This window comes from Streptomyces sp. NPDC006134 (genome assembly GCF_040628835.1).
Classification (GTDB): Bacteria; Actinomycetota; Actinomycetes; order Streptomycetales; family Streptomycetaceae; genus Streptomyces.
In genome coordinates, this window is record NZ_JBEXTV010000011.1 from 57672 (window position 1) to 114514 (window position 56843).

The window sequence follows — 56843 nt, forward strand, 5'->3', positions numbered from 1 at the left end:
GGCCACGAACCCCACCCCGAACGCGGCGAAGGCGGCCAGCGTCCCCGCCACCGGCGAGAACGTCGGGAAGAACAGCGGCCCCAGGACCAGCGCCGCCGCGGTCCCGTAGACGAAGAAGTCGTAGAACTCGATCGCCGTCCCGGCGAGCGACGCGGCGGCGAGCCGCGGCATGGAGGGTGCCCTCACAGCACGTACATCGTTCACGCCGCGACAACTACCCACGGTGATGGCGGGTTACGGGGCGCACAGGGGTGGCGCAAGGGTCGCGCGGGGCGGCATATGACGGTGATGCGCCGGTCCGTACGCGACGGTGGCGCGACGGCCCGTACGTGATGATGATGCGCCGGTCAGTACGTGACGGTGATGCGCAGGGCGGGGCCGTCCACGCGGATGACGCCCCCGTGGAGGAGGACGAACTGCGGATCGGTGTGCCCGAGGTCCACGTCGAAGACGATCATGGTGTCCGGAGCGTAGGCCCGCAGGGCCCGCAGCACGGCCTCGCGCTGCTCGGCCGCGTAACGGGCGGCCTCCTCGGGGCTGTGGGGGCGCTCGAAGAACCACGTCTTGGGCCGGCCCGTCAGCAGCGCCGGGAAGCGCCGGAGCAGACCGCGCTCGCCCGTCTTCCGCAGGGTGCGGAAGACCTCGGCGGCGCTCGGCATCTCCTCCGACGTCTCCAGGAGCGGTCGCCCGGCGAGGGCTTGGGCGGGTGCGAGGGTGTCGTCATGACGGGAGGGCAGGGCCGGCCGGCCCGCCGGGGCACCGTGATAAACCGGGTCGAGCAGCGGCCGTCGTACGCGCCGCCCGACCCTCGAACGGACCGGAGGAACCGTGCCCCGCACCCTGGCCAACGCCCCGATCATGATCCTCAACGGACCCAATCTGAACCTGCTCGGCCGGCGCCAGCCGGAGATCTACGGCTCCGACACCCTCGCCGACGTCGAGGCGATGTGCGCCAAGACGGCGGCCGCGCACGGCGGCACGGTGGACTTCCGCCAGTCCAACCACGAGGGCGAACTGGTCGACTGGATCCACGAGGCACGGCTGAACCACTGCGGCATCGTGATCAACCCGGCCGCCTACTCGCACACGTCCGTCGCGATCCTGGACGCGCTCAACACCTGCGACGGGCTGCCGGTGGTGGAGGTCCACATCTCCAACATCCACCAGCGGGAGTCGTTCCGGCACCACTCGTACGTCTCGCTGCGCGCCGACGGGGTCATCGCCGGGTGCGGGACGCAGGGCTACGTCTTCGGCGTGGAGCGGGTCGTGGCACTGGTGGGGGCGGCACAGGCCGAGGCGTGAGCCGGGCCCGGTTCCCGGCCTCCGCCGCCGGGACCGCCCCCCACGCGCGTGTGCCCGCTCACCAGCCGCGTTCGCGCCACTCCGGCAGATGCGGGCGTTCCGCGCCCAGGGTGGTGTCGTTGCCGTGTCCCGGGTAGATCCACGACTCGTCCGGGAGGACGTCGAAGATCTTCGTCTCCACGTCGTGGATCAGGCTGGCGAAGGCCCTGGGGTCCTTGTGGGTGTTGCCCACGCCGCCCGGGAAGAGGCAGTCCCCCGTGAAGACGTGGGGGTGCCCGTGCGGGTCGTCGTAGACGAGGACGATGGAGCCCGGCGTGTGCCCGACCAGATGGCGCGCGGTCAGCTCCACCTGTCCCACCCGGATGGTGTCGCCGTCGTCGACCAGGACGTCGGTCGGCACGGGGATGCCCTCGGCGTCGTGGCGGCCCGCGTAGGTGCGGGCGCCGGTGGCGGCGACGACCTCGGCGAGCGCCTGCCAGTGGTCGCCGTGGCGGTGGGTGGTGACGACGGACGCGATGCCGTCGCCGCCGATCATGCCCAGCAGGGTCCCGGCGTCGTTGGCGGCGTCGATCAGCAGCTGCTCGTCCGTGGCCCGGCAACGCAGCAGATAGGCGTTGTTGTCCATCGGGCCGACCGCGATCTTGGTGATCATCAGGTCCTTGAGCTCGTGCACGTCGGCGGGCCCGCCGACCCTCACCTCTCCGCTGTACGTCATGGCGGCCAGCCTAGTCGCGGCAGGCCCCGGCAGGAGCCCCGCCGGGGTCGCGCCTGCAGCGGGGGGAGTACGCCTACAGCGGGGGGAGCGCCGGGAGCGGGCCGCCCGTCACCGTCAGCCCCGCTCCGTCGCGGCGTCCGGCGAGCCAGCCGAGCAGGTCCGCCCCGCTCCCGGTGACGGTGACCGCGGGGGTGTCCGCCTCCCGGCCCGTGCTCCACGCGCGCGTGCCGTCGGTGAGGCGGACGGGCGGCACGTCCGGGTGGCCGGTGAACCGCTCGGCGAGGAAGGCGGTCTCCCGCTCGGCGAACTCCGCCGGGAGGTCCTCCAGCTCGTAGCCGATGCCGAGGTCCACGTGGTGCAGCTCCACCTCCACCCAGCGCCGGAACGGCACGCGGGAGGCGGAGTCGGTGACCCCGTTGCGCAGCGCCACCGTGCGGGACCAGTCCGCCGGGACGGCACCGGCGGCCTGGAAGCGGGCCGCGCTCTCGCGCAGGTCGGCGAGGTGGACGTCGAGGGGGCGCGGGGCGTCCCGCTCGATGTCGGCGTCCCGGACCTCGCCGGAGGCGTACATGGGGCGCCCTTCGAGGACGTTCACCAGCGCGTCCGCGTTGCGGGCGAGATGGGCGAGGACGTGACCCCGGCTCCAGCCCGGCAGCCGTGACGGCTCCGTCACAGACGCGTTGTCCAGTTTGCCGACCGCGGTGAGCAGCCGCTCGGTAGCGTCACGTACAGCCGCCAGGTCATGCGCGTGATCCATCATGGTCCTGACCCTAGACCGCGCCACTCCTTCGGGTGAAGCGGGCGGACCGTCCCCGTAAATCGAATGCACGTGCTATATGGTCGAGTGCGGCGTCGGGCATGCTGGATGGCCGGGGGTTGTTGGCAACCCGTGAATCCGACCGGCGTTGTCAGTGGCTCCCCCTAGTCTGAGAAAGCACGGGGGCCCCGCCCCTGTCACTTCTCCCGAAGAAAGGTGCGGACCGGCGTGGCCGACCGTCTCATCGTCCGTGGCGCGCGCGAGCACAATCTGAAGAACGTCTCGCTCGACCTGCCGCGTGACTCGCTCATCGTCTTCACGGGTCTGTCCGGGTCGGGCAAGTCCTCCCTGGCCTTCGACACGATCTTCGCCGAGGGCCAGCGGCGCTACGTGGAGTCGCTCTCCTCCTACGCCCGGCAGTTCCTCGGCCAGATGGACAAGCCGGACGTCGACTTCATCGAGGGCCTCTCCCCGGCGGTCTCCATCGACCAGAAGTCGACCTCGCGCAATCCGCGCTCCACGGTCGGCACCATCACCGAGGTCTACGACTACCTCCGCCTGCTCTTCGCGCGCATCGGCAAGCCGCACTGCCCCGAGTGCGGCCGGCCCATCTCGCGCCAGTCGCCGCAGGCCATCGTCGACAAGGTCCTGGAGCTGCCCGAGGGCAGCCGCTTCCAGGTGCTCTCGCCCCTGGTGCGCGAGCGCAAGGGCGAGTTCGTCGACCTCTTCGCCGACCTCCAGACCAAGGGCTACTCCCGCGCGCGCGTGGACGGCGAGACGATCCAGCTCTCCCAGCCGCCCACGCTGAAGAAGCAGGAGAAGCACACCATCGAGGTGGTCGTCGACCGCCTCACGGTGAAGGACTCCGCCAAGCGCCGCCTCACCGACTCCGTGGAGACCGCCCTCGGCCTGTCGGGCGGCATGGTCGTGCTCGACTTCGTCGACCTCCCCGAGGACGACCCCGAGCGCGAGCGCATGTACTCGGAGCACCTGTACTGCCCGTACGACGACCTCTCCTTCGAGGAGCTGGAGCCCCGCTCCTTCTCCTTCAACTCGCCCTTCGGCGCCTGCCCCGACTGCACCGGCATCGGCACGCGCATGGAGGTCGACCCGGAGCTGATCGTCCCGGACCCGGACAAGTCCCTCGACGAGGGCGCCATCCACCCCTGGTCGCACGGGCACACCAAGGACTACTTCGGCCGCCTGATCGGCGCCCTCGCCGACGCGCTCGGCTTCCGCACGGACATCCCCTTCGCGGGCCTGCCGCAGCGCGCCAAGAAGGCCCTGCTCCATGGCCACAAGACGCAGGTCGAGGTCCGCTACCGCAACCGGTACGGCCGCGAGCGCCGCTACACCACGGCCTTCGAGGGCGCCGTCCCCTTCGTCAAGCGCCGGCACAGCGAGGCCGAGTCGGACGCCAGCCGGGAGCGCTTCGAGGGCTACATGCGCGAGGTGCCCTGCCCCACCTGTGAGGGCACGCGCCTCAAGCCCGTCGTCCTCGCGGTCACCATCGAGGGCAGGTCGATCGCCGAGGTCTCCGCGATGTCGATCAGCGACTGCGCGGACTTCCTGGGCGAGCTGAAGCTGAGCGACCGCGACAAGAAGATCGCCGAGCGCGTGCTGAAGGAGGTCAACGAGCGGCTGCGGTTCCTGGTCGACGTCGGCCTGGACTACCTCTCGCTGAACCGCGCGGCCGGCACGCTCTCCGGCGGCGAGGCCCAGCGCATCCGCCTGGCCACCCAGATCGGCTCCGGCCTCGTCGGCGTCCTGTACGTCCTCGACGAGCCGTCCATCGGCCTGCACCAGCGCGACAACCACCGGCTGATCGAGACCCTGGTCCGGCTCCGCGACATGGGCAACACGCTCATCGTCGTCGAACACGACGAGGACACCATCAAGACCGCCGACTGGGTCGTCGACATCGGCCCCGGCGCCGGCGAACACGGCGGCAAGGTCGTGCACAGCGGCTCCCTGAAGGAGCTGCTCGCCAACAGCGAGTCGCAGACCGGCCTGTACCTGTCCGGCAGGAAGTCCATCCCGCTGCCCGGCACCCGGCGCCCGGTCGACCCGTCCCGCCGGCTCACCGTGCACGGCGCCCGCGAGAACAACCTGAAGGACATCGACGTGTCCTTCCCGCTGGGCGTCTTCACCGCCGTCACGGGCGTGTCCGGATCCGGCAAGTCGACCCTGGTCAACGACATCCTGTACACGCACCTGGCCCGCGAGCTGAACGGCGCGAGGAACGTGCCCGGCCGGCACACGCGCGTGGACGGCGACGACCTCGTCGACAAGGTCGTCCACGTCGACCAGTCGCCCATCGGCCGCACCCCGCGGTCGAACCCGGCGACGTACACCGGCGTCTTCGACCACATCCGCAAGCTGTTCGCCGAGACGACCGAGGCCAAGGTCCGGGGCTACATGCCCGGCCGGTTCTCCTTCAACGTCAAGGGCGGCCGCTGCGAGAACTGCGCGGGCGACGGCACGATCAAGATCGAGATGAACTTCCTCCCGGACGTGTACGTCCCGTGCGAGGTCTGCCACGGCGCCCGGTACAACCGGGAGACCCTGGAGGTCCACTACAAGGGCAAGTCCATCGCCGACGTCCTGAACATGCCGATCGAGGAGGCCATGGACTTCTTCGAGGCCGTCCCGGCGATCTCCCGCCACCTCAGGACGCTGAACGACGTCGGTCTCGGCTACGTCCGGCTCGGCCAGTCCGCGACCACGCTGTCCGGCGGTGAGGCGCAGCGCGTGAAGCTCGCCAGCGAGCTGCAGCGCCGCTCCACCGGACGCACGGTCTACGTCCTGGACGAGCCGACCACCGGTCTGCACTTCGAGGACATCAGCAAGCTGCTGACGGTCCTGTCCGGCCTGGTCGACAAGGGCAACACGGTCATCGTCATCGAGCACAACCTCGACGTGATCAAGACCGCCGACTGGATCGTCGACATGGGCCCCGAGGGCGGCGCCGGTGGTGGCCTGGTGGTCGCCGAGGGCACGCCCGAGCAGGTCGCCGGCGTTCCGGCCAGCCACACGGGCAAGTTTCTGCGGGAGATTCTGGAGCCGGAGAAGATCAGCGACGCCGCACGTTCGGCAAAGGTGCCGGCGAAGAAAACCGCCAGCCGCCGAAAGGCGACGGCCAAGCGATAGAGGCAGGCGGCCAAGGGCCGCCGGTGCACCCCCGCACGGGCGGGGACGGATGCGCTCAGCGCCAAGGATCTCCCGGAGGAACGGACCACCCCCGCTGCGGCGGGGAAGCTCAGCGCGCCTGCCGCATGGCCAACACTGACGACGGGCGAAAAGTCACGGTGCTCCACGGCAACTCCCCGTGGAGCACCGCGCGTTGGCACGGCTCAGGCGTCCTTCGGTTCCACGAACTGCATGTCCAGCTGGATCTTCACGACCTCGCCGAGCAGGCCGGGAGCGAAGTCCAGCCCGAACTCACTGCGCCGGATCTCGCCCGTCGCCTCGAACCCGGCGTGCCGGCTGCCGTCCATGGGCACGTCCACCAGCCCGCCGAACTCCACGGCGAGCGTCACCGGCCGCGTCACGTCGCCGATCGTCAGCTCGCCCTCCATGGTCCAGTCCTCGCCCTCGCCCGACACCCGGGTCGAACGGAAGACCATCGTCGGGCGCCTCTCCACGTCGAGCAGGCCGGAGGCGCGGACATGCGCGTCCCGGTCGGGGTTCCCGGTGTCGATCGACGCCAGGTCGATCGTCGCGGTCACCCGGACCTCGTCGGCCGTCCGGCCGACGTACAGCCCGGCCTCCACGCCGGTGAAACGGCCCCGCACCTTGGCGATGCCCAGATGGCGGACGGTGAAGTTCGCGGCGGAGTGCAGCGGGTCCAGCGTCCAGTGTCCCGGGGCGAGGGGCAGCGCGGTGGCGGCGGTGCCGGCGGCGGTGGAAGCGATGTCATGCGTCGTCATGCCCACCACCCTGCGCGCCCCGCACCGCACGAGGGAGACCGCGTCGAGCGTGGTAGTGACAGGGCCACCCTCCGGCACGCGCGCGTTGGTACGTTCGGCCCGTGAGCGACAACGAGTTGGGCACCTTCCTGCGCACCTGGCGCGAAGCCGTCACCCCGGCCGAGGTGGGGCTGTCGGCCGGCCCCCGCCGCCGTACCCCGGGCCTGCGCCGCGCCGAACTGGCCACGCTCGCCGGCATCAGCGTCGAGTACCTCACCCGTCTCGAACAGGGCCGCGACCGCAACCCGTCCGCCCAGGTGCTCGGCGCCCTCGCCGACGCGCTGCACCTGTCCCTGCGGGACCGGATGCTGCTGCGCCGCCTGACCAAGGAGGCCGACGGCGGCGACCCGCTGGTGTGCGCGGCGGCCCCGCCGCTCAGCCGCACGGCGCGCCCCACCGTCCGGGCCGTACTGGACCGCCTGGAACCCGCCCCCGCCGTGGTCCTGAACTGGATCGGCGACGTCATCGCCCACACCGAGGGCTACGCGCGGCTGGCCGGTCCGATCGGTCTGCTCGACGGCGAGCGGCCCAACCTGCTCCGGTACGTGTTCACCGACGTGCGGGCCCGTGACGCCTACCGGGACTGGGACCGGGTGGCCGACGACCTGGTCGCCCGGCTCCGGCACGACGTCCCCCTGCGGGACCCGTACGTCGCCGAGCTGGCCGACGAGCTGTCGGTGACGGCGGGGGCGGAGTTCACCCGCCGGTTCGCCGACCTCGCCATGACACCGCGCCGCGTCGTCGCCCAGACCGTCGAGCACCCGGAGGCCGGCCCGCTGCGGCTGCTGTACGAGACGCTGGCCCTCCCCGACGACGGCCAGCGGATCGTCGTCCACCTCCCCGCGGACGACGCCACGGCCGCCGCCCTGGACCGCCTCGACGGCCGCCGCCCCGGCGCCCTGCGCGCCGTACGCCTGACCGGCTGAACCGCCGCGCGGCCGTCACGCCCGCTCCCCGTGGGCGTGCGTGCGGGCCGCCCGGTCGGCCCGCACGGTACGGCTGTCACGCCCGCACCTCGTGGGCGTGCGTGCCGGACCGGTCGGCCCGCACCGTAGGGCCGTCACGCCCGCAGTTCGTGGGCGTACGGCGGTTCCGCGCCCGCGCGCGAGCAGGTGACGGCCGCCGCGCGTGCCGCGAACCCCAGCAGCCCCGCCCAGTCCCGCGGGCCCAGCGCGGCCAGCGCCCGCGCACTGAGGGCGTCCCGCTCCGCCAGCCCGTGCAGCAGCGCCGCGTTCACCGTGTCGCCCGCGCCGATGGTGTCGGCCACCTCGACCCGCTCGCCCGGCACCTCGTACACGCCGCCGTCACGGGTGTGGGCGGTCAGCCCGTCCCCGCCCCGGGTGACCACGACCGCCGCCGGACCGGCCGCCAGCCACTCCCGCGGGGTGCCGCCGAGCCACTCGGCGTCCTCCGCGGACAGCTTCAGCAGCGACACCGACGGCAGCCAGCTCTCGAACCGGGCCCGGTAGGCGTCCGGGTCCGGGATCAGCCCCGCCCGGATGTTCGGGTCCAGCGCCGTGAACAGCCCCCGTGCCGCCGCGTCGCGCAGGAGTTCCTCGTACGCGCTCGCCCCCGGCTCCAGCACCAGTGAGCAGGTGCCGAAGGAGACCGCCCGGGTGCCGGGCGGCAGCGCGTCGGGCGTCCGGAACAGCCGGTCCGCCGTCCCCTCGACGTAGAAGGAGTACGCGGCCGAGCCGTCCGCGCCGACCGAGGCGACGGCGAGCGTCGTCGGCTCGTCCCCGCGCTGCACCGGCGACACGTCCACGCCGGTCGCGCGCAGCCGGTCCAGCAGCGCCTCGCCGAAGGCGTCGTACGACACCCGGGAGCAGAAGGCGGTGGGGGAGCCGAGGCGTCCCAGCGCCACGGCCGTGTTGTACGGGCCGCCGCCGAGCGCCGGTGTCAGCGCGGCGAGCGCGCCCGTGCCCCGCGGTACCAGGTCGATCAGTGCCTCACCGGCGACGACGATCACGGAGGGTCCTTTCCGGAAGCGGTGTGGGGGCTTCGCCGGGGACGACCGGGGAAGCCCGCACGCGGACGGTGGACTATGGCATACCGGAGCCGCACGGTCCGGCCCCAGGCCCCGGCCTCCGTACCTCTGTGCCTCCGGCGCCTTCGCGACCCGCCCCCACCGGCCCCGGACACCGCCGGTATGGTCGGCGTGCACCACCGACCGACCAGTGGAGACCCTGATGCCCGGCCGACCCTCCGCGAGCCGCCGTACCCTCCTGCGCGGAGTCGCCCTCACCCCCGTCGCCGGGCTCGGCGCCGCCGCCTGCTCACCCGGGGACGCGGGGCCCGCGCGGCCGACCGCGCCCGTCGACCTCGGGGACGAGAAGGAGGTCGCCCCGGGGAGCGCCACGCTGTACCGGGACCACAACGTGGTCGTCAGCCGGGACGGGGACGGCTCCCTGAAGGCCTACAGCACGGTCTGCACGCACGCGGGGTGCCCGATCAACAAGCTGAAGGGCACCACTCTGGTCTGTCCCTGCCACGGCAGCGAGTTCGACGCCCGGACCGGCGAGGTGCTCCAGGCCCCGGCCACGGCGCCGCTGAAGGAGTTGCCGGTGCGGGCCGAGAACGGCAGGATCGTCGCAGGCCCGGAAGCCTGAGCAGACGCACCGCCACACGCGGGGACCTCCGGGGGGACCGCCGGGAGCCAGGGACCCGGCAGCCGTGATCCACGGCCTCGCCGGCGCCGTCCACGGCACCGCCGGAGTGTCGGTCCCCGCCAGTAGGGTGTGAGACATGGCCGACCCCTCCAGCTACCGCCCCAGGCCCGGTGAGATCCCGGACTCCCCCGGGGTGTACCGGTTCCGTGACGAGCACCGCCGGGTGATCTACGTCGGAAAGGCGAAGAGCCTGCGCCAGCGCCTGGCGAACTACTTCCAGGACCTGGCGAACCTCCACCCGCGCACCCGCACCATGGTCACCACGGCCGCGTCCGTGGAGTGGACCGTGGTGTCCACGGAGGTCGAGGCGCTCCAGCTGGAGTACTCCTGGATCAAGGAGTACGACCCCCGGTTCAACGTCAAGTACCGCGACGACAAGAGCTACCCCTACCTCGCGGTGACGATGAACGAGGAGTTCCCGCGCGTGCAGGTGATGCGCGGCCACAAGAAGAAGGGCGTGCGCTACTTCGGGCCGTACGGGCACGCGTGGGCGATCCGCGACACGGTCGACCTGCTGCTGCGCGTCTTCCCGGTGCGCACCTGCTCGGCCGGCGTCTTCAGGAACGCCGCCCGCACCGGCCGCCCCTGCCTGCTCGGCTACATCGGCAAGTGCTCCGCGCCCTGTGTGGAGCGGGTCAGCGCCGAGGAGCACCGCGAGCTCGCCGAGGAGTTCTGCGACTTCATGGCCGGCCGCACCGGGACGTACATCCGGCGCTTGGAGCAGCGGATGACCGAGGCCGCCGAGGAGATGGAGTACGAGCGGGCGGCCCGGCTGCGCGACGACATCGGGGCCCTGAAGAAGGCCATGGAGAAGAACGCGGTCGTGCTCGCCGACGCCACCGACGCCGACCTGATCGCCGTCGCGGAGGACGAGCTGGAGGCCGCCGTCCAGATCTTCCACGTGCGCGGCGGACGCGTGCGCGGCCAGCGCGGCTGGGTGACCGACAAGGTGGAGGAGATCACCACCGGCGCCCTGGTCGAGCACGCCCTCCAGCAGCTGTACGGCGAGGAGACCGGCGACGCCGTGCCCAAGGAGGTGCTGGTCCCCGCCCTGCCCGACCCGGTGGAGCCGGTACAGGAGTGGCTCGCCGGGCGCCGCGGGTCCCAGGTCTCCCTGCGCATCCCGCAGCGCGGCGACAAGAAGGCCCTCATGGAGACCGTGCAGCGCAACGCCCAGCAGGCGCTCGCCCTGCACAAGACCAAGCGCGCCTCCGACCTGACCACGCGCTCGCGCGCCCTGGAGGAGATCGCCGACGCCCTCGGCCTGGACAGCGCGCCCCTGAGGATCGAGTGCTACGACGTCTCGCACCTCCAGGGGGACGACGTGGTGGCGTCCATGGTGGTCTTCGAGGACGGGCTGGCCCGCAAGAGCGAGTACCGCCGCTTCCAGATCAAGGGTTTCCGGGGACAGGACGACGTCCGGTCCATGCACGAGGTGATCACCCGCCGCTTCCGCCGCTACCTCGCCGAGAAGGAGAGGACGGGGGAGTGGGCGGACGGGGAGGAGACCGGCGACGGCCCCGGGGAGGAGCTCAAGGACGAGCTCAAGGGTGAGTTCAAGGACGGCCTCAAGGACGAGGAGGGCCGTCCCCGGCGTTTCGCGTACCCGCCGCAGCTCGTCGTCGTCGACGGCGGCCGGCCCCAGGTGGCCGCCGCCCAGCGGGCCCTGGACGAGCTGGGCATCGACGACATCGCCGTGTGCGGTCTCGCCAAGCGCCTGGAGGAGGTCTGGCTGCCCGCCGAGGACGACCCGGTGGTCCTGCCCCGCACCAGCGAGGGCCTGTACCTGCTCCAGCGCGTCCGCGACGAGGCCCACCGCTTCGCGATCACCTACCAGCGCAGCAAGCGCGCCAAGCGCTTCCGCGCCGGTCCCCTGGACGAGGTGCCCGGCCTGGGCGAGACCCGCAAACAGGCGCTGATCAAGCACTTCGGTTCGGTGAAGAAGCTGCGGTCCGCGACGATCGACCAGATCTGCGAGGTACCCGGCATAGGCAGGAAGACGGCCGAAACCGTCGCCGCGGCCCTCGCCCGGGCGGCCCCGGCCGCGCCCGCCGTGAACACGGCGACCGGAGAGATCATGGAAGACGAGGACGGGGCACCCGGGACGACGGCGGGTGCTCCGGGGGAACCCGTGACCGCGGGTGCCCCGGACGAACGACGGGGGCAGGAGAGATGACCGAGCACGACACCCGGTCCGCGGCTCAGCGGGACCGGGCCCACCAGCAGACGGACGAGGACCCCGCCGAGCGGGCGGCCTCCGCCGGCCAGCGCCACGACCAGCACCACGACAACGGAGCACAGGTGAGTACGGGCAAGGAAACAGCCGGGGCCCCCGAGGCGGCCATCCCCGAGCTGGTGATCATCTCCGGCATGTCCGGGGCCGGCCGCTCCACGGCCGCCAAGTGTCTGGAGGACCTGGGCTGGTTCGTCGTCGACAACCTCCCGCCCGCGCTGATCCCCACCATGGTGGAGCTCGGCGCCCGCTCCCAGGGCAACGTCGCCCGGATCGCGGTCGTCGTCGACGTCCGCGGCCGCCGCTTCTTCGACAACCTGCGCGAGTCCCTCGCCGACCTCGACGCCCGCGGCGTCACCCGGCGGATCGTCTTCCTGGAGTCCTCCGACGAGGCCCTGGTCCGCCGCTTCGAGTCGGTGCGCCGCCCGCACCCCCTCCAGGGCGACGGCCGCATCGTCGACGGCATCGCCGCCGAGCGGGAGCTGCTGCGCGAGCTGCGCGGCGACGCCGACCTGGTGATCGACACCTCCAGCCTCAACGTGCACGAGCTGCGCGCCAAGATGGACGCCCAGTTCGCCGGCGAGGAGGAGCCCGAGCTGCGGGCCACCGTGATGTCCTTCGGCTACAAGTACGGCCTGCCCGTCGACGCCGACCTGGTCGTCGACTGCCGCTTCCTGCCCAACCCCCACTGGGTCCCGGAGCTGCGCCCGTACACCGGCCTCAACGAGGAGGTGTCGGGATATGTCTTCAACCAGCCCGGCGCCAAGGAGTTCCTCGACCGGTACACCGAGCTGCTCCAGCTCGTTGCCACGGGCTACCGTCGTGAGGGCAAGCGCTATGTGACCATCGCCGTCGGCTGCACCGGCGGCAAGCACCGCTCCGTCGCCATGTCCGAGAAGCTCGCCGGGCGGCTCGCCGCCGAGGGTGTGGAGACGGTGGTCGTACACCGGGACATGGGACGGGAATGACAGGACGTACTCCGCGGCTGAGCAGGCTGCGCCGGGTGGTGCCCGAGGGGCGGGGGGGACGCGGGGGCCGCCCCGCGGAGTCCCGGGGCGGCAAACCGCGCCGCCGGGGCACCCAGCCCAAGGTCGTCGCCCTCGGCGGCGGCATGGGCCTGTCCGCCTCGCTCGCCGCGCTGCGCCGGATCACCGGCGACCTCACCGCCGTCGTCACCGTGGCCGACGACGGCGGCTCCAGCGGGCGCCTCCGTGACGAGCTGGGCGTGCTGCCGCCCGGCGACCTGCGCAAGGCGCTGGCCGCGCTGTGCGGGGACGACGACTGGGGCCAGACCTGGGCCCGCGTCATCCAGCACCGCTTCCAGTCCAAGGGCGAGATGCACGGCCACGCGGTCGGCAACCTGCTGATCGTCGCCCTGTGGGAGCAGCTCGGCGACCACGTCCAGGCCCTGGACCTGGTCGGCAAGCTGCTCGGCGCACAGGGCCGCGTGCTGCCCATGTCCGCCGTGCCGCTGGAGCTCCAGGCCCTGGTCAAGGGCCACGACCCGGACCGGCCGGAGGAGGTCGGCACCGTACGGGGGCAGGCGACCGTCGCCCTGACCCCGGGCGAGGTGCAGTCCGTGCACCTCGTGCCGCACGACCCGCCCGCCGTCCCCGAGGCCGTCGACGCCGTCCTCGACGCGGACTGGGTCGTCCTCGGCCCCGGCTCCTGGTTCTCCTCCGTCATCCCGCACCTGCTGGTGCCCGAGCTGCTGGACGCGCTCGTCCAGACCAAGGCGCGCCGGGTGCTCTCCTTGAACCTCGCCCCGCAGCCCGGAGAAACCGAGGGCTTCTCCCCGCAGCGTCATTTGGAGGTTTTGGGACGACACGCCCCTAAACTCGCCCTGGACGTGGTGCTGGCCGACGAGGCCGCCGTGCCCGACCGCGACCTGCTGACCGACGCCGCCAAGCGTTTCGGCGCCGCGGTGGAGCTGGCGCCGGTGGCCCGGACCGACGGGACCCCGCGGCACGACCCGGAGCTGCTGGCCGCCGCGTACGACCGTATTTTTCGGATGCATGGAAGGATCGGCCCATGGCGATGACGGCAGCGGTGAAGGACGAGATCTCCCGGCTCCCCGTCACCCGGACCTGCTGCAGAAAGGCGGAGGTATCCGCCGTTCTGCGGTTCGCCGGCGGCCTCCATCTGGTCAGCGGGCGCATCGTGATCGAGGCGGAGCTGGACACCGCGATGGCGGCCCGCCGCCTCAAGCGGGACATCCTGGAGATCTTCGGCCACAGCTCCGAGCTGATCGTGATGGCGCCGGGCGGGCTGCGCCGCGGCTCGCGCTACGTGGTGCGGGTCGTCGCGGGCGGCGACCAGCTGGCCCGCCAGACCGGCCTGGTGGACGGCCGGGGCCGCCCCATCCGCGGGCTGCCCCCGCAGGTGGTCTCGGGGGCCACCTGTGACGCCGAGGCGGCCTGGCGCGGGGCGTTCCTGGCGCACGGCTCGCTCACCGAGCCGGGCCGCTCCTCCTCCCTGGAGGTGACCTGCCCCGGCCCCGAGGCCGCGCTCGCCCTGGTCGGCGCCGCCCGCCGGCTGTCGATCGCCGCCAAGGCCCGCGAGGTGCGCGGCGTGGACCGGGTCGTCGTCCGCGACGGCGACGCGATCGGCGCCCTGCTCACCCGGCTCGGCGCCCACGAGTCGGTGCTGGCCTGGGAGGAGCGCCGGATGCGCCGCGAGGTCCGCGCCACGGCCAACCGGCTCGCCAACTTCGACGACGCCAACCTGCGCCGCTCCGCCCGCGCGGCGGTCGCCGCCGGTGCCCGGGTCCAGCGCGCGCTGGAGATCCTCGGCGACGACGTCCCCGAGCACCTCGCCGCCGCCGGGCGCCTGCGCATGGAGCACAAGCAGGCCTCCCTGGAGGAGCTGGGCGCGCTCGCCGACCCGCCGCTGACCAAGGACGCCGTCGCCGGCCGCATCCGCCGCCTGCTGGCCATGGCGGACAAGCGCGCCGCCGACCTCGGCATCCCCGGCACGGAGGCCAACCTCACCGAGGAACTGGCCGACAACCTCGCCGGCTGACCACCGCGCCCCACCGCCGGTGCCGGCCGCCATACGGGTGGCCGGCACCGGCTTTTCGTGTCGTTCCCGCCTCCTTTTCCGTGTCGTTGACGCGCTCTTGACTCGATCATGAAGTGTCATGAGCCTGGCAACCTGTTCGCTGCCGTGGCGAACCACCGCTAGGGGGGTTCATGAGACACAGAGCGAGATCGATCCTCGCCGTCGGCGCGCTGCTGCTCGGCGGAGCGGGCCTCGCACCCGCCGCCCAGGCCCAGCCCGCGGACTCCGCGGGCCCGGACGCGGAAGAGGTGAGGGTCTTCCGCGCCGACGTCACCAAGAAGCAGGTCCCCCTGCTGCTGGCGGCCGGCCAGGACGGTCACGAACTCGGCGAGCAGGTACCCGACCGGGGTACCGGCACCGTCGAGCTCTACCTCACCGGCCGGCAGGCGGAGAAGCTGGAGAAACAGGGTGTCGACCTCACCGAGCACACCCTGAGCGACCGCGCCGAGGCGCGCGTCGAGGACGCCGCCGAGGGTGTGTTCCGGCCGTACGGCGGCAAGGGCGGCCTGAAGGAGGAGATCCTCCGCACCGCCCAGGACAACCCCGGCCTCACCAAGGTCGTGTCCATCGGCAAGACCGTCCGGGGCCAGGACATCCTCGCCCTGAAACTCACCAAGGGCGCGAAGAAGTCGAAGGACGGCTCCAAGCCCGCCGTGCTGTACCTGTCCAACCAGCACGCGCGCGAGTGGATCACGCCGGAGATGACGCGGCGGCTCCTCCACCACTACCTCGACCGCTACACGACGGACCGGCGCATCAAGAAGATCGTCGACACCACCGAGCTGTGGTTCGTCCTGTCGGCCAACCCCGACGGCTACGACTACACCTTCCGGGGCGACGACACCCGCCTGTGGCGCAAGAACCTGCGGGACGTCAACGGCGACGGCGCCATCACCACCGGCGACGGCGTCGACCTCAACCGCAACTTCGCCTACAAGTGGGGCTACGACGACGAGGGCTCGTCACCCAACCCCACCAGCCAGACCTATCGCGGCGCCGGGCCCAACTCCGAGCCCGAGACCCGGGCGCTGGACGCCTTCCAGAAGCGGATCGGCTTCCAGTACGGCATCAACTACCACTCCGCCGCCGAACTCCTCCTCTACGGCGTCGGCTGGCAGGTCGCCACCCGCACCCCCGACGACGTGCTCTACGAGGCCCTCGCCGGCACCCCGGAGAACTCCGCGATCCCCGGCTACCGCCCGCAGCTCTCCTCCGAGCTGTACACCACCAACGGCGAGGCGGACGGCCACGCGGCCAACGTCAACGGCATGGCGATGTTCACCCCCGAGATGTCGACCTGCCAGACCGTCTCCGACGCCGATCCGAACGACGAGTGGAACGCGGCCGACTGCCGCTCCATCTTCACCTTCCCGGACGACGAGCGGCTGATCCGGCAGGAGTTCGAGAAGAACGTCCCCTTCGCGCTCTCCGTCGCCGAGTCCGCCGCCCACCCCGACCGGCCCGCCTCCGCCGTCGGCCTGGAGGCCGCCGACTTCACCCCGGCGGCGTTCTCCACCTCGTACGCGCGCGGCGGCGACCAGGAGGTCTCCGTCGTCGCCCGCAAGTCGCTGCGGGACAAGGAACTCCGGTACCGCGTCAACGGCGGCCGTACCCACGACATGGCGCTCAGGCCCTGGAAGGGCGGCGAGCGTTACGGCGGCGAGGACAACCTCCACTTCGACGAGTACCGGGCGAAGGTGAAGGACGGCGAGCCGGGCGACAGGGTCGAGGTGTGGTTCACCGGCGAGACCAGGGGCGGAAAGAAGGTCTCCAGCGAGCACTTCACCTACACGGTCGCCCCGCGGCCGCGCGCCGACGTGCTCGTCGTCACCGAGGAGGGCACGGCCGCCCCGCAGACCCGGACGTACACCGACGCGCTGAAGGCCGCCGGCCACCGGGCCGCCGTCTGGGACGTCGCCGCCCAGGGCGCGCCCGACGCGCTCGGCGTCCTGAGCCACTTCGGCACCGTCGTCCACCACACCGGCGCGGGCGTGCCCGGCATCGCCACCCAGCTCCAGCTGCGGGCCTACCTCAACGAGGGCGGCAAGCTGATCGAGGCGGGCGAGCAGGCCGGCGGCGGCGTCGACCTCGGCGACGGCACCCTCTCCGACGACTTCGGCCAGTACTACCTCGGCGCCTACACCCGCACCTCCACCCCCGGAGCGACCGGATTCACCGGCTCCGGCGGGCTCGGCGGCTTCACCGGCCCGCTCACCGACGCGCCCGGCAACCCGCTGGACCGGGCGGGCACCTACGGCGTCACCTCCGAGGAACTGCCCGTCACCACCTTTCCCCAGTTCGCGAGCGCAGGTGCGGGGCAGTTCGCCGGGACGGCCAACCCCTACGGGCCGTACGCGGGCGCGTACATGGCCGCCGCCGTCCACACCGACGACGCCTACAAGCGGCTCACCCGCACCATCGACCTCACCGGCGTGAGCGCGGCCGACCGGCCGGCCCTGCGCACCCGGCTGCTGTGGGACACCGAACGCGGCTACGACCACGTCCTGGCCGAGGCCCACACCGCCGGGGCCGACGACTGGACCACGCTCCCCGAGGCGGGCGGCGCGACCGGCACCGACGTACCGGCGGAGTGCGCGGCCGGGTACTACACCGGGGCGCACCCCTGGCTGGAGCGGTACCTGACCGTGGCCGACGACGGCTGCACGGCGAAGGGCACCAGCGGGGCGTGGCACAGCCTCACCGGCTCCTCCGGCGGCTGGCGGCAGGTCGAGTTCGATCTGAGCGCATACGCCGGGCAGAAGGTGGAACTCTCCCTGAGCTATGTCACCGACCCCGGCACCGGCGGACGCGGCGTCCTGGCCGACGAGGCCTCCCTGGTCGTGGGCGGCACCGCGACCGAGACGGAGGGCTTCGAGACGTCACTGGGCGCCTGGCGGACCGCCGGACCGCCCCCGGGCAGCCCGGCCGTCCTGAAGGACTGGGCCCGCACCGGGACGCTCTTCCGGACCTACGGAGCGGTTACCACGCAGGACACCGTGCTGCTGGGCTTCGGCCTGGAGCACCTGCCCTCGGCGGCCGACCGGGCGGCCCTGCTGCGCAAGGCGTTCACGGCGCTGGAGGGGTGATCCGCCGGGTCGCCCCGCGGTGACCGCGCGTAGTCACCGCAGGTGATCCATTGTTCCTGTCCGGGCGGTCCGTACCCTACCGGCGGGTACGGGCCGCCATGCCGTGTATGGGGCATCTCGATGTCACCCCCGAGGCGCAGGAGAGGTAGGGTCGGGGGTGGTCGGGGACATCCCAATACAGCTCGCCGGCACATCGAGAGCCGGCTACCAACGAGGAGATCGGTTCGTGACGATCCGCGTAGGCATCAACGGCTTTGGCCGCATCGGTCGTAACTACTTCCGCGCGCTGCTGGAGCAGGGTGCAGACATCGAGATCGTGGCTGTCAACGACCTGGGTGACACCGCGACCACCGCTCACCTGCTGAAGTACGACACCATCCTCGGCCGCCTCAAGCAGGAGGTCTCGCACACCGAGGACACCATCACCGTCGGCGACAAGACCATCAAGGTCCTCTCCGAGCGCAACCCGGCCGACATCCCCTGGGGTGAGCTGGGCGTCGACATCGTGATCGAGTCGACCGGCATCTTCACCAAGAAGGAAGACGCCGAGAAGCACATCGCCGGCGGCGCCAAGAAGGTCATCATCTCCGCCCCGGCGAAGAACGAGGACGTCACCATCGTCATGGGTGTCAACCAGGACACCTACGACCCGGCGAACCACAACGTCATCTCCAACGCCTCCTGCACCACCAACTGCGTGGCGCCGATGGCGAAGGTGCTCGACGAGAACTTCGGCATCGTCAAGGGCCTGATGACGACGGTCCACGCGTACACCAACGACCAGCGCATCCTGGACTTCCCGCACAAGGACCTGCGCCGCGCCCGCGCCGCCGCCGAGAACATCATCCCGACCACCACGGGCGCCGCCAAGGCCACCGCCCTGGTCCTGCCGCAGCTCAAGGGCAAGCTGGACGGCATGGCCATGCGCGTCCCGGTCCCGACCGGCTCGGTCACCGACCTGGTCGTCGAGCTCTCCCGCGAGGTCACCAAGGAAGAGGTCAACGCCGCCTTCCAGAAGGCCGCCGAGGGCGAGCTGAAGGGCATCCTCGAGTACACCGAGGACGCGATCGTCTCCTCCGACATCGTCAACGCCCCGGCGTCCTGCACCTTCGACTCCTCCCTGACCATGGTCCAGGAGGGCAAGAACGTGAAGGTCATCGGCTGGTACGACAACGAGTGGGGCTACTCCAACCGCCTCGTCGACCTGACGGTCTTCGTCGGCAACCAGCTCTGACCGGCAGAGCAGGCAGCTTGAGGTGAGAACCAGGGCCCGGGCGGCGCGTCGCGCGCCGTCCGGGCCCTGACTCACGTACAGATCAGCCCCCTCCTCCGCGTGCCGGGCGACCACTGAGAGATCATGGAGCGGTCGCCGGGCGCACCGAGCGATCACCAGTCCTCCCCAGGAGCCCTTGCATGAAGACGATCGACGAACTCCTCTCCGAAGGCGTCGCGGGCAAGCGGGTCTTCGTCCGCGCCGACCTCAACGTGCCGCTGGACGGCACCACCATCACCGACGACGGCCGCATCCGCGCCGTGCTGCCCACCGTCAAGGCCCTGGCCGAGGCGGGCGCCCGCGTCGTCGTCGCCTCCCACCTGGGCCGCCCCAAGGGCGCCCCCGACCCGGCCTTCTCCCTGGCCCCGGCCGCCAAGCGCCTGGGCGAACTCCTCGGCGCCGAGGTCCGCTTCGCCGAGGACACGGTCGGCACCTCCGCCGAGTCCACGGTGGCCGCCCTCGCCGACGGCCAGGTCGCCGTCCTGGAGAACCTGCGCTTCAACGCCGGTGAGACCAGCAAGGACGACGCCGAGCGCGCCGCCTTCGCCGACAAACTGGCCGGCCTCGCCGACGTCTACGTCGGCGACGGGTTCGGCGCGGTGCACCGCAAGCACGCCTCGGTCTTCGACCTGCCCAAGCGGCTGCCGCACTACGCCGGATACCTCATCGCCACCGAGGTCGGCGTCCTGAAGAAGCTCACCGAGGACGTCCAGCGGCCCTACGTCGTCGCCCTCGGCGGCGCCAAGGTCTCCGACAAGCTCGCCGTCATCGACCAGCTGCTCGGCAAGGCCGACCGGCTGCTCATCGGCGGCGGCATGGCCTACACCTTCCTCAAGGCCAAGGGCCACGAGGTCGGCATCTCCCTCCTCCAGGAGGACCAGATCCCGGCCGTCACCGAGTACATGGAGCGGGCCGAGAAGAACGGCGTCGAGCTGGTCCTGCCCGTCGACGTGCTCGTCTCCGCGGACTTCCCGGACCTGAAGACCAAGGCCCCGGCGAACCCCACCACCGTCGCCGCGGACGCCATCCCGGCCGACCAGGAGGGTCTGGACATCGGTCCCGAGACCCGCAAGCTGTACGCCTCGAAGCTCGCCGACGCGGCCACCGTCTTCTGGAACGGCCCCATGGGCGTCTTCGAGCACCCCGACTACGCCGAGGGCACCAAGGCGGTCGCCCAGGCCCTCACCGAGTCCCAGGGCTTCACCGTGGTCGGCGGCGGCGACTCCGCCGCGGCCGTGCGCACCCTGGGCTTCGACGAGAAGGCATTCGGCCACATCTCGACCGGAGGCGGCGCCTCCCTCGAATACCTCGAGGGCAAGACGCTCCCCGGCCTCGCCGCACTGGAGGACTGACCCTCGATGACTGCTTCCGCCCAAGGACGCACGCCGCTCATGGCGGGCAACTGGAAGATGAACCTCAACCACCTGGAGGCCATCGCCCACGTCCAGAAGCTCGCCTTCGCCCTGGCCGACAAGGACTACGAGGCCGTCGAGGTCGCCGTCCTGCCGCCCTTCACCGACCTGCGCTCCGTGCAGACCCTGGTCGACGGGGACAAGCTGAGGATCAAGTACGGCGCCCAGGACATCTCCGCCCACGACGGCGGCGCCTACACCGGCGAGATCTCCGGTCCCATGCTGGCCAAGCTGAAGTGCACCTACGTCGCCATCGGCCACTCCGAGCGGCGGCAGTACCACGGCGAGACCGACGAGCTGGTGAACGCCAAGGTCAAGGCCGCCTACAAGCACGGCCTGACCCCGATCCTGTGCGTCGGCGAGGAGCTGGAGGTCCGCGAGGCGGGCCACCACGTCGCCCACACCCTCGCCCAGGTCGAGGGCGGCCTGAAGGACCTCCCGGCCGAGCAGGCCGAGACGGTCGTGATCGCCTACGAGCCCGTGTGGGCCATCGGCACCGGCAAGGTCTGCGGCGCCGAGGACGCCCAGGAGGTCTGCGCCGCCATCCGCGGCAAGATCGCCGAGCTGTACTCGCAGGAGGTGGCCGACAAGGTCCGCATCCAGTACGGCGGTTCGGTCAAGTCCGGCAACGTCGCCGAGATCATGGCGCAGGCCGACATCGACGGCGCCCTGGTCGGCGGCGCCTCGCTGGACGCCGACGAGTTCGTCAAGATCGTGCGCTTCCGCGACCAGTGAGTGGGCGCTGACGGGGATCCGTCGTACCCTTGCGGGGACATGGTGGCCTGCCACCATGTCCCCGTCGTCCGTCGGAATCCGAGGAAGTTGGTCCAGCCGTGGTTTTGGGGTTCTCGATCGCCCTGATCGTCTTCAGCTTGCTGCTGATCCTGCTGGTGCTGATGCACAAGGGGAAGGGCGGCGGCCTCTCCGACATGTTCGGTGGCGGCATGCAGTCGTCCGTCGGCGGCTCCTCGGTTGCTGAGCGCAACCTCGACCGGATCACCGTGGTGGTCGGTCTGCTCTGGTTCGCCTGCATCATGGTGCTCGGTCTGGTGATGAAGGGGAACAGCTGAACGGCACCGCGCCCGCGGCACGCACATTCCCCACGCAAGGCCCCATGTACGGGTACGCGCCTCCCGGCGCGGCCTATCATGGGGCTTGCGTCTGTGGGCGGGGGGCCTGTAACTCCCATCACTGGACGTGCGTTGAGCCTTACGTAGACTGAGGCGCTCGCGGCGAAGCGGAACGCCGACTCGCTTCGCGGCACCATCACGCAGGGAGTTACGACCGTGGCAAGTGGCAACGCGATCCGAGGAAGCCGGGTCGGGGCGGGGCCGATGGGCGAGGCCGAGCGCGGCGAGTCCGCGCCGCGTCTGCGCGTCTCCTTCTGGTGCTCCAACGGACACGAGACGCAGCCGAGCTTCGCCAGCGACGCACAGGTCCCCGAAACCTGGGACTGCCCCCGCTGCGGCTTCCCGGCCGGGCAGGACCGGGACAACCCGCCGGACCCGCCCCGCACCGAGCCCTACAAGACGCACCTGGCGTACGTGCGCGAGCGGCGCAGCGACGCGGACGGCGAGGCGATCCTCGCCGAGGCGCTCGCCAAACTGCGGGGCGAGATCTAGGAGTTGGGTCCGGCCGGGCATCTGCGACAGATGCCCGGCCGGAGCTCTTTTCACCAACTCCCTCCGCCACCTTCCTCCGCGGCTCCTTCCGCCGGCTCCCTTCGGCGGCTCTTCTCGTCCCGGCGCCGCTCGGCCGCGGGCCGATTGTCAGTGGTGTCCTCTACGGTTTGTGCATCGGCGAATCGTGAGGGGGGGAGCGGTGACGGCGGTCGAGGCGACGGGTGCCGAAGCACCCGCGTGGCGCGGGGGTTTCGGGCGGTTGTGGAGCGCCGCCGTGCTGTCCGGTTTCGGTGACGCGCTGCGGACGGCCGCGCTGCCCCTGCTCGCCGTCTCGCTGACGGACGATCCGCTGCTCATCACGGCCGTCACCGCCTGCGGGTACCTTCCGTGGCTCCTGTTCGGCCTGCTCGGCGGGGCCGTGGCCGACCGCGTGGACGGGCGGCGCGCGATGTGGACCGTGGACGTGGTACGCGGACTGCTCGTCGCCGGTTTCGCGGTGGCCGTCGCCCTGGGACACGCCTCGATCGCCCTGCTCATCGCCCTGTCCTTCGTCCTCACCACCCTCCAGACGCTCTTCGACAACGCGGCGACGGCCCTGCTGCCCTCCCTGGTGGACCGTGAGGCGCTCGGCAGTGCCAACGCGCGCCTGATGACCGGTCAGCGCGTCGCCGGCGGCCTGCTCGGCGGGCCCGCGGTGGCGCTGCTCCTGACCATGGGCGCCGCCCTCCCCTTCGCGGCCGACGCCGTCACCTTCCTGGCGGCCGCCGCGCTGGTGGCCTCGCTGCGGACCGCCCCGCCCGAACGGGAGGCGCGGCCCGCGGGCAGCACCCTGCGCCGCGAGATCGCGGAGGGGCTGCGCACCCTGGCGAACGACCGTGTCCTGCGCGGGCTGTGTGCCGCCACCGCCCTGTGCAACGTCGGCATGGGGGCCCTCGTCGCCACCCTGGTGCTCCTGGTGACCCGCTGGCTGGACGCCGGTACCGCCGGATACGCAGCGGCGACGACCGCGTACACCGTCGGCAACCTGGTCGCGGGTCTCGTCGGCAACCGGTTCACCGCGCGCACCGGACGCGGGCGCGGAGTGCTGGTCGCGGGGGCGGTGCAGACCGGCGCGCTGGTCGTCATGGGGACGGTGCCCAGCCTGGCCGCGCTGATGGCGGCCCTCGCCGTCTTCGGGTTCATGGGCATGGTGTGGAACGTCGCCACCACCACGATGATGCAGGAGCACAGCCCCGCCGGGACGCTCGGCCGGGTCTCCTCGGCGTTCCGGACACTCGCGGTCGCCGGGACGCCGGTGGGCGCGCTGCTCGGCGGAGCCGTCGCCGGTGCCTGGGGACCGAACATCCCGGCGTTGCTCGCCGCCGCCTTCTTCGTCCTGTCCGTCATCGCGCTGATACCCGTGGGCAAGCCCGGCACAGGCGCCGTTGCGCCGGACGACGGCATGACGGCAGGCCGGGCCCACCGCTGATCAATTAGGTTGGAACCGGCAGCGGGCAGGTACGCAGCAGCCCGGACAGGCAAGGAAGAAGGCGGAAGTCCGAATGAACGCAGACGGCCGTACCCGGCTCAACCAGACCCCCGAATGGACCGCGCTGGCCAAGCACTGCGAGGAGCTCGGCGAGACGCATCTGCGCGAGTTGTTCGCCGCCGACCCCGGGCGCGGCACCGGCTACACCCTCCGGGTGGGCGACCTCCACGTCGACTACTCCAAGCACCTGGTCACCGACGAGACGCTGCGGCTGCTGCGGGAGCTGGCCGCCGCCACCGACGTCTTCGGGCTGCGGGACGCCATGTTCCGCGGCGAGAAGATCAACACGACCGAGCACCGGGCCGTGCTGCACACCGCGCTGCGCGCCCCGCGGGACGCGGTGATCGAGGTCGACGGCGAGAACGTGGTGCCCGCCGTGCACGCCGTGCTCGACAAGATGGCCGGCTTCGCCGAGCGGGTCCGCTCGGGCGAGTGGACCGGCCACACCGGCAAGCGCATCCGCAACGTCGTCAACATCGGCATCGGCGGCTCCGACCTGGGCCCGGCGATGGCGTACGAGGTGCTGCGCGCCTACACCGACCGCGACCTGACAGTCCGTTTCGTGTCCAACGTGGACGGCGCCGACCTGCACGAGGCCACCCGCGACCTGGACCCGGCCGAGACGCTGTTCATCGTCGCGTCCAAGACGTTCACCACGATCGAGACGATCACCAACGCCACGTCCGCGCGGAAGTGGCTGCTGGCCGCGCTCGGTGACGAGGCGGCCGTGGCCAAGCACTTCGTGGCCTTGTCGACCAACGCGGAGAAGGTCGCGGAGTTCGGCATCGACACGGCCAACATGTTCGAGTTCTGGGACTGGGTCGGCGGCCGGTACTCCTACGACTCGGCGATCGGCCTGTCCCTGATGATCGCCATCGGCCCGGACCGCTTCCGCGAGATGCTCGACGGCTTCCGCATCGTCGACGAGCACTTCCGCACCGCCCCCGCCGAGTCGAACGTGCCGCTGCTGCTGGGTCTGCTGGGCGTCTGGTACGGCAACTTCTTCGGTGCCCAGTCGCACGCGGTGCTGCCGTACTCGCACTACCTGTCCAAGTTCACCGCCTACCTCCAGCAGCTGGACATGGAGTCCAACGGCAAGTACGTCGGCCGGGACGGGCGTGAGGTCGACTGGGAGACCGGCCCGGTGGTGTGGGGCACGCCGGGCACCAACGGGCAGCACGCCTACTACCAGCTCATCCACCAGGGCACCAAGCTCGTCCCGGCGGACTTCATCGGCTTCGCCCGGCCGGTGGCCGAGCTGAGCGACGGGCTCAAGGCGCAGCACGACCTGCTGATGGCCAACTTCTTCGCCCAGACCCAGGCGCTCGCCTTCGGCAAGACGCCGGACGAGGTGCGCGCGGAGGGCGTGCCGGAGGAGCTGGTGCCGCACAAGACGTTCAAGGGCAACCATCCGACGACCACCATCCTCGCCCGGGAGCTGACCCCGTCGGTCCTCGGCCAGCTCGTCGCCCTCTACGAGCACAAGGTGTTCGTGCAGGGCGCCATCTGGAACATCGACTCCTTCGACCAGTGGGGCGTCGAACTCGGCAAGGTCCTCGCCAAGCGGGTCGAGCCCGCCCTCACCGAGGGCGCCGACGTGCCCGGCCTGGACGCCTCCACCAAGGCGCTCGTCGCCACCTACCGGGAGCTGCGCGGCCGGCAGTGACGGCCGCGGGGCCGAGGGCGCGGGAGCGGGCGGCGCGTGGCCGTCCGCCTCCCCGCCCTCCTCGGTCCTCGGCCCTCTAGGCTGCCTGGCCGCGGCGGTCGTCCCGCCCACCGGTCCGCGGGGCCATCGCGCGTTCCACGTGGGCGCGGAAGCCGAGCGGAGGGCGTCCGGTGAGACGCCGGACGGTGTCGGTGACGCGGTCCTCGGCCCCCTCGGCGATCGCCCGGTCCAGGCCGGCGAGCACGGAGGCGAACTCCGGGGGCATGCTCCGCGCCAGGTGGTCGCGCATCTGCTCGTACGTCAGCCGCCGGTGGGTGATCTTCCGTCCGGTCACCTCGGTGAGCACGGCGGCGACGTCGTCGTAGCTCAGGGCCTCGGGGCCGGTGACGACCAGGTCGGTGCCGGGGGCCCGGCCGGCGGTCAGAGCGTGCACGGCCACGGCCGCGATGTCGTCGGCGTCGACGAAGGCCACGCGGCCCTCGCCCGTCGCGGTCAGGATCGCCCCCTGCTCACGGATGCTGTGCGCGTGCAGGTGGTCGCCGGTGAAGTTCTGCATGAACCACGACGGCCGCAGGACCGCCCACTCCTCGAACAGGGCGGGCAGCGCCTGGTGCACCTGTCCGACGGCCGGACCACCGGCCGGGATCGCCGAGGAGCCGAGCAGGACGGCCCGGCGTACCCCGGCGGCCCGGGCCCGCTCCAGGAAGGGCAGCATCACGGCGGCCGGGTCGGTGGAGGTGAGGGGCGGGACGAGGTAGACGCGGTCCGTGCCGTGCAGGGCCTCCTCGTGGGTGGCGGGGTCGTACCAGTCGAAGCGGACGGCCTCGGCGCCGGCGACCGGAGCGGCGCGGCGGCTCGCGGCCCTGACCGGGTGCCCGTGTGCGGTGAGCCGGGCGGTCACGCGGCTGCCGGTCGTGCCGGTGGCGCCGATGACCAGGGTGGCGGCGGACGGGGTCACCGGCTGCTCCCCGCGAAGTCGGCCGCGCCGTCCTGGGGGAGGGCGAGCGGGTTCCAGTAGTCGCGGTAGCGGGTGATGCGGCCGTCGGAGACCGTCACCACGGCGATGTACGTCATGTCGTAGGGGGCCCCGGTCCGCACCAGGCGTCCCACCGCGCGCATCTCGGCCACGACGGTCTCCGGGTCGGCGGTCTCGTGGATCGTCAGCTCGGGGAAGTCGTGGAGATCGATGTGGTCGGGGTAGGAGCGCATGTAGGCGGCGACGGCGGCCTTGCCCTCCAGCCGCTTCGGCCACCCCTCGGGCGCGAAGGGGAACTCGAAGACGCCGTCGTCGTGCCAGAGGCCGACCCAGGCGGGGATGTCCTTGTCGAGCAGCAGCCGCAGACCGTGGCGGTACACGTCAGCCGGCCGGGTGTCCGTGGGCATGGGGATTCCTCCTGCTCCCTCCGATAGGATGCGGACCGTCGGTCCGCTTAACCAACGATACGGACCGGTGGTCCGTTTATGCAAGATGCGGACCTCGGGTCCGCTTACCTGTCGGAGGAGATCACGTGCCGGAGCGCAAGCCCCGCGCCGACGCCCTGCGCAACCGCGAGGCCGTCCTGGCGGCGGCCGACCGCCTCTTCGCCGCCTGCGACCGCCCCGAGGACGTCACCATGGCCGACATCGCGGCGGCGGCCGGTGTCGGCAAGGGGACCCTGTTCCGCGGTTTCGGCGACCGCACCGGTCTGATCCGCGCGCTCTACGAGGCCCGGCTCGACCCGGTCCGCCGGGCGATCACCGACGGCCCCCGCCCCCTGGGCCCCGGCACGCCTCCCGTCGAGCGCGTCCACGCCGTGCTCGACGCCGTCCTGTGCTTCAAACTCGACCACCGGCACCTGTCGCTGGCGCTGGAGGGGACGGGCGCCGACAGCCCCTACCGCGCGGAGCACTACGACTGGTGGCACCACACCCTCCGGGAGGTGCTGGAGCAGCTCCCCGGCTTTTCGGACGCCGGCTTCACCGCCCACGCCCTGCTCGCGGCCGTCCGGGCGGACCTCGTCGACCACCTGGCCGGCCGGCAGCGCGTGCCGCGTGAGCGCCTCCGGGCCGACCTGGCCGCTTTCGTCACCCGGGTCCTGGACGGGCGGCCGGAGACGGCCGCCTGACCGCGGCAACGACGAAGCGGCCGGGCACCCCGTCCATGAGGGGAGCCCGGCCGCTTTGTCGTGCGCGCCGGTTCAGCCGGCCAGGGCCGTCACGCCGACGCCGGCGGATACATCGACCGCGGCAGCTGCGAGGCCGCCGCCGCGTCCAGCAGCCACAAGGTGCGGGCCCGGCCGCGCGCCCCCGCCGCCGGGGCCTGGATCTCGCCCGCGCCGGACAGGGCGATCGCCGCGGCCTGCGCCTTGTCCTCGCCGGCGGCCAGCAGCCACACCTCGCGCGCCGCGCGGATCGCGGGGAGCGTGAGGGTGACGCGGGTCGGCGGGGGCTTGGGGGCGCCGTGCACGCCGACCACCGTGCGCTCGGTCTCCCGCACGGCCGGCAGCTCCGGGAAGAGCGAGGCGACGTGCGTGTCCGGGCCGACGCCCAGCATCAGGACGTCGAAGGCGGGGACCGGCGCGTGGTTCTCCGGCACGGCGGCCCGCGCCAGCTCCTCGGCGTACGCCTCGGCCGCGGCGTCCACGTCCGAGCCGTGGGGGCCGTCCGAGGCGGGCATGGCGTGCACCCGCTCCGGGTCCAGCGGCACCGCGTCCAGCAGGGCCTCGCGGGCCTGCGTGACGTTGCGCTCCGGGTCGCCCTCCGGCAGGAACCGCTCGTCGCCCCACCACAGGTCCAGGCGGCTCCAGTCGATCGCGTCCCGGGCCGGGGCCGCCGCCAGCGCGGCCAGCAGGCCGTTGCCGTTGCGCCCGCCGGTCAGCACCACGGACGCCGAGCCCCGGGAGGCCTGCGCGTCCACGATCTTGGTGATCAGCCGGGCCGCCGCGGCCTGCGCCATCAGCTCCTTGTCCCGGTGCACCACCAGCTGGGGAGTGCTCACTTCGCCGCCGCCTTCCTCGCCGGTGCCTTCTTGGCCGACTTGGCCGCCGCCTGCTTCGCGGGCGCCTTCGCCGCCTCCTCCACGGGCTCCGGCACGGCGAGGGGCTCCTCGCTCGCCACCGGGTCCGGCCCCGGGGCCGAGGCCAGCCGGTCCACGCCGTAGCGCAGCGCCGCCGCGTAGGTGTCGTCCGGGTCCAGCCGCCGCAGTTCCTCGGCGATCAGCTCGGCCGTCTCCCGGCGCTTGAGCGCCACCGCGCGGTCGGGCTGGCCCTGGATGGACAGATTGGCCAGCGTCCCGTCGGCGCGGTCCAGGACGATCGGGCCGCAGGTGGTCTCCATGCGGACCGCGGTCAGACCCGGCCCGTCGGACCGGGACCGCTTGACGGGGACGTCCAGCCGGTCCGCGAGCCACATCGCCAGCAGCTCGCAGCTCGGGTTGAACTCCTCGCCCTCCACCTCGACGGCCTTCACCTCGCAGGTGACCTGGTCCAGGGCCGCCGCCAGCATCGAGCGCCACGGCGTGATCCGGGTCCAGGCGAGGTCGGTGTCGCCCGGGGTGTAGGCACCGGCCCGGGCGGTGAGCTCCCGGATCGGGTCCTCGGCGGCGTAGCTGTCGGTGACGCGGCGCTGGGCCAGCGACCCCAGCGGGTCCTTGGCGGGGTTCTCCGGCGCGTCCACCGGCCACCACACCACCACCGGGGCGTCCGGCAGCAGCAGCGGCAGCACCACCGACTGGGCGTGGCCGACGATCTCGCCGTACAGCCGCAGCACCACCGTCTCGCCGGTGCCCGCGTCCGCGCCCACCCGCACCTCGGCGTCCAGCCGGGACGTCGTACGGTCGCGGGGCGAGCGCGAGACGCGCTTGACGACCACGAGCGTGCGCGAGGGGTGCTCGCGCGAGGCGTCGTTGGCGGCCTTCAGCGCGTCGTAGGCGTTCTCCTCGTCCGTGACGATGACCAGCGTGAGGACCATGCCGACGGCGGGCGTGCCGATGGCCCTGCGGCCCTGCACCAGCGCCTTGTTGATCTTGCTGGCCGTGGTGTCCGTGAGGTCTATCTTCATGGCCGGCGCCAGCTCCGTCCGTCTCGCTCCAGCATCTGATCCGCCTCGACGGGCCCCCAGGTGCCGGCCGGGTAGCGGGCGGGCGAGCCGTGGGCGTCCCAGTACTCCTCGATCGGGTCGAGGATCTTCCAGGACAGCTCGACCTCCTCGGTGCGCGGGAAGAGGTTGGCGTCACCGAGCAGCACGTCCAGGATCAGCCGCTCGTACGCCTCCGGGCTGGACTCGGTGAACGACTCGCCGTAGGCGAAGTCCATCGACACGTCCCGGATCTCCATGGAGGTGCCCGGCACCTTCGAGCCGAACCGGACCGTGACGCCCTCGTCGGGCTGGACCCGGATGACGATGGCGTTGGAGCCCAGCTCCTCGGTGGCCGTGGTGTCGAAGGGGGAGTGCGGGGCGCGCTGGAAGACGACTGCGATCTCCGTCACCCGGCGGCCCAGCCGCTTGCCGGTGCGCAGGTAGAAGGGGACGCCCGCCCAGCGGCGGTTGTCGATGCCCAGCTTGATCGCGGCGTAGGTGTCGGTCTTCGACTCCGGGTCGATGCCCTCCTCGTCGAGGTAGCCGATGACCTTCGCGCCGCCCTGCCAGCCGGCCGTGTACTGGGCGCGCACGGTGTCGCGGCCCAGGTCCTTCGGCAGCTTCACGGCGCCCAGCACCTTGGTCTTCTCCGCGGCCAGCGCGTCGGCGTCGAAGGAGGCGGGCTCCTCCATCGCGGTCAGCGCCAGCAGCTGGAGCAGGTGGTTCTGGATGACGTCGCGGGCGGCGCCGATGCCGTCGTAGTAGCCGGCCCGGCCGCCGATGCCGATGTCCTCGGCCATCGTGATCTGCACGTGGTCGACGAAGGACCGGTTCCAGATCGGTTCGAACATCTGGTTGGCGAAGCGGAGCGCCAGGATGTTCTGGACGGTCTCCTTGCCCAGGTAGTGGTCGATGCGGAAGACCTGGTCCGGGGCGAAGACCTCGTGGACGATCGCGTTGAGCTCCTCGGCCGACTTCAGGTCGTGGCCGAACGGCTTCTCGATCACCGCGCGCCGCCAGGAACCGCCGGTCTGGTCGGCCAGACCGTGCTTCTTCAGCTGCTGGATGACCACCGGGAAGGACTTGGGCGGCACGGACAGGTAGAAGGCGAAGTTGCCGCCCGTGCCCTGCGCCGCGTCCAGCTCCTGGATGGTGGAGCGCAGCCGCTCGAACGCCTCGTCGTCGTCGAAGGTGCCCTGGACGAACCGCATGCCCTGGATGAGCTGCTGCCAGACCTCCTCGCGGAACGGCGTGCGCGCGTGCTCCTTGACCGCGTCGTGCACGACCTGGGCGAAGTCCTCGTGCTCCCAGTCGCGGCGGGCGAAGCCGACGAGCGAGAAGCCCGGCGGCAGCAGACCCCGGTTGGCGAGGTCGTACACGGCGGGCATGAGCTTCTTGCGGGACAGGTCACCCGTGACGCCGAAAATGACCAGACCCGACGGCCCCGCGATACGCGGGAGCCGTCGGTCTGCGGGGTCACGCAGCGGGTTGCCGCTTGACAACGTGTCAGCCCTCCGAGGGGGCGAGGCGCTTCAGCTCCGCCTCGGTCGACTTCAGCAGGTCGTTCCAGGAGGTCTCGAACTTGTCGACGCCCTCGTCCTCCAGCAGCTGGACCACCTCGTCGTAGGAGATCCCGAGCTTCTCGACCGCGTCGAGGTCGGCGCGGGCCTGCTCGTAGGTGCCGGAGACGGTGTCGCCGGTGATCTCGCCGTGGTCCTCGGTGGCCAGCAGCGTGGCCTCCGGCATGGTGTTCACCGTGTTGGGCGCGACCAGCTCGGTGACGTACATCGTGTCGCTGTACGCCTTGTCCTTCACGCCGGTGGAGGCCCACAGCGGACGCTGCTTGTTGGCGCCCGCCTTCTCCAGGGCGTTCCAGCGGTCGGAGGAGAAGACCTCCTCGTACGCCTGGTAGGCCAGGCGCGCGTTGGCGATGGCGGCCTTGCCGCGCAGCGCCTTGGCCTCGTCGGTGCCGAGCGCGTCGATCCGCTTGTCGATCTCGGTGTCCACGCGGGACACGAAGAAGGACGCCACGGAGTGGATCTGCGACAGGTCCAGGCCGCGCTCCTTGGCCTTCTCCAGGCCGGTCAGGAAGGCGTCCATGACCCTGCGGTAGCGCTCCAGCGAGAAGATCAGCGTGACGTTGACGCTGATGCCCAGGCCGATGACCTCGGCGATCGCCGGGATGCCCGCCTCGGTGGCGGGGATCTTGATGAGCGTGTTGGGCCGGTCCACCAGCCAGGCCAGCTGCTTGGCCTCGGCGACGGTCGCCTTGGTGTGGTGCGCCAGGCGCGGGTCGACCTCGATGGAGACCCGGCCGTCCTTGCCGCCGGTGGCGTCGAAGACGGGGCGCAGGATGTCGGCGGCGTCGCGGACGTCCGCCGTGGTGATCATGCGGATGGCCTCTTCGACCGTCACCTTGCGGGCGGCCAGGTCGGACAGCTGCTGGTCGTAGCCGTCGCCCTCGCTGATCGCCTTCTGGAAGATCGTCGGGTTGGTGGTGACGCCCACGACGTGCTGCTGGTCGATCAGCTCGGCCAGGTTGCCGGACGTGATCCGCTTGCGGGACAGGTCGTCCAGCCAGATCGCGACGCCTTCATCGGAGAGGCGCTTGAGTGCGTCTGTCATGGAAAATGCATCTCCTACGTGTCGTATACGAGCGTCAGCGCTGGGCTGCGGCGATCGATTCCTTCGCCTTGGCGGCGACGTTCTCGGCCGTGAAGCCGTACTCCTGGAAGAGGACCTTGCCGTCGGCGGAGGCGCCGAAGTGCTCCAGCGAAACGATGCGGCCGGCGTCCCCGACGTACCGGTGCCAGGTCAGTCCGATGCCCGCCTCCACCGCGACACGGGCCTTCACGGACGGGGGCAGGACGCTGTCCCGGTACCCCTGGTCCTGCTGCTCGAACCACTCCACGCACGGCATCGACACCACGCGCGTGGGCACGCCCTCGGCCTGGAGCCGCTCGCGCGCCTCCACGGCGACGTGCACCTCGGAACCGGTGGCGATCAGGATGACCTGCGCCTCGGCGCTCTGCCCGGAGGGCCCTTCGGCCTCGAACAGCACGTAGCCGCCGCGGGCCGCGTCCTCGTTGGGCTCGTACGTCGGCACGCCCTGGCGGGTGAGGGCCAGACCGTGCGGCTGCCCCTTGCCGAACTCCTTCGTCCAGCGCTTGAGGATCTCGCGCCAGGCGATGGCGGTCTCGTTGGCGTCGGCCGGGCGGACGACGTTCAGGCCCGGGATGGCGCGCAGCGAGGCCAGGTGCTCGACCGGCTGGTGGGTCGGGCCGTCCTCGCCCAGACCGATGGAGTCGTGCGTCCACACGTACGTCACCGGCAGGTGCATCAGGGCCGACAGGCGCACGGCGTTGCGCATGTAGTCGGAGAAGACCAGGAAGGTGCCGCCGTAGATGCGGGTGTTGCCGTGCAGGGCGATGCCGTTCATCTCCGCGGCCATCGCGTGCTCGCGGATGCCGAAGTGGATCGTGCGGCCGTACGGGTCGGCCTCCGGCAGCGGGTTGCCCGCCGGGAGGAACGACGACGTCTTGTCGATCGTCGTGTTGTTCGAGCCGGCCAGGTCGGCGGAGCCGCCCCACAGCTCGGGGATGACCGCGCCCAGCGCCTGGAGCACCTTGCCGGACGCGGCACGGGTGGCGACACCCTTGCCCGTCTCGAAGACCGGGATCTTCTCCTCCCAGCCGGTGGGCAGCTCGCCCTTGGCGATGCGGTCGTACTCGGCGGCGCGCTCGGGGTTGTTGTCCCGCCACTGCTGGAAGGACTTCTCCCACACGGCACGGGCGGCCTTGCCCCGCTCCAGGGCCTGGCGGGTGTGCGCGATGACCTCGTCGGCGACCTCGAAGGTCTTCTCCGGGTCGAAGCCGAGGACCCGCTTGGTGGCCGCGACCTCGTCCTCGCCCAGCGCCGAGCCGTGCGCGGCCTCGGTGTTCTGCGCGTTCGGGGCGGGCCAGGCGATGATGGAGCGCATGGCGATGAAGGACGGCTTGTCCGTGACCTTCTTCGCCTCCTGGATCGCGTCGTAGATCGCGTTCGGGTCCAGGTCGCCGTCCGGCTTCGGCGCGACGCGCTGCACGTGCCAGCCGTACGCCTCGTACCGCTTGACGGTGTCCTCGGAGACGGCCGTCTCGGTGTCGCCCTCGATCGAGATGTGGTTGTCGTCCCACAGCAGGATCAGGTTGCCGAGCTTCTGGTGGCCCGCCAGGGAGGACGCCTCGGCGGAGATGCCCTCCTGGAGGCAGCCGTCACCGGCGATGCAGTAGACGAAGTGGTCGAACGGCGACTCGCCCTGCGGGGCGTCCGGGTCGAACAGGCCGCGCTCGTAGCGGGCGGCCATCGCCATGCCGACGGCGTTGGCGACACCCTGGCCCAGCGGGCCGGTGGTGGTCTCCACGCCCGTGGTGTGACCGTACTCGGGGTGACCCGGCGTCTTCGAACCGTGGGTGCGGAACGCCTTCAGGTCGTCCAGCTCCAGGCCGAAGCCGGCCAGGTAGAGCTGGGTGTACAGGGTCAGGGACGAGTGACCGGCGGACAGGACGAAACGGTCCCGCCCGACCCAGTCCGCGTCCGCCGGGTCGTGCCGCATCACCTTCTGGAAGAGGGTGTACGCGGCGGGCGCCAGGCTCATCGCCGTACCGGGATGGCCGTTGCCGACCTTCTGTACGGCATCGGCGGCCAGGACGCGGGCGGTGTCGACGGCCCGCTGGTCCAACTCGGTCCACTCGAGGTCTGTGGTGGTCGGCTTGGTGCTCACCCTGGGTCAGGGCTCCTCTCCACATGTCGGATGCCGGCGGACGTACGCGTCCACCGGCTGCCGGCGTTCCGGACGTCGGCCGGCCGCTGTCGAGCCTACCCCCGTAAACACGTGCGTTTTTCCGGGTGTTTCCAGACTGCCGGGACTCGGGGAAGTCCGCCTCCCGACTGGGGGAAACGGCATTCGGCAAGTGAATGCGGGACCGCTCATATGACCGCTCAATCGAGCTTTTCCGCGCCCGTCGGATCGCCTCTCGTACGCACTTTTCCGTACCCGTGGAGTGGGCGCTCGTTCGAGCCTTTCTGCGCCCATCCGCCGCGCGTCCGCCGCACACCTGTCCGCCGCCCGTTCGCACCCTTGGGCGAACCGTCCGGCGGCCGCTCGTCCGAGCCGGCCCGCGCCCGGCGGTCACCCCGTCGGCGGACGGACCGGCGCGCCCCGGGGCGTTCCCGGGTACCCACCCCGGAGCATGCCGCCCAACACGACCCACCCCCGCGAAGACCGGGGTATGGGCAACGTCTACAGTGGCGTGGTACGCGCGAGCCTTTACCGTCGCTTCACTCGGGAGGCTCGCTGGGATGTCTCTGTCAGGGGTGTGCGTGACGGCCGTCGAATCCCGTCCAGTGGGTGGGGGTCCCTCCCACGCCATTGGGGCAATGGGGGAGCTCGGGGCGAGCCGGAAGCCGAGCCACCGGCCGTTCGGGGCCCGTGTCAAGGCTTTCGTGGCTCTGACCAAGCCACGGATCATCGAGCTGCTGCTGATCACCACCGTTCCGGTGATGTTCCTCGCCGAGCAGGGCGTGCCGGACCTGAAGCTGGTGCTGCTCACCTGTCTCGGCGGCTACCTCTCCGCGGGCGGCGCGAACGCGCTGAACATGTACATCGACCGGGACATCGACGCGCTGATGGAGCGCACCTCGCAGCGCCCCCTGGTCACCGGGATGGTCAGCCCGCGCGAGTGCCTGGCCTTCGGCATCGCCCTCGCGGTGATCTCGACGCTGCTGTTCGGCCTCACCGTCAACTGGCTGTCGGCCTGGCTCTCGCTCGGCGCGCTCCTGTTCTACGTCGTCGTCTACACGATGATCCTCAAGCGGCGCACCGCGCAGAACATCGTCTGGGGCGGCATCGCGGGCTGCATGCCGGTGCTCATCGGCTGGTCGTCGGTGACGAACTCCATGTCGTGGGCGCCCGTCATCCTCTTCCTGGTGATGTTCTTCTGGACGCCGCCGCACTACTGGCCGCTGTCCATGAAGGTGAAGGACGACTACGCGCGCGTGGGCGTGCCGATGCTCCCGGTCGTCGCCTCCAACAAGGTCGTCGCCCGGCAGATCGTGGCCTACAGCTGGGTGATGGTCGTCGTGTCGCTGCTGCTGACGCCGCTCGGCTACACCGGCTGGTTCTACACGGCGGTGGCCCTGCTGGCCGGCGGCCTGTGGCTGTGGGAGGCGCACGCGCTGCAGAACCGCGCCAAGGCCGAGGTGACGGGCGCCAAGCTCAAGGAGATGCGCCTGTTCCACTGGTCCATCACCTACGTGTCGGTGCTGTTCCTGGCGATCGCCGTCGATCCCTTCCTGCGCTGACACCCTCCCTGCGGAGACCGCCGGCGGGCGGGGCGCGTGGTCAAGGCCACGCACCCCGCCCGTCGCCGTTTGATCTACCCGTCGGTAGCATCCTGGCCATGGCAGACACGCAGCAGGTTGACCCCAAGGCCGAGCGCACCGCGGCCCGGCTCGCCAAGCACATCACCGCGTTCTCCCGGGCCCACGGCGGCGCCGAGGGCCAGGTGGCCTACCTCGGGCAGCGCGGGGCGCGGATCGTCCTGGTCGGCGAGGACGGCGGCTGGGGCGACCTGGTCGCGCCCAGTCACGCGATCGCCGAGAAGGCGGTGGAGAAGGCCGGGATCACCGTCCACGAGTCCTTCGACGGCGAGTTCGCGGCCAAGGTGCGCACCGGGCCGTACGAGTGGAGCCGCATGGCCGGCATCCAGGTCGGCGGCAAGAGCAACGGCTGACCGCCGCCTTTCCATGCGGGGTGCGGGAGAGCAACACCTGAACCCGGTTCACCCGTTAGGACCGTAGGGGGCCGTGACGAGACGGTCCGAGGACACGGTTCCGTCGCGGGGAGTCCGGATGATCGACACGCCGTCCCTCGTGGACCAGTACTGCCACGGCGTACTGAGAACGGAGCTCGGCCTCGGCACCTTCGAGGCCCGGCTGGCGCACACCGAGGGCCCGCCGGCGCCCGGCACCACCCTGTTCGACACCCAGACCGGGTTCGCGGTACGCCGCTGGTGCCCGCCCCTGCTCGGCCTGGAGCCGCACTGCCCGCCCGCCCGCTACCTGGCCCGGCGCCGCGAGCTCGGCGTCCTGGAGGCGGGCCGCAGGCTGCTGCGCGGCAGCGGCATCACGACGTACCTGGTCGACACCGGACTGCCCGGCGACCTCACCGGCCCCGGCGAGATGGCCTGCGCCGGGGACGCCGAGGCTTATGAGATCGTCCGCCTGGAGCCGCTGGCCGAGCAGGTCGCCGACACCTCCGGCACGGTCGACTCCTTCCTCGCCAACCTCGCCGAGTCCGTGCACGCCGCCGCCGCGCACGCCGTGGCCTTCACCTCCGTGGCGGGCCTGCGGCACGGCCTGGCGCTCGCGCCCGAGCCGCCGGGGCCGGGGGAGGTGCGCGGGGCCGCCGGGCGCTGGCTGGCCGGGCGCCGGGTCGGCGGGGAGCTGAGCGACCCGGTGCTGCTGCGGCACCTGCTGTGGATCGCGGTCGCCTCCGGCCTGCCCCTCCAGCTGCACGCCGGGCTCGGCGCGCCGGACCTGCGCATCGACCGCACCGATCCGGTCCTGCTGACGGACTTCGTCCGGGCCACGGCCGGCCTCGGCACCGATCTGATCCTGCTGCACGGCTACCCGTACCACCGGCACGCCGCCCACCTCGCGGGCGTCTTCCCCCACGTGTACGTCGACTCGGGCGCCGCCCTGGTGCGCACCGGCGCCCGCGCGGCGACCGTCCTGGCGGAGATCCTGGAACTGGCCCCCTTCGGCAAGATCCTCTTCTCCAGCGGCGCCCGGGCCCTGCCGGAGCTGCACGTGGTGGGCGCCCGCCTGTTCCGCGAGGCCCTCGGGCGGGTGCTCGGCACCTGGGTGGCCGAGGGGGCGTGGTCGCCGGCGGACGCGCAGCGGGTGGCGGGGATGATCGCGGCGGGGAACGCGCGGCGGGTGTACGGGCTGGAGGAGCGGCCGACCTGAGCGTGCGCCGCGGCACACACCCAGGTCAGCCCCTCAGGGCCAAGCCGCTCAGGTCAGCCCTTCAGGGGCAGGCTGTTCAGGGTCAGGCCGTTCAGGGTCAGGCCGTCCAGGGTCAGCGGGCAGCGGGCTCGAGACGGCCCGCGGGAGCGGGAGCCTGCGGCGACGGCTCGGCGACCGGGCGCTCCCGCAGCGACAGCAGGACCCGCAGCACCCAGATCCACATGACGGCGGAACCGAGCATGTGGAGGCCGACGAGGATCTCGGGCAGGTCGGTGAAGTACTGGACGTACCCCACCGTCCCCTGGGCGAGCAGGATCAGGAACAGGTCCCGGGTCCGCCCCAGCGGCCCCCGCGGCGCGTCCACCGCCTTCAGCACGAACCACAGCGCGAAGGTCAGCGTCACCACGATCCACGCCAGCACGGCGTGCAGCTTGGTCACCGTCTCCCAGTCGAGCGGCATCCGCGGGACCTCGCTGGAGTCGCCCGCGTGCGGACCGGCGCCGGTGACGACCGTGCCGACCGCGATCAGCAGCACGGAGACCGCGACCAGGACCCACACCAGCTGCCGCACGGACGCGCCGACCAGCGGACGCGGTGCCGCGTCGCCCTCCCGCGTGCGCTGCCACATCACGGTCGCGACCGCGATCAGCGCGGAGGAGAGCAGGAAGTGGGCGGCCACCGTGTACGGGTTGAGGCCCACGAGGACGACGATGCCGCCGAGGACGGCGTTGCCCATCACCACCCAGAACTGCGCCCAGCCCAGCCGGGTCAGGCCGCGCCGGTACGGCTTCTGCGAGCGCGCGGCGATGATCGCCCAGCCGACGGCGGCGCACAGCACGTACGTCAGCAGCCGGTTGCCGAACTCGATGTAGCCGTGGACGCCCATCTCGGCGGTGTTGTGGATCGAGTCCTCGGTGCACTTGGGCCAGGTCGGGCAGCCGAGGCCCGAGCCGGTCAGCCGGACGGCGCCACCGGTGACGACGATGACCACCGACATCACGAGCGCGGCGAGGGCCGCCCGCTGCACGGTCCGGGGCTCCGGGGTCCAGCGTGCGGCGATGAAGGCGAGCGGGTTGCGCACGGCGGCTGCGGCGTCGGCGCGGGTCACGTTTGGCACGCCGTCCATCGTAGGCGGCCGCTTGTGCACGCGTTCACGAGGGTCGCTCATCGCGCCTCCTCCCTACTCCCAGCGGAAGAACTTCCCCGCCGCCGCGAGCCCGGCGACCGCCCAGACGGCGAGGATGCCCAGGTCGCCCCAGGGCATGCCCGCCCCGTGCTGGAGCACGTCCCGCAGGCCGTCGGAGAGCGCGGAGACGGGCAGCAGGCCCAGCACGCCCTGCGCGGCGTCCGGGAACTTGTCCAGCGGCACGATCACGCCGCCGCCGACGAGCAGCAGCAGGAAGACCAGGTTGGCGGCGGCCAGGGTCGCCTCGGCCTTCAGCGTGCCCGCCATGAGCAGGCCGAGGCCGGAGAAGGCCGCCGTACCGAGGACCAGGAGCAGCAGGACGGTGAAGGGGCTGCCGTGCGGCGACCAGCCCAGCGCGAAGGCGATCACCGTGAGCAGCACCACCTGGAGCACCTCGGTGACCAGCACCGACACCGTCTTCGCGGTCATCAGGGCCCAGCGGGGCAGGGGGGAGGCGGCCAGCCGCTTCAGCACCCCGTAGCGGCGCTCGAAGCCGGTCGCGATGGCCTGCCCGGTGAACGCCGTCGACATCACGGCGAGCGCGAGGACGCCGGGCGCGAGGAAGTCGACGGCCCTCCCCTCGCCGGTGTCCACGATGTCGACCGAGCTGAACAGGACGAGCAGCAGGGTGGGGATGACCACCGTCAGCAGCAGCTGCTCGCCGTTGCGCAGCAGCATCCTGGTCTCCAGCGCGGCCTGGGCGGCGATCATGCGGGGGAGGGGGGCCGCGCCGGGCTTCGGCGTGTACCTCCCGGTGCCGGTGGCGGTCACGAACGCAGCTCCTTGCCGGTGAGCTCGAGGAAGACGTCTTCGAGGGTGTGCCGCTCCACCGAGATCCTGTCCGGCATCACCCCGTGCTGGGCGCACCAGGACGTCACGGTGGCGAGCAACTGCGGGTCGACCTTGCCGACGACCCGGTACGAGCCCGGGGTCAGCTCGGCGGCCGCGCAGTCCGCGGGCAGGGCCTTGAGCAGCGAGCCGACGTCCAGGCCGGGGCGGCCGGTGAAGCGGAGGGTGTTCTCGGCCCCGCCGCGGCACAGCTCCTCCGGGGAGCCCTGGGCGATGACCCGGCCGGCGTCGATGACGGCGACGTCGTCGGCGAGCTGCTCGGCCTCGTCCATGTAGTGGGTGGTGAGGATCACGGAGACGCCGTCGGCGCGCAGGTCGCGCACCAGGTCCCAGGTGGCGCGGCGGGCCTGCGGGTCCAGGCCGGCGGTCGGCTCGTCCAGGAAGACCAGCTCCGGGCGCCCGACGACGGCCATCGCCAGCGCGAGGCGCTGCTGCTGGCCGCCGGACAGGCGGCGGTAGGGGGTCCGGCCGCAGGAGCCGAGGCCGAGCCGCTCGACGAGGGCGTCCACGTCCAGCGGGTGCGCGTGCAGCTTCGCGACGTGGCGCAGCATCTCGTCGGCCCGCGCGCCGGAGTAGACGCCGCCGGACTGGAGCATCACCCCGATGCGGGGCCGCAGCTCGGCGGCCTGCCGGACGGGGTCGAGGCCCAGGACGCGCACCGTGCCGGAATCCGGCCTCCGGTACCCCTCGCAGGTCTCGACGGTGGTCGTCTTGCCCGCCCCGTTGGGGCCGAGCACGGCGGTGACGCCCGCCCGGGCCACCAGGTCGAGGCCGTCCACCGCGGTCTTCGTGCCGTACCGCTTCACCAGGGCCTGGACCTGGACCACGGGCTCGCTTCGCATGGTTCACGAGTCTAGGTAGACGGGCGGGCGCTCAGGCGCGCGGGGGCGGGATGCCCTGGCGCGCGGGCCGACGGCCGCCGGGGAGAACTGCGGGGTGCGGCGTACGGCGGGGCGGACAGGGCGCCGGTGAGGCCGGCGCGGGTGGCGAGTGGGCCGGTCGGAGGGGGTGGCGGCAGGGTGCGCGCGTGTTCCGGGCGATGCCGCCGGGCACCGCCGGTTTGATCGATCAAAGATCGTTTCCGCAGGTCAGATTAGGTATGCCTAAGTGACGCACGGCACCATCGGGCGCTTCGGAGGTGGCTTGCCCGGCTCCGAAGAATTACGCAACAATGGCGTTGTGAAAAACGTCGGCGAGGCCCCCCACGAGGAGCTCGCGACCGGGGAGCGGTCCACCCGCAACCGGGTCGCGCGGTCCATCCTGGACCACGGGCCGTCGACCGTCGCCGAACTCGCCGAGCGGCTGGGCCTCACCCAGGCGGCCGTGCGCCGGCACCTCGACGCGCTCGCCGCGGACAACGTGGTGGAGGCCCGCGACCGCCGGGTCTACGGCACGCGCACGCGCGGGCGGCCCGCGAAGGTGTTCGCCCTGACGGACTGCGGCCGGGACGCCTTCGACCAGTCGTACGACAAGCTCGCCGTGGACGCCCTGCGCTGGATCGCCCAGCGGGAGGGCGGGGAGCAGGCGGTCGCCGCCTTCGCCCGGGCCCGGATCGCCGCCCAGGGGAGCGCGTACCGCAAGGCGGTCGAGGCAGCCGCCCCGGAACAGCGCGCCGAAGCGCTGGCCAAGGCCTTGAGTGCGGACGGGTACGCTGCTACCGCGCGGAGCGCGCCCCACCCCCAGCAGGGTGAGCAGTTGTGCCAGCACCACTGCCCGGTCGCCCACGTCGCCGAACAGTTCCCGCAGCTGTGCGAGGCCGAGACGGAATTCTTCGCCGAGCTGCTCGGTACGCATGTGCAGCGGCTGGCGACCATCGCCCACGGCGACGGGGTCTGCACCACGTTCATTCCGAAGACCTCGCGTCTTTCCAAGACCACTCACCACGCATCTGCAAGCACGGCCGGGAGGAACCCCGCATGACTCTCCCCACGGAGACTGCCCACCCTGAGCTCGAGGGCCTGGGCAAGTACGAATACGGCTGGGCCGACCGGGACGAGGCCGGTGCGTCGGCGCGTCGCGGCCTGGACGAGGAGGTCGTCCGGGACATCTCCGCGAAGAAGAACGAGCCCGAGTGGATGACCAAGCTCCGTCTCAAGGGCCTGAAGCTCTTCGAGAAGAAGCCCATGCCGAACTGGGGCTCGGACCTGTCGGGCATCGACTTCGACAACATCAAGTACTTCGTGCGCTCCACGGAGAAGCAGGCGGAGTCCTGGGAGGACCTGCCCGAGGACATCAAGAACACGTACGACAAGCTGGGCATCCCGGAGGCGGAGAAGAAGCGCCTCGTCGCCGGTGTCGCGGCCCAGTACGAGTCCGAGGTCGTCTACCACCAGATCCGCGAGGACCTGGAGGAGCAGGGCGTCATCTTCCTGGACACCGACACGGCGCTGAAGGAGCACCCGGAGCTCTTCAAGGAGTACTTCGGCACCGTCATCCCGGCCGGTGACAACAAGTTCGCCGCGCTGAACACCGCCGTGTGGTCCGGCGGCTCCTTCATCTACGTGCCGAAGGGCGTGCACGTGGAGATCCCGCTCCAGGCCTACTTCCGCATCAACACGGAGAACATGGGCCAGTTCGAGCGGACCCTGATCATCGTCGACGAGGGTGCCTACGTGCACTACGTCGAGGGCTGCACCGCCCCGATCTACAAGTCGGACTCGCTGCACTCCGCGGTCGTCGAGATCATCGTCAAGAAGAACGCCCGCTGCCGTTACACGACCATCCAGAACTGGTCGAACAACGTCTACAACCTGGTCACCAAGCGCGCCGTGGCGTACGAGGGCGCGACCATGGAGTGGATCGACGGCAACATCGGCTCCAAGGTGACGATGAAGTACCCGGCCGTCTACCTGATGGGCGAGCACGCCAAGGGCGAGACGCTGTCCATCGCCTTCGCCGGCGAGGGCCAGCACCAGGACGCGGGCGCCAAGATGGTCCACATGGCCCCCAACACCTCGTCCAACATCGTCTCCAAGTCGGTGGCGCGCGGCGGCGGCCGTACCTCCTACCGCGGTCTGATCGAGATCGGCGAGGGCGCCCCGGGCTCGAAGTCCAACGTCCTGTGCGACGCGCTGCTCGTCGACACGATCTCCCGCTCCGACACGTACCCCTACGTGGACGTCCGCGAGGACGACGTGTCCATGGGCCACGAGGCGACCGTCTCCAAGGTCTCCGAGGACCAGCTCTTCTACCTGATGAGCCGCGGCCTGAGCGAGGACGAGGCCATGGCGATGATCGTGCGCGGCTTCGTCGAGCCGATCGCCAAGGAGCTGCCGATGGAGTACGCGCTGGAGCTCAACCGGCTGATCGAGCTGCAGATGGAGGGCGCGGTCGGCTAACCACCGGCCAGGGGCGGCCCCGCGCCGCCCCGCCGTCCCCGTCAAGCCCCTTACACGTAACGGAAAGCGAGCACTACGACAGCCATGGCTGAGGCTCAGAACATCCCGGTCGGTTCCACGACCGCCGGTGCGATCGCGGTGGCCGCCGAGGCGGACTCGACCGTCGCCACCCGCATGAGCGCGCCCCCGTCCTTCGACGTGGCCGACTTCCCCGTCCCGCACGGCCGCGAGGAGGAGTGGCGGTTCACGCCGCTGGAGCGGCTGCGCGGCCTGCACGACGGCACCGCCGTCGCCACCGGCGCGGGCGTCAAGATCGCCATCGAGGCCCCCGAGGGCGTCACCGTCGAGACCGTCGGCCGCGACGACGCCCGGCTCGGCAAGGCGGGCACCCCCGTGGACCGCGTCGCCGCCCAGGCGTACTCCGCCTTCGAGCAGGCCTCGGTCGTGACCGTGCCGAAGGAGACCGTCCTCACCGAGCCCATCCGCATCGCCGTGCACGGCGAGGGCGGGGTCGCCTACGGCCACCAGGTCATCGAGCTCGGCGCCTTCGCCGAGGCCGTCGTGGTCATCGACCACACCGGTGACGCGGTGCTCGCCGCCAACGTCGACTACGTCCTCGGCGACGGCGCCAAGCTGACCGTCGTCTCCGTCCAGGACTGGGACGACAAGGCCGTCCACGCCGCCCAGCACAACGCCCTCGTCGGCCGGGACGCCTCCTTCAAGTCGGTCGTCGTCACCTTCGGCGGCGACCTGGTCCGCCTCCACCCGCGCGTGAACTACGCCGGGCCCGGCGGCGAGGTCGAGATGTTCGGCCTGTACTTCACCGACAAGGGCCAGCACCAGGAGCACCGCCTCTTCGTCGACCACAACGTCCCGCACTGCAAGTCGAACGTCGTCTACAAGGGCGCTCTCCAGGGCGACGACGCGCACGCGGTGTGGATCGGCGACGTCCTCATCGAGGCCGCGGCCGAGGGCACGGACACCTACGAGATGAACCGCAACCTCGTCCTCACGGACGGCGCCCGCGTCGACTCGGTGCCCAACCTGGAGATCGAGACCGGCGAGATCGTCGGCGCCGGCCACGCCTCCGCCACCGGCCGCTTCGACGACGAGCAGCTCTTCTACCTGATGGCCCGCGGCATCCCGGAGCACGAGGCCCGCCGCCTGGTGGTCCGCGGCTTCTTCGCCGAGCTGGTCCAGCAGATCGGCGTCGCGGACATCGAGGAGCGCCTCCTCACCAAGATCGAGCAGGAGCTGGAGGCGTCGGTCGCATGACCTTCGTACGCGCCTGCGGACTGGGCGAGCTGGAGGAGGACACCCCGAAGCGGGTGGAACTCGACGGCACGCCCGTGTCCATCGTGCAGACCGAGGGGGAGGTGTTCGCGATCCACGACATCTGCTCGCACGCGAACGTCTCGCTCTCGGAGGGCGAGGTCGACGACTGCCACATCGAGTGCTGGCTGCACGGCTCGCGCTTCGACCTGCGCTCCGGCAAGCCCGACAGTCTTCCGGCGACGCGTCCGGTCCCCGTATACCCCGTAAAGATCGAAGGGGACGACGTGCTCGTCTCCCTCACCCAGGAGTCCTGAGGCACCCATGGCAACGCTTGAAATCCGAGACCTGCACGTCACCGTCGAGGTCGAGAACGGCACGAAGGAAATCCTCAAGGGTGTCGACCTCACCGTGAAGCAGGGCGAGACGCACGCCATCATGGGCCCCAACGGCTCGGGCAAGTCGACCCTCGCCTACTCCCTCGCGGGTCACCCCAAGTACACGATCACCGGCGGCACCGTCACCCTCGACGGCGAGGACGTCCTGGAGATGTCCGTCGACGAGCGCGCCCGCGCCGGCCTGTTCCTCGCCATGCAGTACCCGGTCGAGGTCCCCGGCGTCTCCGTCTCCAACTTCCTGCGCACCTCCGCCACCGCCATCCGCGGCGAGGCCCCCAAGCTGCGCACCTGGGTGAAGGAGGTCAAGGAGGCCATGGAGCGCCTCAACATGGACCCCGCCTTCGCCGAGCGCAACGTCAACGAGGGCTTCTCCGGCGGTGAGAAGAAGCGCCACGAGATCCTCCAGCTCGAACTGCTCAAGCCGAAGGTCGCGATCCTCGACGAGACCGACTCCGGCCTGGACGTCGACGCCCTGCGCGTCGTCTCCGAGGGCGTCAACCGCGTGCGCGAGACCGGCGAGGTCGGCACCCTGCTGATCACCCACTACACGCGCATCCTGCGGTACATCAAGCCCGACCACGTCCACGTCTTCGCGAACGGCCGCGTCGTCGAGTCGGGCGGCCCCGAGCTGGCCGACAAGCTGGAGGCCGAGGGCTACGAGGCGTACACGAAGGGTGGCGTATCCGCGTGACACAGCTGCCGGGCCTCCTCGACACCGAGGCGATCCGCAAGAACTTCCCCATCCTGGACCGAGTGCTCCACGACGGGAAGAAGCTCGTCTACCTCGACAACGCCGCGACCTCGCAGACCCCGCGCCAGGTCATCGACGTCCTCGACGAGTACTACGAGCAGCACAACGCCAACGTCCACCGTGGCGTGCACGTCCTCGCCGAGGAGGCCACGGCGCTGTACGAGGGTGCGCGGGACAAGGTCGCGGAGTTCATCAACGCGCCCTCGCGCGACGAGGTGATCTTCACCAAGAACGCCTCGGAGTCCCTCAACCTCGTGGCCAACATGCTCGGCTGGGCCGACGAGCCCTACCGGGTGGACCACGAGACCGAGATCGTCATCACGGAGATGGAGCACCACTCCAACATCGTGCCCTGGCAGCTGCTCGCGCAGCGCACGGGCGCGAAGCTGAAGTGGTTCGGCCTCACCGACGACGGCCGCCTGGACCTGTCGAACATCGACGAGATCATCACCGAGAAGACCAAGGTCGTCTCCTTCGTGCTGGTCTCCAACATCCTGGGCACGCTCAACCCGGTCGAGGCGATCATCCGCCGCGCCCAGGAGGTCGGCGCGCTGGTCTGCGTCGACGCCTCCCAGGCCGCGCCGCACATGCCGCTGGACGTGCAGGCCCTCCAGGCCGACTTCGTGGCCTTCACCGGCCACAAGATGTGCGGCCCGACCGGCATCGGCGTGCTCTGGGGCCGCCAGGAGCTCCTGGAGGACCTGCCCCCGTTCCTCGGCGGCGGCGAGATGATCGAGACCGTGTCGATGCACTCGTCGACGTACGCCCCCGCCCCGCACAAGTTCGAGGCGGGCACCCCGCCGATCGCGCAGGCGGTCGGTCTCGGCGCGGCGATCGACTACCTCAACTCGATCGGCATGGACAAGATCCTCGCCCACGAGCACGCGCTCACCGAGTACGCGGTCAAGCGGCTGGCGGACGTTCCCGACCTGCGGATCATCGGCCCGGCCACGGCCGAGGACCGGGGCGCCGCGATCTCCTTCACCCTCGGTGACATCCACCCGCACGACGTGGGCCAGGTCCTCGACGAGCAGGGCATCGCCGTCCGCGTAGGACACCACTGCGCGCGCCCGGTCTGCCTGCGCTACGGAATTCCTGCGACCACGCGAGCGTCGTTCTATCTGTACTCCACGCCGGCCGAGATCGACGCGCTCGTCGACGGCCTGGAGCACGTACGGAACTTCTTCGGCTGAAGGGCGTGCTGACAAGGTGAAGCTGGACTCCATGTACCAGGACGTCATCCTGGACCACTACAAGAACCCCCACGGGCGTGGTCTGCGGGACGGCGACGCCGAGGTGCACCACGTGAACCCCACGTGCGGCGACGAGATCACGCTGCGCGTGAAGTACGACGGCACGACCATCGCCGACGTGTCGTACGAGGGCCAGGGCTGCTCCATCAGCCAGGCCTCGGCCTCCGTACTGAACGAACTCCTCGTCGGCAAGGACCTCGCCGACGCGCAGAAGATCCAGGAGACCTTCCTGGAGCTGATGCAGTCCAAGGGCCGGATCGAGCCCGACGACGCCATGGAGGACGTCCTGGAGGACGCGGTCGCGTTCGCCGGGGTGTCCAAGTACCCGGCCCGGGTCAAGTGCGCCCTGTTGAGCTGGATGGCCTGGAAGGACGCGACGGCCCAGGCGCTGGACGGCGCCGACGCCGAAAGGAAGACGGCATGAGCAGCGACACCGTGGAGATGAAGCCGGCCTCCGAGGAGGAACTCCGCGAGGCCCTGATGGACGTCGTCGACCCCGAGCTGGGCATCGACGTCGTCAACCTGGGTCTGATCTACGGCATCCACATCGACCAGGAATCGAACATCGCCACGGTCGACATGACCCTGACCTCGGCGGCCTGCCCGCTGACCGACGTCATCGAGGACCAGGCCAGGTCCGCCACGGACGGCCTCGTCAACGAGCTGCGCATCAACTGGGTCTGGATGCCGCCGTGGGGCCCCGACAAGATCACGGACGACGGGCGCGAGCAGCTGCGGGCGCTCGGGTTCAACGTCTGAGACCCACCGGGACCGACCCGTCCCCTGGAACGGCGGCACCTTCGGGTGCCGCCGTTCTCCGTTCCCCCGTGGTCCGCCCCCCTGTTGCGTACGCTCGTCCACATGGGATACCTGCTGCTGGCCGGAGCCATCGCCGCCGAGGTCGCCGGGACCACCGCCATGAAGTACAGCGAGGGCTTCAGCAGGCTGTGGCCGTCGCTGCTGACCCTCCTCGGGTACCTGATCTCCTTCGGGCTCCTCGCGCAGACGCTGAAGACCCTCTCCATCGGCACCGCCTACGCCATCTGGTCCGGCGTCGGCACCGCCGCCATCGCCACCATCGGCATCGTGTTCCTGGGGGAGGGGATGACCCTCGCCAAGGCCGCCGGCATCGCGCTGATCATCGTCGGCGTGGTGGTGCTGAACCTGGGCGGAGCGCACTGACGCCCCGCCGCCCGCCCTGCGCCCCGTCGCCGCGGCATGGGCCGAGAGTATCGCCGAACCGCTCGCCCGCCGCACGGACCCGGTCACGGCACGGGCCCTGGCCGCCCTGGTGGACGGCATCTGCCTCCAAGTGCCGGCGCGGGTCGTTTCCCCAGGTCGGTGACGCCGGCGGGGGGTGCGCCGCCCGGTACGCGAGACGGCCGCGGGCCGGGTTGGCCTCCTCGGCCCCCGGCCGGTTAGGTTGCCCTCATGACCGACACGACTGCTCCCCGCACCACCGGCGCCGTGGCCGCCGGCCTCGCCACGATCGCCTCCGACGGCACCGTCCTCGACACCTGGTTCCCCGCCCCCGAGCTGGTCGCCGAGCCCGGCCCGTCCGGCACCGAGCGGCTCACCGCCGAGCAGGCCGCCCAGCTGCTCGGCGGCGGCGCGACCGCGGCGATCGGCCCGGACGCCCGCCGCGGCGTCGAGGTCGTCGCGGTCCGCACGGTCATCGCCTCGCTCGACGAGAAGCCGGTCGACGCCCACGACGTCTACCTGCGCCTGCACCTGCTCTCCCACCGCCTGGTCAAGCCGCACGGCCAGAACCTGGACGGCATCTTCGCCCACCTCGCCAACGTCGCCTGGACCTCGCTGGGCCCGGTCGCCGTCGACGACCTGGAGAAGGTCCGCCTCAACGCCCGCGCCGAGGGCCTGCACCTCCAGGTGACCTCCGTCGACAAGTTCCCCCGCATGACCGACTACGTCGCCCCCAAGGGCGTGCGCATCGCCGACGCCGACCGGGTCCGCCTCGGCGCGTACCTCGGCGAGGGCACCACCGTCATGCACGAGGGCTTCGTCAACTTCAACGCCGGCACGCTCGGCACGTCGATGGTCGAGGGCCGCATCTCCGCGGGCGTCGTCGTCGGCGACGGCTCCGACATCGGCGGCGGCGCCTCCACGATGGGCACCCTCTCCGGCGGCGGCAACGTCATCATCTCCATCGGCGAGCGCTGCCTGGTCGGCGCCGAGGCGGGCGTCGGCATCGCGCTGGGCGACGAGTGCGTGGTCGAGGCGGGCCTGTACGTCACCGCCGGCACCCGCGTGACGATGCCCGACGGCCAGATCGTCAAGGCCCGCGAACTGTCCGGCGCCTCCCACATCCTCTTCCGCCGCAACTCGGTCACCGGCGCCGTGGAGGCCCGGCCGAACAACGCGGTGTGGGGCGGGCTGAACGAGGTCCTGCACAGTCACAACTGAGCGGGGGCGGCCGTGAGCTGCGGCCGCCTAATCGATCAACGCCCTGAGCTGCTGCTGAGCTGTCGGCAGTTGTCGACGTTGGTCATTGCTGAGCGCCCTTCCACCGCCTGAGGACGGCCCGGGAGGGCGCTCGTGCGATGAGCACCGCATGACAAGTTCGTTCTCGGCCCGGCCCGATAGCGGTTCGCCTCGTGCACCGGTGCCCTACAAGGCTGCTACTCGTCGTCGCCGCCTGCTGCCGTTGATGTTACCCAGCGTGTCGAACCAAGATCACTGAGTTGCTGTCGGCCTCGGGTCGGGGGGGAGTGTTCAATGAACGGCGGATCCGATGATCAAGGAGACGCCAGATGAGCGACACCACCATCGAGCAGATACCGGGCAGCGAGCCGGCGGCGGTGGCCGTGCCGGCGAGTGACGAGCAGCTGGTCGCGATGCTCGTGGACCGGGCCCGCAGCGAGGGTCTGCAGCTGACCGGGGAGGGCGGGCTGCTCCAGCAGCTGACCAAGCGGGTCCTGGAGTCCGCCCTGGAGGGCGAGATCACCGATCACCTCGGCTACGAGAAGCACGACGCCGAGGGCCGGAACAGCGGCAACTCCCGCAACGGCACCCGGGCGAAGACGGTACTGACCGATGTCGGCCCGGTCGAGGTCAAGATCCCCCGGGACGTGGCCGGCACGTTCGAGCCGGCCATCGTCAAGAAGCGGCAGCGGCGCCTGACCGGGGTGGACGAGATGGTGCTGTCCCTGTCGGCGAAGGGCCTGACGCACGGTGAGATCTCCGCGCACCTGGCCGAGGTCTACGGCGCGAGCGTGTCCAAGGCCACGATCTCCACGATCACGGACAAGGTCATGGACGGCATGGCCGAATGGTCCAACCGCCCGCTGGACCGCGTCTATCCGGTCCTGTTCGTGGACGCCATCAACGTCAAGATCAGAGACGGGCAGGTGGCCAACCGGCCGATCTACGTCGTCATGGCGGTGACCGCCGAGGGCCACCGCGACATCCTCGGAATCTGGGCCGGCGACGGCGGCGAGGGCGCGGAGTACTGGCTGAGCGTGTTCACGGACCTGAAGAACAGGGGCGTCGACGATGTCCTCATGCTGGTCTGCGACGGGTTGAAGGGCCTGCCCGAGGCGGTGGAGACGGTCTGGCCCCGCACCGTGGTCCAGACGTGCGTCGTTCACCTCCTGAGGAACAGCTTCCGGCACGCGGCCCGCCAGGACTGGGACAAGATCGCCAAGGCGCTCAAACCCGTCTACACGGCGTCGAACGAGGCCGCCGCGACCGAGCGGTTCAGCGAGTTCCAGGAAGCCTGGGGCAAGAAGTACCCGGCGGTCATCCGGCTCTGGGAGAACGCCTGGGCCGAGTTCGTGCCCTTCCTCTCCTTCGACGTCGAGATCCGCAAGGTGATCTGCTCCACGAACGCGATCGAGAGCGTCAACGCCCGCATCCGCAAGGCCGTCCGGGCCCGCGGACACTTCCCCAACGAGGCTGCGGCCCTCAAGTGCGTCTACATGGCGCTGATGAGCCTGGACCCGACCGGCAAGGGCCGCAAGCGGTGGACCATGCGCTGGAAGGCACCCCTGAACGCCTTCCAGATCGCCTTCGAGGGCCGGCTCACCCCGGCCGCCAACTGAACCCCACAGAAACTGGATCAGCCGTCTACTGGACACATCCCGAGATCGAGTCCAAGGGGCACGTCGCGGCTAACGGACATATGATCCCCGCAGCAGCCAGCGGCTCTGGGATTGACCTCCGAAACCTTGTAGCCGAGTACGAAAAAACCAACACTCCGTACCTGAATTATGGTGTGGAGAAAGAGATTAGGGATGCAATCAAGGGGGGTAAGCAGCTGGTGATCTCGGTTATCCCCCACTACGGGAACCCTGGCAGTGGCATCCCCACCGAGATCGAGTTCAACTACGGGAGTGTGGAAGATGGCAAGATGAAGCACTGTGTGATCACGCAGTCGCCGACGGGTGGCACTACCCGAGGTAGCAAGAACTGCCCGAGGAGATGACAAGTGAAAACGACCTATGTGATGCGAGTGCTGGCTGTGCTGGGCGAGCCGCCCCGGCGGTACCAGGCTGGTTCGGCGTGGCACGAGCTGGAGCATGAGCTCGGGGTGAGCCTTCCCGCCGATTACAAAGAGATAGTCGACGGCTACGCCCCTGTTCAGATCAACGGCCACCTGAATCTGCTGCATCCGGCGACCGACCGCTGGAACCTGATCGAGGACATCAGGCGCACGTCTGAAGCTTGGTCACAGATCGACTGGGACGATGTCGAGCCCGAGGGAGACCCCCGCGTCGCCCTTGAGGTCCCCGAGTTGCTCTTCGGTGTTGCGGACGGTCTCATCCCGATCGCCTCCACCGACCGGGGAGAGAGCATCTTCTACGCCCCCAGGGGAAGAAGCGGCCTGGGCGTGCTCTTCGTCGAGAATGGCGAGGGCGAGTTCTTCGAGTACCCCATGGGCTTCGCCGAATGGCTGTGGCGCTGGCTGGCTGGTGAGGAGGTAACGGGGCCGGGTGGTTCCGCTTTCTACCCCGGGCCCGTGGCGCTCCGGGAACTGCCGATGGCCCCCGGTGAGCGGCCGGAGACACGGTACGGTCCAGCTCGCGATGTATGAAAGGTGTGTCAATTTAACGGCTGAGCTTGGTAGTTGAGTGGTCAGTGAACGCTTCTCATCCTGAGCGCCAGGCGATCTCGATGGCGTGAATGGCAGCGACGGTGGGTCACGTCCGCTGGAGTGGTGTATCGACGGCCACTCGGCGATCTCGTTTTGAGGCTATGCGGTGAGTTCGGTGGGCAGGAAGGTCTCGTCGGTTTCTGACTCGATCGGGTGGGGCCGGGCCTTGGCCAGCAGGTCGAGTCCCATGGAGCGGCGGGCCTCGGTCCACTCGTCGTTCTGTTCGGCCAGGACCGCGCCGACCAGGCGGATCACGGCGGAGCGGTCGGGGAAGATGCCGACCACGTCGGTGCGGCTGGGGGCACCTCCCGCGGCGAAGCCGTGGGGGAGGATCTCCTTGTTCAGCCGCTCTTGCGGGTTGTTCGACCAGATCTGCCGCCAGATCTCGCGGGGGAAGGCGGTGAATGCCAGCAGCTCGTGTTGGGCGGCGTCGAGGTGTTCGGCGGCCTTGGGGAACTTGGCTTCCAGGGCGTCGAGCACGTGCCGCATCTGGGCCTGGACCGCCTCGGAGTCGGGTTGTTCGAAGACGGTCCGCAGCAGCGTGGCGACCCAGGGCTGAGCGGACTTGGGAACCTGACGGAGCAGGTGGCGGGCGATGGGGGTGCCCCCGTGCCCGTTCAGGGCGTGGGGGAGGGTGCGGTATCTCTGTCACGAGGCGCCGGGCAGCACGGCGCCGATGGCGTCCACCAGGCCGGCGTGAGCATCGGAGATGACGAGCTGGACGCCGGACAGGCCGCGGGCGATCAGCGAGCGCAGGAAGGCGAGCCGGCCGGCGCCGTCCTCGGCGGTGGCGACGTCCAGGCCGAGGATCTCGCGGTGCCGGTCGGCGTTGACGCCGACCGCGATCAGGGCGTGCACGTTGATGATGCGGCTGCCCTCGCGGGCCTTCTATGCCTGCCATTTGGGCCGCCGTCATGGAGCGGTCGTTGGTCACCCGCAGTACAGACACCCCGGCTGACCTGATGAACCTCCAAGGTCGGGTGGACCAGATGTGGCGACAGTGGCACAGCTCGCCGCACAACCGGACCGAGGTCGGGGCCCAACTGCCCGAGTTGATCCGGGACGCCGAGGCGGCCGTGCGCGCCCTGGACGGCGATCAGCGGCGGGCTGCCCTCGTGGCCCTGTCCGACGTCTACCGGCTCACTGGCCAGGCCACCGCCTACGTTGCGCCTGCCGAGATGGCATGGGTGGTCGCCGACCGGGCCCTGTCTGCCGCCCAGGACGCCGACGACCCGCCGGCCATTGCCTCGGCGGCCTGGAACATGGGCAACATCCTCCGTGAGACCAGCTACCCCGAAGAGGCGCTGAGGGTGGTGCTGGAGGCGGCCGACCTGATGCGCCCTCACCTCGACGGTGCGCCCGAGGACTGGCACGGCATCTACGGCGCGTTGCAGTTGCACGCCGCCGTCACCGCCGCCCGCGAGGGCCGCGAGGGAGACGCCTGGCGGTACTGGGACGTGGGCGATCAGGTCGCCAAGTCGCTGCCCGCGGGCTACGTGCATCCGAGCACCGTTTTCGGGCGGGCGAACGTGGACTTCCACGCCATCTCCGTGGCGACCGACCTGCGCAAGTCGGCAAAGGCACTCGGTCTGGCCGACGACATCGACCCCGACACCATGCCGTCCGTCGAACGCCGGGCCCGCCTCTGGATCGAGGTCGCCCGTGGACACCTTCAGCGCGGCGACCGTACGGCTGCCCTGCATGTCATGCAGATGGCTCATCGGATCAGCTCCGAGACGGTCTCCTTCACCCCGTCCGCCCGCCATGTCGCCGCCGACCTGTGGCGCAACGCCCCACGCGCCATGCGGACGGAGGCCAGCCAACTCGCCGAGAAAGCAGGCGTGGTGACGGTCTGAAAGAGGGGACGGGGCGGGACAGGGGGACAATCCGTCCCCCTTCTCTCTTGTCCGGGCTCCTACGGTGACGTTCCGCACTCGGTCACTCACCGAAAGGTCCGGCATGTCACCTCTTCCCGCGCGATTGCATGCCTCCCCGTGCCGCAGCGCACCGCTCACCACCGTCCGTGCGACCGGCGAGGTGCGGGTGCCGCTCGCTCTGCATGTCGTTGACGACTTGCGGGGCACCACCGGCCTGGTCATGTCCCGCGCCGAGGCACAGTGGCTCTTCACGCAGTTGGCGGAGAGCCTCGGTCACGTCCACCGGATGCCGACGCCGTGTGGTCTGGAGGCGGTGCGGTGAACCGGCGCAGTCCCGCCCTCCAGCCGGTTCACGGGGAGACCGGCGTCCTCGTACATCCTGGTGGCGACCGGCGACCGGCCGCCGAGCACTGGCTGTCGTCCGCCCACCCGGCCCCCCGCCGGGCTCGGGCGGAATGGGCGGACCACGGTGTGGCCTTGCTGCCGCTGGGGACGCTGTTCTCCGCCGTACGGATTCCGGGGCGCCTGGTCCAGGCCGTGGCGGCCACCACCGAAGCCGAGGAGATCGACGATTTTCTCGACGAGTTCCTCGGCGGCGGCCCGGTCATCTGTGATCCGCGCGGCCCCCGGTACTACGCGCTCGTACCCGCGAGTGTGCCGACGACCTGGCGCCAGGCCGTGGACGACTGGCGCCGGGCGGCGGACGCCGACTGCCTCGGGCGGGGCACCTGGCTGGGGGTCCCCCGGGTCGGTGCGACGGAGTTCGACTCGCGCGCGCTCGCCGGTTACTGGGCGGTGGCCGTGTCGTCCCCGGGGCTGCTCTGCCCGCCGCTCACCGTGGCCCGGCTGATCGCCGCCGGGGTGCACCGGCTGTCCGAGGGGGAGGGGCCGTGGCCGGGGAGGTGGTCCTGAGACCCCGTGCCCGGCGGTGCCGTACGTGGGCGTCCTCCGGCCTCGGCCGTCGGTGATCCGGAGGTCAGGCCCCGGTTCCGGCGCGGACGATGCGGGTGACGATCTCCTTCGCCACGGCCGGGAGGTCGGCGTCGGTGACGAGGCGGACCGGGCCGGACGGGTCGGGGTGGAAGACGGTCAGGCCGTCGTCCTCGACCGTGACGTGGCCGTGCTCGAAGGAGTAGAGGTCGGGGCGGAGCATCGACAGGGCGGTGACCGGGTCGTGCGGGGTGGTCCAGGTGCGGCCCTTGAACGCGATCCAGGTGTCGATCTCCCGGGCGAGGGCGGCGCCGTAGCGGCCGGCGGCGCGGATCGCCTCGATGCCGTCGCTCTCCACCCGGAAGCGGGTGGTGGTCTCCAGGCCGCTGACGACCATGGGCATCCCGGCCTCGAAGACGACGCGGGCGGCGGTGACGTCGCTGAGGATGTTGTGCTCCGGCTTGGCGCCGGGGCCGAAGAAGCCGCCCATCAGGTAGACGGTGCCGACGGCACCGGCGAAGGCCGGGTGCCGCTGGAGGGTCCGCGCCAGGTTGGCGAGCGGCCCGATCGCCATCACGTCGACCTCGCCGGGCCGGGCCTGGACGGTTTCGGCGAGGAAGTCGGCGGCGTCCAGGTCGTCGCGGACCGGTTCGGTGTGCAGGTCGTCGAAGCAGGTGCCTTCGTGGCCCGGCCACCACACCTCCTTGCCGGACAGGGTCTCGGCGGCGCCGGGGACGACGGCCAGTTCCTCGCCGGCGAGGGCGGCGAGGCGGTGGGCGAGCCGGGCGCGCAGCAGGGTGTCGCCGTAGACGGTGGTGACGCCGGCCAGGCGGACCTCGGGCGAACCGAGGAGGACGCCGAGCGCCAGGGCGTCGTCGACGTCACTGCCGATGTCGGTGTCGAGGATGAGGGCGCGGGGGTGGGAGGTGGGGTGGAGGTGGTTGTCGGTCATGGGGGGGCTCCGGGGGAGGGAGGGGTGGATGGTGGTGGAAGAGCAGGGGCAGGGACAAAGGCAGGGGTAGGGGCAGGGTTACTTCAGGCCGCTGCCCGCGATGGACTGGGTGAAGTGACGCTGGAGGCGCAGCAGGACCAGCAGGGGGATGAGGGTGAGGATCGCGGCGGCGGCGAACACCTGCCCGTAGTCGACGACGAGCTGGCCCTGGAGGGTGCTCAGCGCGATCGGGCCGAGCTGGCGGCTGGGTTCGGTGCCGATGAGCAGCGGCCACATGTACGACTGCCACTGGAAGGTGAACAGCGTCAGGCCGGCGCCGATGAGGGCGGGGCGGGACAGCGGCAGGTAGATCTTCCAGAAGACGCCCCACCAGCCGAGCCCGTCCATGCGGGCGGCCTCGACGAGTTCACGGGGCACGGCGAGGAAGAACTGCCGCAGCAGGAAGATCGCCAGGCCGTTGCCGATGCCGGGCAGCATCAGGCCGAGGTAGGTGTTCTGCAGCCCCCAGTCGCGCAGGGTGGTGGACAGCGGAATCGCGATCGCGTCGAACGGGATCATGAAGCTGAGCAGGATCACCGCGAACACCGCGCCGCGGCCGGGGAAGTCGAAGACCGACAGGGCGAAGGCGGCGGTGGCCGACAGCAGCAGACCGACGACGATCACCGCGGCGGCCACGCCGATGGAGTTGAGCACGGCCCGGCCGAAGTCGCCCTCCAGGAGGGTGACGTAGTTGTCGGGCGTGGCGTGGGTGGGGACGAAGGAGCGCCAGGTCAGCTCGTCCAGCCCGGCGAGGACCTCGTCGCCCGGCCGCAGGGAACCGGCCAGCACCCACAGCAGCGGCAGGGCGAACAGCAGGCCGATGACGGCGGCGACGACGGCGGGGGCGTGCCGCAGCGGGGCGGGCCGGCGGCGGCCGGGGGCGGGGGCGGGGAAGGGGCCTGCGGGCGGGCCGGGCGGGTCGGTCGTGGAGGCCGCCGGGGACTTGAGGGACGCGGGAGACGTGGGAGACGCGGGGGGTACGGGGGTCATGGAGTCACTCCTCGCCGCGCATCAGCCGGTACTGGACGGAGACCACCACCAGGGTGATCGCGACCAGCAGCACCACTTCGGCCTCGGCGTAGTTGATGTCGCCGACGCTGTAGGCGCGGCGGAACACGTCGTACATCATCAGGTTGGTCGACCCCTCGGGGCCGCCCTGGGTGAGCAGCTGGACCGGCGCGAACACCAGGAAGTTGGCCACGGTGTCGGCGACCAGGACGAAGGCCAGCGGGCGGCGCAGCAGGGGCAGCGTGACGCGGGTGAACCGCTGCCAGGCGGAGGCGCCGTCGACGGCGCAGGCGTCGTAGACCTCGGCGGGGATGTCCTGCAGGCCCGCGATGAGGAAGGTCATCCAGTAGCCCACGCCGACCCAGGACATCAGCACGATCAGGGACGGCAGCGCCTGTCCGGGGCTGGTGAGGAACCGCTGGTCGGGCAGGCCGAGGGTGTGCAGCAGGGCGTTGAGGGGGCCTTCGGGCCGGTACAGGATGCTCCAGATGACCGCCGAGACGGCGGGCGGCACGGCGATCGG

The 56843-nt window shown here is 71.2% G+C and carries 54 protein-coding genes and 3 pseudogenes (2 of these 57 cut by a window edge); 37 read left to right on the forward strand and 20 right to left on the reverse strand.

Features of this window, described 5'->3' with window-relative positions:
• Nucleotides 1–171, reverse strand: partial view of an MFS transporter gene (locus tag ABZ340_RS09725; RefSeq protein WP_358781296.1) — the 5' portion only. The gene continues 1101 nt to the left of window position 1, outside the view; only the first 171 of its 1272 coding nucleotides appear in the window; its start codon is at nt 169–171; its stop codon lies off the left edge, out of view.
• Nucleotides 172–347: 176 nt separating this feature from the next.
• Nucleotides 348–680 (reverse strand): annotated as a pseudogene (locus tag ABZ340_RS09730) (LD-carboxypeptidase); the annotation flags it as partial.
• 148 nt (nt 681–828) lie between these two features.
• Here ABZ340_RS09730 and aroQ point away from each other — a divergent pair.
• Nucleotides 829–1302, forward strand: coding sequence for a type II 3-dehydroquinate dehydratase (aroQ, locus tag ABZ340_RS09735; RefSeq protein ID WP_358781213.1), 474 nt, complete (start codon nt 829–831; stop codon nt 1300–1302).
• A gap of 58 nt (nt 1303–1360) precedes the next feature.
• On the opposite strand, the gene ABZ340_RS09740 is transcribed toward aroQ, so the two are convergent.
• Together ABZ340_RS09740 and ABZ340_RS09745 are read right to left on the reverse strand one after the other, a co-directional pair.
• Complete coding sequence (locus ABZ340_RS09740; RefSeq protein WP_358781214.1) at nt 1361–2017, reverse strand: MBL fold metallo-hydrolase; 657 nt, start codon at nt 2015–2017, stop codon at nt 1361–1363.
• Between the two features lie 73 nt (nt 2018–2090).
• Nucleotides 2091–2777 (reverse strand): maleylpyruvate isomerase family mycothiol-dependent enzyme, encoded by a 687-nt coding sequence (locus tag ABZ340_RS09745; protein WP_358781215.1) that lies wholly within the window; start codon nt 2775–2777, stop codon nt 2091–2093.
• 225 nt (nt 2778–3002) lie between these two features.
• Between ABZ340_RS09745 and uvrA the strand changes: the two genes are divergently transcribed.
• Nucleotides 3003–5924, forward strand: a complete 2922-nt coding sequence (gene uvrA / locus ABZ340_RS09750) for an excinuclease ABC subunit UvrA (protein ID WP_358781216.1) — start codon at nt 3003–3005, stop codon at nt 5922–5924.
• Between the two features lie 203 nt (nt 5925–6127).
• On the opposite strand, the gene ABZ340_RS09755 is transcribed toward uvrA, so the two are convergent.
• A complete protein-coding gene (locus tag ABZ340_RS09755; protein WP_358781217.1) occupies nt 6128–6703 on the reverse strand; it encodes a YceI family protein in 576 nt (191 codons plus the stop codon).
• 101 nt (nt 6704–6804) lie between these two features.
• Between ABZ340_RS09755 and ABZ340_RS09760 the strand changes: the two genes are divergently transcribed.
• Complete coding sequence (locus tag ABZ340_RS09760; RefSeq protein WP_358781218.1) at nt 6805–7668, forward strand: helix-turn-helix domain-containing protein; 864 nt, start codon at nt 6805–6807, stop codon at nt 7666–7668.
• Between the two features lie 134 nt (nt 7669–7802).
• Here ABZ340_RS09760 and ABZ340_RS09765 read toward each other — a convergent pair whose 3' ends face one another.
• Complete coding sequence (locus tag ABZ340_RS09765; RefSeq protein WP_358781219.1) at nt 7803–8711, reverse strand: carbohydrate kinase; 909 nt, start codon at nt 8709–8711, stop codon at nt 7803–7805.
• 220 nt (nt 8712–8931) lie between these two features.
• Here ABZ340_RS09765 and ABZ340_RS09770 point away from each other — a divergent pair, with 220 nt between their 5' ends.
• From ABZ340_RS09770 to pgi, 13 genes are all read left to right on the forward strand, one after another.
• The gene (locus ABZ340_RS09770; protein ID WP_358781220.1) at nt 8932–9351 is read left to right on the forward strand and encodes a Rieske 2Fe-2S domain-containing protein; all 420 of its coding nucleotides are present in this window, start codon (nt 8932–8934) and stop codon (nt 9349–9351) included.
• Between the two features lie 136 nt (nt 9352–9487).
• Nucleotides 9488–11587 carry an excinuclease ABC subunit UvrC gene (uvrC, locus tag ABZ340_RS09775; RefSeq protein ID WP_358781221.1) on the forward strand — a complete coding sequence of 700 codons (2100 nt, stop codon included), beginning with the start codon at nt 9488–9490 and terminating at the stop codon, nt 11585–11587.
• Nucleotides 11584–12612, forward strand: coding sequence for an RNase adapter RapZ (gene rapZ / locus ABZ340_RS09780; protein ID WP_358781222.1), 1029 nt, complete (start codon nt 11584–11586; stop codon nt 12610–12612). Before uvrC ends, rapZ begins: the two co-directional genes overlap by 4 nt.
• Nucleotides 12609–13685: a uridine diphosphate-N-acetylglucosamine-binding protein YvcK gene (gene yvcK, locus ABZ340_RS09785; RefSeq protein WP_358781223.1), complete on the forward strand. Its 1077-nt coding sequence runs from the start codon at nt 12609–12611 to the stop codon at nt 13683–13685. Before rapZ ends, yvcK begins: the two co-directional genes overlap by 4 nt.
• Entirely contained in the window at nt 13676–14665 is a 990-nt protein-coding gene (gene whiA, locus ABZ340_RS09790; RefSeq protein ID WP_358781224.1) for a DNA-binding protein WhiA, read from the forward strand. The genes yvcK and whiA overlap by 10 nt, the downstream gene beginning before the upstream one ends.
• A gap of 170 nt (nt 14666–14835) precedes the next feature.
• The gene (locus tag ABZ340_RS09795) at nt 14836–17790 is read left to right on the forward strand and encodes a M14 family zinc carboxypeptidase (RefSeq protein WP_358781225.1); all 2955 of its coding nucleotides are present in this window, start codon (nt 14836–14838) and stop codon (nt 17788–17790) included.
• 226 nt (nt 17791–18016) lie between these two features.
• Complete coding sequence (gene gap, locus ABZ340_RS09800; protein WP_358781226.1) at nt 18017–19024, forward strand: type I glyceraldehyde-3-phosphate dehydrogenase; 1008 nt, start codon at nt 18017–18019, stop codon at nt 19022–19024.
• Between the two features lie 179 nt (nt 19025–19203).
• Complete coding sequence (locus ABZ340_RS09805) at nt 19204–20415, forward strand: phosphoglycerate kinase (protein ID WP_358781227.1); 1212 nt, start codon at nt 19204–19206, stop codon at nt 20413–20415.
• 6 nt (nt 20416–20421) lie between these two features.
• Nucleotides 20422–21210 carry a triose-phosphate isomerase gene (gene tpiA, locus ABZ340_RS09810; RefSeq protein ID WP_358781228.1) on the forward strand — a complete coding sequence of 263 codons (789 nt, stop codon included), beginning with the start codon at nt 20422–20424 and terminating at the stop codon, nt 21208–21210.
• Nucleotides 21211–21308: 98 nt separating this feature from the next.
• Complete coding sequence (gene secG / locus ABZ340_RS09815; RefSeq protein WP_358781229.1) at nt 21309–21545, forward strand: preprotein translocase subunit SecG; 237 nt, start codon at nt 21309–21311, stop codon at nt 21543–21545.
• A gap of 216 nt (nt 21546–21761) precedes the next feature.
• Complete coding sequence (locus tag ABZ340_RS09820; protein ID WP_119105043.1) at nt 21762–22097, forward strand: RNA polymerase-binding protein RbpA; 336 nt, start codon at nt 21762–21764, stop codon at nt 22095–22097.
• Between the two features lie 199 nt (nt 22098–22296).
• Nucleotides 22297–23565 (forward strand): MFS transporter, encoded by a 1269-nt coding sequence (locus ABZ340_RS09825; RefSeq protein WP_358781230.1) that lies wholly within the window; start codon nt 22297–22299, stop codon nt 23563–23565.
• Between the two features lie 73 nt (nt 23566–23638).
• On the forward strand, nt 23639–25291 hold the full coding sequence (gene pgi / locus ABZ340_RS09830; RefSeq protein ID WP_358781231.1) for a glucose-6-phosphate isomerase: 1653 nt from the start codon (nt 23639–23641) through the stop codon (nt 25289–25291).
• Nucleotides 25292–25367: 76 nt separating this feature from the next.
• On the opposite strand, the gene ABZ340_RS09835 is transcribed toward pgi, so the two are convergent.
• Both ABZ340_RS09835 and ABZ340_RS09840 read right to left on the reverse strand, forming a co-directional pair.
• Nucleotides 25368–26249: an NmrA family NAD(P)-binding protein gene (locus tag ABZ340_RS09835; RefSeq protein WP_358781232.1), complete on the reverse strand. Its 882-nt coding sequence runs from the start codon at nt 26247–26249 to the stop codon at nt 25368–25370.
• Nucleotides 26246–26674 carry a nuclear transport factor 2 family protein gene (locus tag ABZ340_RS09840; protein WP_358781233.1) on the reverse strand — a complete coding sequence of 143 codons (429 nt, stop codon included), beginning with the start codon at nt 26672–26674 and terminating at the stop codon, nt 26246–26248. The genes ABZ340_RS09835 and ABZ340_RS09840 overlap by 4 nt, the downstream gene beginning before the upstream one ends.
• Before the next feature lie 125 nt (nt 26675–26799).
• On the opposite strand from ABZ340_RS09840, the gene ABZ340_RS09845 reads away from it, so the two are divergent.
• Nucleotides 26800–27396, forward strand: coding sequence for a TetR/AcrR family transcriptional regulator (locus ABZ340_RS09845; RefSeq protein WP_358781234.1), 597 nt, complete (start codon nt 26800–26802; stop codon nt 27394–27396).
• A gap of 89 nt (nt 27397–27485) precedes the next feature.
• Here the strand turns inward: ABZ340_RS09845 and pgl are convergent, their stop codons facing one another.
• The 5 genes from pgl to tkt are packed head-to-tail and all read right to left on the reverse strand — an operon-like array spanning nt 27486 to nt 34109.
• Complete coding sequence (gene pgl, locus ABZ340_RS09850; RefSeq protein ID WP_358781235.1) at nt 27486–28268, reverse strand: 6-phosphogluconolactonase; 783 nt, start codon at nt 28266–28268, stop codon at nt 27486–27488.
• Complete coding sequence (opcA, locus tag ABZ340_RS09855) at nt 28265–29329, reverse strand: glucose-6-phosphate dehydrogenase assembly protein OpcA (RefSeq protein ID WP_358781236.1); 1065 nt, start codon at nt 29327–29329, stop codon at nt 28265–28267. Before opcA ends, pgl begins: the two co-directional genes overlap by 4 nt.
• Nucleotides 29326–30849 carry a glucose-6-phosphate dehydrogenase gene (gene zwf, locus ABZ340_RS09860; RefSeq protein WP_358781237.1) on the reverse strand — a complete coding sequence of 508 codons (1524 nt, stop codon included), beginning with the start codon at nt 30847–30849 and terminating at the stop codon, nt 29326–29328. Before zwf ends, opcA begins: the two co-directional genes overlap by 4 nt.
• Nucleotides 30850–30853: 4 nt before the next feature.
• Nucleotides 30854–31972 carry a transaldolase gene (tal, locus tag ABZ340_RS09865; protein WP_358781238.1) on the reverse strand — a complete coding sequence of 373 codons (1119 nt, stop codon included), beginning with the start codon at nt 31970–31972 and terminating at the stop codon, nt 30854–30856.
• Nucleotides 31973–32006: 34 nt separating this feature from the next.
• On the reverse strand, nt 32007–34109 hold the full coding sequence (gene tkt / locus ABZ340_RS09870; RefSeq protein ID WP_358781239.1) for a transketolase: 2103 nt from the start codon (nt 34107–34109) through the stop codon (nt 32007–32009).
• A 656-nt stretch (nt 34110–34765) separates the two neighbouring features.
• On the opposite strand from tkt, the gene ABZ340_RS09875 reads away from it, so the two are divergent.
• The 3 genes from ABZ340_RS09875 (at nt 34766) to ABZ340_RS09885 (ending at nt 37357) form a co-directional block, all read left to right on the forward strand.
• Nucleotides 34766–35689, forward strand: a complete 924-nt coding sequence (locus ABZ340_RS09875; protein ID WP_358781240.1) for a heme o synthase — start codon at nt 34766–34768, stop codon at nt 35687–35689.
• A 98-nt stretch (nt 35690–35787) separates the two neighbouring features.
• The gene (locus tag ABZ340_RS09880; protein WP_358781241.1) at nt 35788–36120 is read left to right on the forward strand and encodes a hypothetical protein; all 333 of its coding nucleotides are present in this window, start codon (nt 35788–35790) and stop codon (nt 36118–36120) included.
• Between the two features lie 118 nt (nt 36121–36238).
• The gene (locus tag ABZ340_RS09885; protein WP_358781242.1) at nt 36239–37357 is read left to right on the forward strand and encodes an amidohydrolase family protein; all 1119 of its coding nucleotides are present in this window, start codon (nt 36239–36241) and stop codon (nt 37355–37357) included.
• 112 nt (nt 37358–37469) lie between these two features.
• On the opposite strand, the gene ABZ340_RS09890 is transcribed toward ABZ340_RS09885, so the two are convergent.
• Genes ABZ340_RS09890 through ABZ340_RS09900 form a run of 3 tightly spaced genes read right to left on the reverse strand, consistent with a single transcriptional unit; the run spans nt 37470 to nt 40234 of the window.
• Nucleotides 37470–38483, reverse strand: a complete 1014-nt coding sequence (locus ABZ340_RS09890; protein ID WP_358781297.1) for a COX15/CtaA family protein — start codon at nt 38481–38483, stop codon at nt 37470–37472.
• Nucleotides 38484–38537: 54 nt separating this feature from the next.
• The gene (locus ABZ340_RS09895; RefSeq protein ID WP_358781298.1) at nt 38538–39254 is read right to left on the reverse strand and encodes an ABC transporter permease; all 717 of its coding nucleotides are present in this window, start codon (nt 39252–39254) and stop codon (nt 38538–38540) included.
• A gap of 56 nt (nt 39255–39310) precedes the next feature.
• Nucleotides 39311–40234, reverse strand: a complete 924-nt coding sequence (locus ABZ340_RS09900; RefSeq protein WP_358781243.1) for an ABC transporter ATP-binding protein — start codon at nt 40232–40234, stop codon at nt 39311–39313.
• A 337-nt stretch (nt 40235–40571) separates the two neighbouring features.
• Between ABZ340_RS09900 and ABZ340_RS09905 the strand changes: the two genes are divergently transcribed.
• The 14 genes and pseudogenes from ABZ340_RS09905 to ABZ340_RS09970 all read left to right on the forward strand — a co-directional run bounded on the left by ABZ340_RS09905 (nt 40572) and on the right by ABZ340_RS09970 (nt 51454).
• Nucleotides 40572–41312, forward strand: a complete 741-nt coding sequence (locus ABZ340_RS09905) for a metalloregulator ArsR/SmtB family transcription factor (RefSeq protein WP_358781244.1) — start codon at nt 40572–40574, stop codon at nt 41310–41312.
• Nucleotides 41309–42730 carry a Fe-S cluster assembly protein SufB gene (sufB, locus tag ABZ340_RS09910; RefSeq protein WP_358781245.1) on the forward strand — a complete coding sequence of 474 codons (1422 nt, stop codon included), beginning with the start codon at nt 41309–41311 and terminating at the stop codon, nt 42728–42730. Before ABZ340_RS09905 ends, sufB begins: the two co-directional genes overlap by 4 nt.
• A gap of 84 nt (nt 42731–42814) precedes the next feature.
• Complete coding sequence (gene sufD / locus ABZ340_RS09915) at nt 42815–44005, forward strand: Fe-S cluster assembly protein SufD (RefSeq protein WP_358781246.1); 1191 nt, start codon at nt 42815–42817, stop codon at nt 44003–44005.
• Complete coding sequence (locus ABZ340_RS09920; protein ID WP_358781247.1) at nt 44002–44319, forward strand: non-heme iron oxygenase ferredoxin subunit; 318 nt, start codon at nt 44002–44004, stop codon at nt 44317–44319. Before sufD ends, ABZ340_RS09920 begins: the two co-directional genes overlap by 4 nt.
• 7 nt (nt 44320–44326) lie before the next feature.
• Nucleotides 44327–45091, forward strand: coding sequence for a Fe-S cluster assembly ATPase SufC (sufC, locus tag ABZ340_RS09925; protein ID WP_358781248.1), 765 nt, complete (start codon nt 44327–44329; stop codon nt 45089–45091).
• A complete protein-coding gene (locus ABZ340_RS09930; RefSeq protein WP_358781249.1) occupies nt 45088–46344 on the forward strand; it encodes a cysteine desulfurase in 1257 nt (418 codons plus the stop codon). Before sufC ends, ABZ340_RS09930 begins: the two co-directional genes overlap by 4 nt.
• A gap of 16 nt (nt 46345–46360) precedes the next feature.
• Entirely contained in the window at nt 46361–46828 is a 468-nt protein-coding gene (gene sufU / locus ABZ340_RS09935) for a Fe-S cluster assembly sulfur transfer protein SufU (RefSeq protein WP_358781250.1), read from the forward strand.
• Nucleotides 46825–47163 (forward strand): metal-sulfur cluster assembly factor, encoded by a 339-nt coding sequence (locus tag ABZ340_RS09940; protein ID WP_358781251.1) that lies wholly within the window; start codon nt 46825–46827, stop codon nt 47161–47163. Before sufU ends, ABZ340_RS09940 begins: the two co-directional genes overlap by 4 nt.
• A gap of 102 nt (nt 47164–47265) precedes the next feature.
• Nucleotides 47266–47586 (forward strand): multidrug efflux SMR transporter, encoded by a 321-nt coding sequence (locus ABZ340_RS09945; protein WP_358781252.1) that lies wholly within the window; start codon nt 47266–47268, stop codon nt 47584–47586.
• Nucleotides 47587–47596: 10 nt separating this feature from the next.
• Nucleotides 47597–47716, forward strand: a pseudogene (locus tag ABZ340_RS09950) (TetR family transcriptional regulator); the annotation flags it as partial.
• A gap of 119 nt (nt 47717–47835) precedes the next feature.
• Nucleotides 47836–48825 carry a 2,3,4,5-tetrahydropyridine-2,6-dicarboxylate N-succinyltransferase gene (dapD, locus tag ABZ340_RS09955; protein ID WP_358781253.1) on the forward strand — a complete coding sequence of 330 codons (990 nt, stop codon included), beginning with the start codon at nt 47836–47838 and terminating at the stop codon, nt 48823–48825.
• Nucleotides 48826–49256: 431 nt separating this feature from the next.
• Nucleotides 49257–50462 (forward strand): IS256 family transposase, encoded by a 1206-nt coding sequence (locus ABZ340_RS09960; RefSeq protein ID WP_358781299.1) that lies wholly within the window; start codon nt 49257–49259, stop codon nt 50460–50462.
• 80 nt (nt 50463–50542) lie between these two features.
• On the forward strand, nt 50543–50845 hold the full coding sequence (locus tag ABZ340_RS09965) for a hypothetical protein (RefSeq protein ID WP_358781254.1): 303 nt from the start codon (nt 50543–50545) through the stop codon (nt 50843–50845).
• A gap of 3 nt (nt 50846–50848) precedes the next feature.
• The gene (locus ABZ340_RS09970; RefSeq protein WP_358781255.1) at nt 50849–51454 is read left to right on the forward strand and encodes an SMI1/KNR4 family protein; all 606 of its coding nucleotides are present in this window, start codon (nt 50849–50851) and stop codon (nt 51452–51454) included.
• 159 nt (nt 51455–51613) lie between these two features.
• Here the strand turns inward: ABZ340_RS09970 and ABZ340_RS09975 are convergent.
• Nucleotides 51614–52402 (reverse strand): annotated as a pseudogene (locus ABZ340_RS09975) (transposase); the annotation flags it as partial.
• A 74-nt stretch (nt 52403–52476) separates the two neighbouring features.
• Between ABZ340_RS09975 and ABZ340_RS09980 the strand changes: the two are divergent.
• From ABZ340_RS09980 to ABZ340_RS09990, 3 genes are all read left to right on the forward strand, one after another.
• A complete protein-coding gene (locus tag ABZ340_RS09980) occupies nt 52477–53370 on the forward strand; it encodes an XRE family transcriptional regulator (RefSeq protein ID WP_358781256.1) in 894 nt (297 codons plus the stop codon).
• A 103-nt stretch (nt 53371–53473) separates the two neighbouring features.
• Nucleotides 53474–53713 (forward strand): hypothetical protein, encoded by a 240-nt coding sequence (locus ABZ340_RS09985; RefSeq protein ID WP_358781257.1) that lies wholly within the window; start codon nt 53474–53476, stop codon nt 53711–53713.
• Nucleotides 53710–54303, forward strand: coding sequence for a hypothetical protein (locus ABZ340_RS09990; RefSeq protein WP_358781258.1), 594 nt, complete (start codon nt 53710–53712; stop codon nt 54301–54303). Before ABZ340_RS09985 ends, ABZ340_RS09990 begins: the two co-directional genes overlap by 4 nt.
• 64 nt (nt 54304–54367) lie before the next feature.
• Here the strand turns inward: ABZ340_RS09990 and ABZ340_RS09995 are convergent, their stop codons facing one another.
• From ABZ340_RS09995 to ABZ340_RS10005, 3 genes are all read right to left on the reverse strand, one after another.
• Entirely contained in the window at nt 54368–55273 is a 906-nt protein-coding gene (locus ABZ340_RS09995; protein ID WP_358781259.1) for a nucleoside hydrolase, read from the reverse strand.
• A 78-nt stretch (nt 55274–55351) separates the two neighbouring features.
• Nucleotides 55352–56302 carry a carbohydrate ABC transporter permease gene (locus ABZ340_RS10000; RefSeq protein WP_358781260.1) on the reverse strand — a complete coding sequence of 317 codons (951 nt, stop codon included), beginning with the start codon at nt 56300–56302 and terminating at the stop codon, nt 55352–55354.
• Nucleotides 56303–56306: 4 nt separating this feature from the next.
• Nucleotides 56307–56843, reverse strand: partial view of a sugar ABC transporter permease gene (locus tag ABZ340_RS10005; RefSeq protein WP_358781261.1) — the 3' portion only. The gene runs 405 nt beyond the window's last position; only the last 537 of its 942 coding nucleotides appear in the window; its start codon lies off the right edge, out of view; it ends in the stop codon at nt 56307–56309.

Coding starts and splice junctions, on each gene's coding strand:
- ABZ340_RS09920 (WP_358781247.1), top strand. CDS start 44,002: ATGACCTTCGTACGCGCCTGCGGACTGGGCGAGCTGGAGGAGGACACC.
- ABZ340_RS09885 (WP_358781242.1), top strand. CDS start 36,239: ATGATCGACACGCCGTCCCTCGTGGACCAGTACTGCCACGGCGTACTG.
- tal (WP_358781238.1), bottom strand. CDS start 31,972: ATGACAGACGCACTCAAGCGCCTCTCCGATGAAGGCGTCGCGATCTGG.
- ABZ340_RS09840 (WP_358781233.1), bottom strand. CDS start 26,674: ATGCCCACGGACACCCGGCCGGCTGACGTGTACCGCCACGGTCTGCGG.
- ABZ340_RS09900 (WP_358781243.1), bottom strand. CDS start 40,234: ATGCGAAGCGAGCCCGTGGTCCAGGTCCAGGCCCTGGTGAAGCGGTAC.
- ABZ340_RS09985 (WP_358781257.1), top strand. CDS start 53,474: ATGTCACCTCTTCCCGCGCGATTGCATGCCTCCCCGTGCCGCAGCGCA.
- ABZ340_RS09795 (WP_358781225.1), top strand. CDS start 14,836: ATGAGACACAGAGCGAGATCGATCCTCGCCGTCGGCGCGCTGCTGCTC.
- sufB (WP_358781245.1), top strand. CDS start 41,309: ATGACTCTCCCCACGGAGACTGCCCACCCTGAGCTCGAGGGCCTGGGC.
- ABZ340_RS09995 (WP_358781259.1), bottom strand. CDS start 55,273: ATGACCGACAACCACCTCCACCCCACCTCCCACCCCCGCGCCCTCATC.
- yvcK (WP_358781223.1), top strand. CDS start 12,609: ATGACAGGACGTACTCCGCGGCTGAGCAGGCTGCGCCGGGTGGTGCCC.
- sufC (WP_358781248.1), top strand. CDS start 44,327: ATGGCAACGCTTGAAATCCGAGACCTGCACGTCACCGTCGAGGTCGAG.
- ABZ340_RS10000 (WP_358781260.1), bottom strand. CDS start 56,302: ATGACCCCCGTACCCCCCGCGTCTCCCACGTCTCCCGCGTCCCTCAAG.
- rapZ (WP_358781222.1), top strand. CDS start 11,584: ATGACCGAGCACGACACCCGGTCCGCGGCTCAGCGGGACCGGGCCCAC.
- ABZ340_RS09890 (WP_358781297.1), bottom strand. CDS start 38,483: ATGGACGGCGTGCCAAACGTGACCCGCGCCGACGCCGCAGCCGCCGTG.
- tpiA (WP_358781228.1), top strand. CDS start 20,422: ATGACTGCTTCCGCCCAAGGACGCACGCCGCTCATGGCGGGCAACTGG.
- ABZ340_RS09880 (WP_358781241.1), top strand. CDS start 35,788: ATGGCAGACACGCAGCAGGTTGACCCCAAGGCCGAGCGCACCGCGGCC.
- ABZ340_RS09740 (WP_358781214.1), bottom strand. CDS start 2,017: ATGACGTACAGCGGAGAGGTGAGGGTCGGCGGGCCCGCCGACGTGCAC.
- sufD (WP_358781246.1), top strand. CDS start 42,815: ATGGCTGAGGCTCAGAACATCCCGGTCGGTTCCACGACCGCCGGTGCG.
- whiA (WP_358781224.1), top strand. CDS start 13,676: ATGGCGATGACGGCAGCGGTGAAGGACGAGATCTCCCGGCTCCCCGTC.
- ABZ340_RS09745 (WP_358781215.1), bottom strand. CDS start 2,777: ATGATGGATCACGCGCATGACCTGGCGGCTGTACGTGACGCTACCGAG.
- ABZ340_RS09895 (WP_358781298.1), bottom strand. CDS start 39,254: ATGATCGCCGCCCAGGCCGCGCTGGAGACCAGGATGCTGCTGCGCAAC.
- ABZ340_RS09940 (WP_358781251.1), top strand. CDS start 46,825: ATGAGCAGCGACACCGTGGAGATGAAGCCGGCCTCCGAGGAGGAACTC.
- uvrC (WP_358781221.1), top strand. CDS start 9,488: ATGGCCGACCCCTCCAGCTACCGCCCCAGGCCCGGTGAGATCCCGGAC.
- ABZ340_RS09965 (WP_358781254.1), top strand. CDS start 50,543: ATGATCCCCGCAGCAGCCAGCGGCTCTGGGATTGACCTCCGAAACCTT.
- dapD (WP_358781253.1), top strand. CDS start 47,836: ATGACCGACACGACTGCTCCCCGCACCACCGGCGCCGTGGCCGCCGGC.
- opcA (WP_358781236.1), bottom strand. CDS start 29,329: ATGAAGATAGACCTCACGGACACCACGGCCAGCAAGATCAACAAGGCG.
- ABZ340_RS09875 (WP_358781240.1), top strand. CDS start 34,766: ATGGGGGAGCTCGGGGCGAGCCGGAAGCCGAGCCACCGGCCGTTCGGG.
- ABZ340_RS09770 (WP_358781220.1), top strand. CDS start 8,932: ATGCCCGGCCGACCCTCCGCGAGCCGCCGTACCCTCCTGCGCGGAGTC.
- ABZ340_RS09805 (WP_358781227.1), top strand. CDS start 19,204: ATGAAGACGATCGACGAACTCCTCTCCGAAGGCGTCGCGGGCAAGCGG.
- ABZ340_RS09755 (WP_358781217.1), bottom strand. CDS start 6,703: ATGACGACGCATGACATCGCTTCCACCGCCGCCGGCACCGCCGCCACC.
- ABZ340_RS09960 (WP_358781299.1), top strand. CDS start 49,257: ATGCTCGTGGACCGGGCCCGCAGCGAGGGTCTGCAGCTGACCGGGGAG.
- ABZ340_RS09945 (WP_358781252.1), top strand. CDS start 47,266: ATGGGATACCTGCTGCTGGCCGGAGCCATCGCCGCCGAGGTCGCCGGG.
- ABZ340_RS09980 (WP_358781256.1), top strand. CDS start 52,477: ATGAACCTCCAAGGTCGGGTGGACCAGATGTGGCGACAGTGGCACAGC.
- pgi (WP_358781231.1), top strand. CDS start 23,639: ATGAACGCAGACGGCCGTACCCGGCTCAACCAGACCCCCGAATGGACC.